This is a genomic window from Rhodococcus sp. DN22, from assembly GCF_036669995.1.
GTDB classification, from domain to species: Bacteria; Actinomycetota; Actinomycetes; order Mycobacteriales; family Mycobacteriaceae; genus Rhodococcus_F; species Rhodococcus_F erythropolis.
Genome location: NZ_CP133327.1, coordinates 230,686 through 288,356, shown reverse-complemented (window position 1 = coordinate 288,356; position 57,671 = coordinate 230,686). Strand labels below are relative to the sequence as shown.

Here is a 57,671-nt window from a genome sequence, read left to right as displayed (position 1 = left end):
TATCCGGCTGAGTGGCAGCAAGCTCGTCCAACCGCGCGAATCCGTCCGGATCTCGCAGCTTTGCCATCATCGGCGCGAGAAACGGGTGCGCCCGGGAGAGCATCCACGACAGCTGTGGCCGGATCACGTCCAGGCACAGCAACATCAGCAGTCCTGCAGCCAGGTCGTTGCGATCGTGTCTGACAGGGCGCCCGTGTCCGGCAATCCATTCCACCGGGAGATCGGCCCATGAGGCTGTCGCGCCGTAACGAGATCCGCGGATGTTCTCGGCGCCGCTGGCGAGCCACCGGGCTTGCCAGGTATCGCCGGGCACCGAAGCCAACCAGGTCAGTATCTTGATCACGCCTCGGTGCCGTCCGGCTCGGGTGGTGACCGCAGCCTCGGCAAGCACCGAGCAGTTCAGTCGGGCCTCGACAGCTTCGGCAGAGGCAGCGGTGTGCGGCCACCAGAGTTCAAATTCGCGTGGTGGAAACTGTTTGTGCAGTTGGTGAATCCTCGAATGTGGCACCGGTGTGACCTCGAAGCGTTCCGGGCGGGTCATGTGCTTGACGGCAGTGCTCACAACGACCTCCCGAACAGCACGCTCAACGCTGCCGGATCGTACCCAGGTGCAGGAGGCGGTGGAGGAGTCCTCGGATGTTCCCGCTGATCAGCAGTACGAGCGTGGTGGGCCAGGACGCTGGCGATCACCTCGTCCTTGTCGGGTGTCAGATAAATTTCGGTCGTCGACAAATGTGCGTGCCCCAGCACCTCTTTGACCTCCACCAAGGACAAGTGCGGGTCGTTGGCCATCCGCCTCGCTGCACTGTGACGTAAGTCGTGCAGAGTCCAATCCGAACCGAGAGTGGCGTTCGCACGCTCGAACATCCGATGCGCCGCATGGTAATTCAACGGGCGGCGAGGTTTCCGCAGTGTCCACCACAACGGTTGCGTCCGTCCGAGTGGCACCTCGCCCCACACCTGCTCCTGATACAACCGCAACCAGACGAACGCGTCCGCCGACGCGGGTACCTGCTCCACCGCACGTGTTCCCTTGCGCACCACAGTAATCAACTGCTGCCCCGGGTCGACATCGCACTCGCGGACTCCCAACAACTCCGACGCTCGCACCCCCGACGAAATCCAGAACGCCACCAACGCCCGGTCCCGATCCGACGACAATGCCGCGAACAACTTATCGAACAGATCCTCGGGAATCGCTCGGGGAATCCGCTGCGAGACCCGAGGCCGGTAGCGTCCCACACGCTCAGGTGCCCAATGATCCATCGGATTGTGGTGCGCATGAGCCCGTCTCGACCGGCGAGAGAGATCGAGAGGGAACGGATTCAGGAGCGGGCCAGTACCTGCGTCCCGATGAAAATCGTAGAAACTTCGCAGCACCGTCTCACTGTGCGCCACTGTCGCCGGCGAGTACCCGGTCCCCAGAGCCGGTTTGCCGGTGACAGGATTCGCTGCCGCCGCAGCAGTAGCAGCCGACTCGGCGCTGGCCGGCACCACTGATCCTTGTCGTGCCTTCGCCGTCAACTGGATCCAACAACTGAAATCGCGCGCATCGACCCGAGAGGCACGATCCCACGCCACATCCACAGCGTGAAGGAACCGCCACCACCTCAGCAGATCCATACCGTATGAACGCACCGTCGCCACCGACCTCCCGGAAGCGATCAGCTCCCGGAAGAACACCTCGACGGACTCCACTCGTTCATCGTCGCTGCCCTGCAGGATATAAGGCTCCGACGTGTGGCCGGTCGCTGTCAACCGACCCACTCGGGCCACCACAAGCCCCGACAGATCTCTCGGACTTTCGCCTTCGCTCATGTCCGCAAGCTACCGACCCACATCGACCCCACCCCTTCAGACCAGCACCGTTCGGCATTTAGTTCAGTCAACGGGGCGTCCGCTGCCCGATGCTGCGCGTGGATCCACGCGCACGACCACGGCTGGCCGCAATTATCGAGAACCTGCGTGACCGCATCGCCGAAGCCCGCACCAATGGCTGGCTCGGAGAGATACAGGGCCTACAAATCAGTCTCGACGCGGCCGCAGGAAAGATGGCCGCTCTTAACCGCGCCGAGCGCCGGACCGTTGAACCGGTACTTCTCGGCATCCCCCGATAAGGAGAATCTCGTCGGTGAGCGGCGCCGATTCGCCGGCGAGACAGATCCGCGCTTGCTCGCGACATGGCACCCGCAGAAGTCAGCACGCGGGCCCAGGTCGACCATGTCAGTGGCGAACGACCCGATCTACGGCGGAACGATCCGTTGCGCGGCTAGAACTGCATCACCGCATCGTCGCGGCACTTCGGACTGATCCACTCATCGATGATCACGTCGGAAAAGTCCAGGATCGGCTGGTCGAGATTCTGAATGATCGACAGGACGTCGGGGACTGAGCGCGAAGTCCAGTAAAGGGCTTGCTCCATACCGGGGCAAAAGACCGAAAGATGGCCTCCAAACTGATCAACTCCCGCAGTGAAACCGTCACGGAGAAAACGTCGTTCAGAAGTTGCGCCGCCAAGCGGCGCACCATCATCCCCGCGAACGGCTACTACGAATGGATGAAAAGCGAAGAGGGAAAGAAGATTCCGTACTTTCTTCATGGGGAAGGTGACCTGGAAGTAATGGCTGGACTCTACGAGTTGTGGCCCGATCCTGAACTGCCCGAGGGCGATCCGAACAAGTGGGTATGGACCTGTGCAGTCTTGGCCCGGCCAGTTATCTACCCCTCCGACGGCATAGTTGTGACGTTGGTTAGCGAGCGATCGGCGCGACGTCACTGGCCGATATCCGCCCCGTGACGTGGCACGTTGGTGACGTGTGTCCGCAAGGGTGCGGCCGTCGCCAGTCGTCGCTACACATTCCCCGATGTCGATCCTGGATGCGATTGTGGAGCAAGCAGTTTCTCGTTCGAGTGAAGAGCGCCCGCGACTTCTATGAGGCCGTGCTGTCGCGACTGGCCAGTTCGTCCCACCACGTCTTGATTGCGTTGCTGAACTCGGCTGGTGCGTCGGATTGTAGGAAGTGGCCGACTCCGGGGAGCACCGTCGTGGTGTGGTCGGGGAAGGCCTCTTCGAAGCGCTGACGGTATTTGTCGGTGAAGATTGGGTCCGCATCTGCCCACACGAGCAGCGTGGGCAGTTTCTCGAGTGCGCTGAGTTGGCCCTCCAGATCGGTGAAGAACTTACGAGCCCCGACGAGTTCTCCGGGAAGGGCTGCGCAGGCGCGGCGGCGTGCTGGCGTGGGCATTGCCTGGCGGTAGTGCGCCATTTCGGCGTCGGAGAGCTTCCGCCGCTTGTGTGCTGAGGGAATGTAGTACTCGACCATCAGATTGAACCGTTGGATAAGCGCGCGTCCGATCGGGCTTCCTACGCCGCGGGAGAACAGTTCGCTGGACGGGTCACCGTTCAACGGCCATGCCCAGGTGTTGGTGAGGATGAGGCGTTCGAACTTGTCCGTTCGTTGCTGGGCGGCATATAGGCCGAACGGGCCTCCCCAGTTGTGGCCGACCAGTGTCAGTTGCGTCAGGTTCAAGCGGTCGAGGAAGGACACGAGCAGGTCCGCGTGATCGCGGGCCAGGTACTGATAGCCGGGTGCACCGGTCGAGAGGCCGAATCCCGGAAAGTCCACGGCGATGCACCGGAACCTGTCCCGGAGGTTGGTGATTGCTTCGCGGTAGGCGAAGGACCAGACCGGATTTCCGGTCAGCATCAGCAATGTAGGACCCGAGCCCTCGTCGACGTAGTGCACGACGTTTCCGTCCAACTCCACGAAGTGGCTTTCGAACGGGAACAACTCGTTGTCCACCCATGCCGGGCGTTGGCCCGAAGGCTGTGTGGTCGTCATGTGCTGATCCTCCTGTTTCGCTGTTTTCGCATCGACTTGTTCTTCTGTAGTTCACAATCAAACATGAAGTAGATGATGGGAGAGGCTGAATGAGTGAATTGATCAACGACGTCCTGGCTGCACATGGCGGCGCTGAGCGTTGGAAGTCGGTTTCGACGATTACAGCTCGGGGACGTATAGGTGGTCTGCTGCCCACTCGCTTCGCCGGCAACAAGCTGGCCAGTTTCACTGCCGAGGTGCACGTCGCCGCGCGGCGCACCGTCCTCCATGATTTCCCACAAACCGGCAATCGTGCTGTGTTCGACGGAGGCGACGTGAGGATCGAAACCCGCGACGGAGAACCACTCGCCACCCGAATCGATCCTCGTTCAGCATTTTTCGGACGCACCGGTATCCGCCGCAACGTCCGGTGGGATCCACTCGACACCACTTACTTCGCCGGATACGCCTTGTGGAACTACCTGACGGCACCACTGTTGCTCGGACGCGCCGACATCGTCGTTACCGAAGGTGAACCATGGCGGGAATCAGGACAGACATGGCGGCGGCTCCATGCAACATTCCCCGAACAGATCGATACCCACTGTCGACGACAGACCTTCTACGTCGACCCTGCTGGCTTGATCCGACGCCACGACTTCGTCGCTGAACCAGTTGGCCGTTGGGCGGCGGCCTCGATCTACTGCGATGACCACCGAGAGTTCGAGGGGCTCGTCTTCCCCGTCCGGCGCCGTGTGCTTCCCAGGGGTCCGGGCGGCCGAGTTCTCCCCAGGCCGACGCTGTTGGCACTCGACTTCGACGAAATTGGGACGGAGGTCTGACCGGTGAGTACGGAAGAGGACAAGTCGGCAATCAAGCGGTCTTACGGCCAATACTGCGGGTTGGCGCGGGCACTCGACGTCGTAGGCAACAGGTGGAGCCTGCTCATCGTGCGTGAGCTGCTCGGCGGCCCTGCCCGATACGGGAAACTTCAGGCCGGGCTGCCGGGGATCTCCACCAACCTGCTGGCCGAGCGTCTGAGGGAACTCGAACAGTCCGGCGTAGTTCAGCGCCAACTCGACACCGACAGCAACGCCATCGCCTACACGCTCACCGCCTGGGGAAGGGAGCTTCGCGGTGCTGTCACGGCGTTGGTGAACTGGAGTACGCCGCTCATGATTGCAGGTCCGCGTGGCGACAGTTTCCAACCTCATTGGTTGGTGGTCGCGCTCGAATCACTGATGGAGGGCAAGCGAATTGAGGTACCTGCGACCATCGGCTTCGAGGTCGACGGCATGAACCTCGCCGTTCGCGTTGACGAAACGGGTGCCCGCGTCGCGCTCGAAGTCGACGTACAACCCGAGACTGTCCTTCGAGCAGAACCGATGGTGGTACTTGGCCTTGCATCGGGCATGCTGACGACCGACCAGGCGATCGCTGCTGGCGAGCTCCGCGGCGAAAGCCAGGACCTGGCTGCGATTTTCGGCCCCTGACGAGTCTTGGTTCTGCGTGCGACGAACGGTGGAGACAGAAGCGGTTCTATAAGCGCATGGATCGCCCTCCGGTGCCCGACCATCCTTTCGTCTCGGTCACCGACGCTGCAGTGCGTCACGATTCGTCCGATGGGACTGGTGAGTCCGTTCGGTGATCTGCGTGGGCAACGGCGGGGGAGCCATGGTTGCGAATGGTCAGTCACTACGATGAGAGAATTGCGTACCTGTGGCTCTCGCTGGGATCGGTGAGCGGCAGTAATGAATACCAGAGAAGGCACGAATACCAGCGAAGGCGGGAGGCGAATAATGGCAGGCCTTGGTGAACACATCACGGCGATGGTCCGTAGTCATGCCTCCGGCGACGACTCGGTGTTTTACTCCGTTGCTCTGCAGGTCGCGGCCCGTGAGGCGAAGCGTGGGCACCACGTTCTCGCTGCGGATATTAAGCAGGCCGTCGATACCTCACGGCAGATCACTCCCCGTAGCAACGTCACGCAGCTCGTGCAGCCGCGCGGCGACCTGGCCGAATTGGTCGAGGCTTCCCATCCTCAGATCGAGCTGCGGGAGTTGATCGTGCCCGGCGAGCTCACCTCTCAGATCGAGCAAGTGATCGCTGAGCAGCGTCAGCGCAAGAACCTCGTGGAACACGGGTTTGCGCCGATACACCGCCTTTTGCTGGAAGGACCACCCGGCACGGGTAAGACGATGACGGCATCAGTACTGGCTCACGAGCTGGCCTTGCCGATGTTCACCGTCCGGCTGGACGGCCTTCTGAGCAAGTACATGGGCGAGACCGGCAGCAAACTACGACTTGTCTTCGACGCAGTCGCTGAGCGGCGAGGTGTCTACCTCTTCGATGAATTCGACGCGCTTGGTGCCGATCGTTCGGGGAACGATGTCGGGGAGGCGCGGCGCATTCTCAATTCTTTCCTCGTATTCCTCGAGCAGGCCAGCCCGGAGTCGATTGTCATCGCCGCAACCAATCACCGCGACATCCTCGACCGCGCGTTGTTCCGACGGTTCGACACGGTCCTCACCTATGACCTTCCCGATGCCCGTCAGGCCGGCGTGGTGATCCGTGCACGCCTCGGTTCGCTGGCAACAGGACTGAGCTTGGCGAAACTCACTCAGTACACCTCAGGTCTCAGCCATGCCGACCTGGTCAAAGCAGCCGAGGCCGCCGCGAAAAAGGTGCTCATGCGCGGTGACGCGCATGTGACTCGCGAGGACATCGTCGCGACCCTCAAAGCGCGACGGTCCGCGAGCGTTGGCTGAACAACCACGGCACCTCGACCATCTCTATGTCGTCGAACAGGCCGCTGACGAAAGTTTTCACCGGGGCGGCCAAGGGGACGTCAAGATCCGTCCCGTAGAGCGGCGGGCGCATGGCCTGGCACTCCGAGGTGAGCTCGACAAGGCGTTCGCCGACATCGACACCGAACGCCATACATTAAGCGTCAGTGAGGAAGAGCTGCGGGCGCTCGGCAGTGTGATCGTTCTCGAAGGTGCGCACGCGGCGTATCCGTTGAAGCTGGATCAGTTGAGCCAACTCACGCGGCACCGGAAAACCCCCAAGCGCCCGAAGTGGCTCCTCCTGTCGGTGCACCAAGCAACGGCTACGGAACCGGAGCGAGCCACAGTCTGGGTGTCTGACGCGCACCGGCCGCAGTTCGTCAAGATCTTCGAGGACTATCTTACGAAGGTCTCGACCAGAGCGGTGGAGGAGCATTGGACGACGCCGGACGGAAATCCGGTAAACCAAGCGCTGGTGGCGAACATCGCACGGATCCGGCAAGCGTTCCTGGACGACTTGTGGACCTCCGCTGGCGAACCGCCTCGCTCCGGCCGACACTGGTGGGAACTCTGGCTCGATTCCACCCAGCCGCATCTCGACACCTTCAACGGATTCCTCGCCACCTACCAACTGCGAACATTGCCCCGGTCGGTTGCCCTGCGTGACCGAGTTGTCGTGTGGGTCGAGGCGACCTGGTCGCAACTCCAGATCCTGCCCGTCACGAGCGTCCCCCTGGCCGAGATCCGGAAACCGGAATTCATCGACACTATCGAAGATCTCCCTGCGACCGAACAAGACGAGTACGTTCGCGATCTTGCGGAACGGCTCGTACCCGCAGCCGATCACGCCCCCGCTGTGTGCCACCTCGACACCGGCGTCAACCGAGCCCATGTGCTCTTAAAAGATTCCCTCGCCGTGGCAGACTTGCACACCATCATCGGCATCTCCGGAAGCGATGTGGAGGGGCACGGGACCACGATGGCTGGTCTCGCGCTCTACGGCAGCCTCGAAGAGCACCTCACCTCCACTGGGCCAGTGCATCTCAGCCTCCGCCTGGAATCGGTCCGGATGATGCCCTCGAAGTCCGAGGCCGCGACGAACCCACGCGACTACGGCACAGCCACTGTCGAGGCCGTCGCGATGCCGGAGATCACCGCACCAAGGCAGCGTGTGTTCTGCTTGACCCTCAGCACGAGCCCGGACAAACCGGGAGAGCCCACGCTGTGGTCGGCGGCGGTGGACGCGCTTGCCGTCGGAACCGACACCGCCCGCGACGGGGACCAACTGCAGCTACTGTCCGCACCCGACCCTGACTCCTCCCGGCTCTTCCTGGTAGCAGCCGGAAATGTCGACAGCTACCAACTCGACCACCGCACCGAGTCCGACACGTCAGCAGTAGAAGATCCCGCTCAGGCATGGAACGCCCTCACCGTCGGCGCACATACTGATCTGGACGGCATACCTGAGGACCCGCAGTACCGGGGTTGGAATCCGATGGCGGAGCGCGGAGGGCTCTCCCCACACAGTCGGACGTCGGTGATGTTCAACCAGCGGAACTGGCCGATCAAGCCTGACATCTGCATGGAGGGCGGAAACGTCCTCACCGACGGAGCAGGGACCTTCGAAGACAAGCACCCGATGTTGTCACTGCGCACTACAGGCACAGCGAACGATCTTGCTCTAGCCTCGGCAAACGCCACCAGCGCCGCTACCGCTCAAGCTGCCCGCCTCGCGGCCTTGGCAGTCGCCCGGTACCCGGACTACTGGCCGGAGACGATCCGCGGACTACTCACCCACGCCGCCGAATGGACCCCATCGATGGAAGCAGAGGTTCGCCAAGACCAGCGCAAGACCGATCGTCTTCAACTCCTGCGCCGCTACGGGTGGGGAGTGCCCACGGAGGCCGCAGTGCTGAACTCTTCACGTCAGGCAGTCACTCTGGTCACCCAGGACCAGTTCCTCCCCTTCGAAGGCGACGATTTTCGGATGCGGCGGTTTCGGCTACACCGTTTGCCGTGGCCGTCCGACGTGCTCGAACAGCTTGGCGCAGAAAGCGTACGGTTGCGAATCAGCCTGTCGTACTTCATCGAACCATCCGCATCTCGCCGAGGTTGGCGCCAGCGCTACGCATATCCTTCCCACAGCCTGCGATTCGATCTCCAAGGTCCAGTCGAGACCCAGCCGGAGTTCATTGCCCGTATCAATCGCGATGCACAGCTCAGTGAGGACGGTTCACCTCGCACCGGAACCACAACGGACCGCTGGTTCATCGGACCCAACCAACGCAACTTCGGGTCTCTACATCAGGACGAGTGGAATGGCACGGGAACTGAACTCGCGCAATGCAACTCCGTTGCGGTCTATCCGGTCGGGGGCTGGTGGAAGAACAACCGTCGTGCCGACCGCGTGAACTTTCCCGTGCGCTACGCACTGTTGCTTTCATTGCGGACCGATGAGCAAGACATCGATCTCTACACTCCAATTGCCAACCAGTTGCGGGTGTCCGTTCCCGCGGAGATAACAACGACCTAGAGGCCTTCAATTTTCGACGACCTTGTACAAGAGGGGCACGTCTTGGGTGGGCAGTTCAGCCGGAGTTTGCTCACCTCGGCTCCCCGACATCAGGATCGAGGACACGAGCCTGCCGATACCGATACGCCGCTAACGGACTACGAGCGCTCGTAGTCCGGTTAAGGGCTTGCTCCCGGCCTGGGCGAAAGACCGGAAGATGGCGTCCAAGTTGATCAACGCCCGCAGCGAAACCGTCACGGAGAAGCCGTCATTCAGAAGTAGTGCTTCCAAAAGGCGCGCCATCATCCCGGCCGCCGGATACTACGAGTGGATGAAAAGTGAAGCAGGGTCGAAGATTCCCTATTTCCTTCGCGGCGAGGACGATATTCTCGCGATGGCCGGGCTCTACGAGTTGTGGCCCGATCCTGAACTGCCCGAAGATGATCCGGACAAGTGGGTATGGACCTGCACAGTCTTGACTCGGCCAGCCTCAGATTCCTTGAGGCACATACACGACAGATCCCCGCTGATCCTGCCCGAATCGTTCCGGGAACACTGGCTCGACCCGAACCTCACCGACAAAGGCGAGGTCCAGGCCATGATCAACTCAGTTCCGGAGCCGCATCTCGAGCCCTACGAAGTCTCGACTGCGGTGAACAGCCCTCGCAACAACAACCCGTCACTATTGGAGCCGGTCTGACCACACGTCCATTGGCGCACAACGCGACCGGCAACTTTCGTCTGGCCGCGATGAGCCGACGGTCACCGCGGAGCGTCGTGGAGCCGAAACAGAGCTGCCGCTTCGAGCCCATCCCGCAGGTACTCGTACTCCCCCACCAGCGCTGAGCGCAGAGTCAGCTCGTCGAGGTCCGATCCAGCATTGAGCAGCGCGCGGAGGGCTGTGTCATCTCCGCGTACCGGTTGCCCGAGAAGGTCTTCCGAAGCCTGCTCGAGGAAGTCCGCGAGGGAGGAGAGTGCTGAATTCGGCTCCCCGGACGAACCCGGTGCAAGGACGAAAGGCACAACGCGTGTCGGATCATGGCCAACAGCTCTCCACCTCCCGGACTCGTATCCGTAGGCGAAGTTCAGGATTTCGTCGTTGCTTGCGGTGTCGAGCCACCAGGGTTCGGCACCGTGATCGCACAAGACGGCGCGGCCGCCCTCCAAAACAGGATCAGGGTCGTGCCGATCGAAACCGAAGATCGCAGCACGGCCGCCCGAAAGCGAAATGAAGTCGAAGTGTGATCCGCCGCCGTCACGGTAGGTGACTCGATTGTTTTCGATGGTGAAGGTCGAATGGAGGTCAGAGAAGGAGAAAACTGCCGCGTACGCTGCCGCCCATCCCGCGAGCATCCGATGTGCTGCAGCCGGATCCGGAAGGTCGATTTCAATCGGAGTCATCGTCAGACCGTAACGCTCACCCCAAGTGCGCTCGGCCCGGCGTGCGCCGCACCACAGGATCACCTGCCAGCGGAAGTCCGCGGCCACTGGAAGCATGAGCACATGCTCACTATCCGGATCACCGACAACGCCGCAGCATTCCTCGGTCTCGGCGTCGGGTTCTCCACGATCGACCCCACCGACGGCCTCACACCGCAGCTCAGGGCGAAGTTGAATCGCGGAATAGAACGCCGCGGAAAGCTCCTGGTCTGGGCGGACTCACGTGCCGACGACGCGAGTCCTCCGGCGAACTTCTTCGACTACACCGGGTGGGAATGCAACGACAGTTCATTCCACCTCGAAGACTATGTGCCACTGCGCGCCCCGAATGCCGTCGCTGAAGACTTCCTTCCCTCCGGCCTTCCGGTCGAGTCGATGGGACCGTTCATCACCAGATCCGATCAACGCGCGTTGCTCGAGCAAGGCATCGCGTTCGCCCGCGAATTCGCTCAGCTTGTCTACGATCTGCCCGAACCCACCCCCGTTCGCTGCATGATCTTCGTCAACAGCAATTGCGGAACCTTCCGGTTTCACCAGATCGAGCCCGGCGTGGAGTGGACCGCACTCAACCGCCTTGAGGACGACTACCCCACCAAGTTCAGCAGCAAGGGCGTCGTCGTCGACATCATCCCCTCCACCACCAGAACTTATCGGTGCCAAGTCTGTGGATACCCTGGATTACGCGAGCGGCCCTATGCCCGAGATGGTTCGGGTTCCGGCGAGAGGTGTCCAGCGTGCGCGTTCACGTTCGACGCGGCCCCCGGCGCCGACCAGCACCGCCACAGCAGGCAATCGAGCACGCATGAACAGTGGCGTGAACGCTGGATCTCCGGCGGAATGCGGTGGCAGAGCGCCCCGGAGGTGCCTCAACCAGTGATCTGGGAGCCGGTCAACGAACTCGCCGAATTACTCACCATGCGCCAGCGACCACCACAATGATGCAACGAAAACAGTGTGCCGTTACGATCCGGTCGATCCCAGGAACGGCGTGGGCTCGCTTGTTGCACAGGTGCTCAGTACGCGGTTGATGGCATCCTTCTCTGCCTGGGTGACCCACAGGTTGTAGGTGGACTTCACGTCGACCTGCGTGGCGACGTACCGGCAGCGGAAGTCCTTGTTGGGTGGGAGCCAGGTCGCGGCGTCGCCGTCACTTTTCTTCTGGTTTGCCGGCCCGTCGACGGCGAGGAGGTTGCGGGGGTCGTTCGCGAGATTGCGTCGTTCACGCTCGGTGAGTTTCTGAGCACCGACCTGCCAAGAGTTGCTGAGTGCGACCACGTGTAATCCGTAGCTAGTAGGTAGTGCCGTTGACATCATCCTGGGCTTCCTTCCACGGATTCGGGATATGTGGGCGACGGTGTTATCTGCAGGCAGCGAGGTACGCCGATGACACCGCCGACACGCACCGTTCGGGTGCATCGAATCAGGCAGGGTCGGGCGTAGCTTCGAGTTCAGGCGAACGGGAGCGGGCTGATGGCTACAGCGCAACGTGTCACTCTCAGCGACGGTGCAACGACCTGGACGGTGATCGACAGATCGTTCGGTCTCGTTGAGCCGGTCGAGGCATACCTCGAGTACGGGCGGCAAATCGACTTCCGGCCGAACACGACCCGCGCCTACGCACAGAGCCTGGCCCAGTGGTGGTCGTTCCTGGAAGTGACCGGCACATCGTGGGATGCGGTGAAGCTGCACGACTTCGGCGACTTCATCTCTGCCCTGCGCTACGGCGAGCTGGACTCGCCGGTCCGCGAACTCCGCCCCCGACCGACGCTCAGCGACAGCACGGTGAACCTCCGCATGCGCGCGGTGATGAGTTTCTACCGCTACCAGGCCGACAGCGGAACAGACGCTGCGCCGTTCCTGTGGAAGCAAGCCCAGGTCCGATCGGGCCGCTACCTCTCGTTCCTCGAGCACGTGGCCAGGCGAGCGCCGCAGAAGCGCGCAACTATCCGAATCCGCGCCGCCCGCAAGGCCATCCCGGTTCTGACGCCGACCACGATCGACGCCCTCCAAGATGCCGAGGCCAGCTACGACCCGGTGCTCGAGGAGTGGCGAGGTGACCTGCGATATCGGTTCCTGTGGGCAGTCCTGGCGGAATCGGGCATGCGGATCGGTGAAGCCCTCTCGTTGCAGCACCGCGACTGGATCACCGGGATCGGTGGCAAGAGCGCCCGGGTCGCGATCGTGAGCAGGGTGCACCCGCACGGCCTGTCCGCCAAGTCCGGGGAGCGCGAGGTCCACATCGGGTCGCGGCTCGATCGGCTCTACGCCGACTACGTGTGGTGGCTGTGCGATCGAGGCGCCGATGTGGCCCTCGATGATTGGGACAGCAGCTACATCTTCTGCAACGTGATGCGGAACCCGCTGTTCGCGCCGCTGCGCACCGAGTCGGTCTATGCGCACCTGCGCTCGATGAAGCACCGCGACAACGACTTCCCGAACCTGATGACACCGCACTGGTTTCGGCACACCCACGCCACTGCGCTGTTGCTGGCAGGGAGCCCCGTCCACACCGTCAGTCGCCGCCTCGGCCACGCGAGCGTGCAGACCACGATGAACATCTACGGCCACGTCACCGAGGACGCCGAGCTGGCCTCGGTAGCGAACTGGCGCGAATACGTCGCCGGATGGGAGTATCCGAATGCTTAGCCCAGCAACAGATCCCGCAATCACGTCCTGGTCGCGCAGCCCCAAGAGACTGCACCAGATCGATCCGGGCTTGGCACTAGCGGACATGTTCGACCTCACCATCGCCCGCAGGCTCTGGGACTCTCTGCCCGAAGAATGCCGCAGCGATCACTTCGACAAGAAGACGATGCCGGCGCACTACCGACCGGCGATCCGCGAAGTAAACGTCGGTGGGGGCTGGACCTCCTGCTACCTGAACTTCCGCGGTTTGCCGGAGCCGATGACCTGGGAAATCGCCTGGATCATTCATCGGCGTATCGAGCTGGGTCACTTCGTCCGCGTCATCGAGACGAATGCCGTCTTCACCCTGCTGCGCGCCGCGATGCATCACGACGACGAGTGCCGGTCGGCGCAATCGCTGCTGCACCGTTCGCCGGACGAGTGGGTGAGATCCGCACGGAAGGCTCAGATGCGCGGTGAGAAGATCGGCGAGTCTGCGTTCAAAGGCGGCACCTACCGCCTCGGGCACATGGCCGCCGTGCTCGGATACGCCTATCACCGCGGCCCGTGGTGGGAGCTGAACGTCTGGAACCCCAGCCTCGACCCGAGGGTGCCCCAACGCGACCACGAACCGCAAGGTCGCACGACCATGCACTTCACCAACCTGACCAGCATGTGGTTGCGCGAGGGAGCGAAGTACTGGCTCTCGGCGGGCCTGACCACGGAAAGGTACTCGTGGAGCACGATCAAATCGCGCCTGGACGCTCTGAAATGGCTGCAACGCTACATCGACACCACCGCCGATCAGGGCCCGTGCCTGACAACCGATCCACACCGCCTGCGGGGCTTCATCCGCGGCTTCTGCGACCTGCTCCTCGCACACCGCATCGAGTCCGGGGCGCGCGCGGGCAAGCCGCTGGCGACGAACCCACGCCGCCAGATCATGACCGCGATCGAACAGTTCTACCAGTTCATGTATGACCACCGGGACGAAGCCGCCACCGAACTCGGCATCAGCGCCTGGGCCACTCTGCGACCCGAGCACTGCGTGCTCTTCCGCCCCGAGGACAAGCCCCGCCTGGCCAACGTCAAGGCAGACGGCATGGTCCTCGAAGACGATGTCATGGCGCAGATCGCCGAAGGCAGCGGCCTGCTCGCACAGCCCGTGAACGAGGGCGGACTCGGCGACCTGCAAGCCTTCCACATCATGATGCTTCTGCTGCGCACCGGACGTCGCGCCAACGAGGTGCTGATGATGGACTTCGACCCACTCGAACCGATCCTGCGCACGCGCACAGACAGTGATCCTGACAGCGCGGGATTCGTCGCCCGGATGCGGTATCAACAGACCAAGATCGAATCGAACCTCGCACCCACGATCCCCGTGGACGAGGAGATCGTCACGATCATCCGAGCCCAACAAAAGCACGCCCGAGAAATGATGGCACACTTCGGAAACCCTGACGTCACGCCAAAATACCTGTTCCTTCGCACGACCCGAAACCGACTGGGCGACAAGCCTTACCCGCTTCCGACAATGCATCTGCGGTTCAGCAGACTCACCAGCCTGCTCAACATCAGAGACTCCGTCGGACGTCAGGTCGCGGTCTCCAAGACACACCGCTTCCGGCACACCGCCGCGACCAACCTCATCAACGCCGGAGTGCCGCTGCACGTCGTGATGCGCTACTTCGGACACATCTCTCCGGACATGACCTTGCACTACGCCGTGACCTCCGCTCAGACCATGGAGGAGGAATTCCTCCGATACAAGAAAGTCACCCGCGACGGCCGCACCGCCTCGATCGACAGCTCCGACCTCTACGACCTGATCCAGCTCGACAAGCGAGCCGACCGCATCCTCCCCAACGGCTGGTGCACGCTCCCACCGAAACAATTGTGCGATAAGGGAAACGCCTGCCTGTCCTGCTCGAAATTCGTCACCGACTCCACTCACGCCCCGCAGTTGCGGACCCAACTCACCGACACGGAAACCCTGATCGAACACCGGCAAGCAGTGTTCACCGCGAAGTACGGCGCCCCGATGGACGAGACGAACATCTGGCTGCACGGCCGCCAAATCGAGGTCGACTCGCTCAACCGGATCCTGCTCTCGATCAACGACGTCTCCGCCACCGACAAGGCCGTTCGCGGCCCCGGAACCACCATCTAGAGCAAGGAGAACCAGCCCGTGCCCGAACACCTCACCGCCGCAGCGCGAGCGCGCCACACCGAGACCAGAGCCCGCGCGGACGCGGCGCTGCTGGCACTCAGCAATGCAGGCGAGCCGGTCACCTTCGCGGCCGTCGCTCGCCGCGCCAAGGTCTCCACCGACTTCCTCTACAACCAGCCCGACCTGCGCACGAAGATCAACGACCTCCGCACCAGGCGGTCGCACCGCCGAACAACTCCGGAACAGATGACCGAACCCGGACAGCAGTCTGCACCGTCCGCAGTCAGAGCACTGTCCTCGCAGCTCAAGGAACTCAAACGGCGGCACGCCGAAGAGGTCGGCGAGCTGCGCACGGCGCTCGCGGTCGCCCACGGCGAGAACCTCGCGCTGCGGCGACGATTCACCGACTCCGGCTAGCGCCCTGCGGGTAAGCGATTTCGCCGCTCGTTCACGAAACACGACCCGCTGCCTCGGCATCGGCGGGAAGCGCCTGTCCGGGACACGTCGACAGGACGGTGGCGATCGCGTCTTTCTCCGCCTGGGTCACCCACAGTCGATACCGGAGTTTGACCGCGACCTGACGGGCCACATAAGCACAACGGAACGCCTTGTTCGGCGGCAGCCACGATGCGGCATCCGAATCACTCTTCGCCGAGTTCGGAGCCTGCGTGGTAGCGATGAGATTGAGCGGATCATTCGCCAGATCGATCCGCTCGGCGGCCGACAACTGCTGCGCGCCCTTCTGCCACGAATCACCAAGAGCGACGACATGCTCGATCGGGACGAGCGGCGAAGTCGTCTCCCCACGAACGAAATTCACCGTCGTCCCGGTATACGGATCGTGAAGAACTCCCGACTGCACCACACACGGCGGCGAGACCACACCCGAGCGGACCTTGCACGTGACGTCCACAAGGTCACGGGACAATATGTCCTCGCGAGTACTCAGCGAGTTCCCGCCCCACATAACGGTGTTCGTATCAGTCCACGCGACCCCGAACTCGCTGCGCGCATACCCCGTCTTCGGCGCACGCCCCTTCACCGCAAGCTGATCCAGCGCCGACAGTGCCTCATCGACCTGCACACCAGGCGCAGAAGTTCCCGACACCGGAGCGGCGAATACCGACCCACCATCAGCGGGAAGGACCGAGCAACCAGACACAGTGACAACGAACGCCGCAGCTACCGCCGCGACCCCGGTCACGCGCTGGCGCATCACAAGGCCACCACAGCAGTGAGCGGCATGTCATCGACATAGTGACCAGCAGAAAGAGGAAGACTCCTTGACAAAGCTGCTGATAACACGTGGTCGATCTGCACGGCGGAGGATGTTGTCTGCCCGCGTTGGAAGTTGATCGTCGTCGCAGTGTACGGGTCATGGAGTACCCCGGAGAGCACTGTGCATTGCTTTTCGCCGTTCTTGAATGCGACGTTCGCAAGATCACGGGTCAAGACGTCATTTCTTGTTATCTCTAGCGCCGCATCAGGATGAAGGCACGGTAGGCACGGCGTGTCGGTCGCCCTGTCCCTCATGGTTATCTAATAGCGTCTATATCACAGGTGGGACAGCCATAGGAGTGGCGATGTCGTGTGCTGTAGAGAAGGTCATTTCACCGACGACGGGGCAGTCGGGTTGGGTGATCGTGGACGAAGAATCCATGCGCCCGGTCGCGGAGGCTTCCGAGTGGGTGCTGTTCATGCAAGGCGCCGGAAGGTCACCTCAAACAATCCGCGCATACGTTCCTCGGGTCTGTTGGTTCTTGAACTGGACTGCCGGTCGCGGACTGGATTGGCACGAGATTCGTGTAGGTGAACTCACTCGTTTCAAATTCGCCGTCGAACACACCCCAACCGTCCACTACCGGCTGCGCTCCGGCAGATCGGTCAACGCAGTGATGACCGCTGTCGTCGAATTCCTCAGGTTCTGCGGAATGCGTGGATTGGTCTCCGCAGATGTTGTTTCTGGGCTGTCCCAGCCCAAGTACCTGGCCTACGCACCCCGCGATTTCCACGAAGGTGAATCCGGTCAGCATCGGCTGATTCGTGCCAGAACCCTCAAAGCGCCGGAAGTCGTAAAGCCTCCGGAAATTATTACTGAAGAACAGTTTTCGCATGCTCTGAACTCCGCGAACACCGAACGAGACCGTTTTCTGGTGCTGTTGCTGGTTCGTTCCGGACTCCGAATCGGAGAGGCATTGGGTTCGCGCCGTAGCGACCTGCATTTCCTTCCGACCTCGGTTCATCTGGGATGCCAGGAACGTGGACCTCATGTTCATGTTGTTCGGCGTGAAGGCAATTCGAACGGTGCCCGCGCTAAAGGACAATCCCGAGTCGTACCGGTCAGCGACGAGGTGGTCACTCAGTATCGCGAGTACCTTCTCGAACGAGACAGCGTGCCCACCGCAATGACCTCGGACTTCGTGTTCGTCAACCTTCTCGGGCATCACGCCGGTTCGCCGATGTCGTATTCGAACGCAAAACAGATTGTGGAAAGGATCGGCAACCGTGCCGGTTTCCGATTGCGGCCCCACATGTTCCGGCATACGGCAGCCACAATCTGGACGCGCAACGGCACCGGTATCGACGTGGTTCAGTCGTTGCTCGGTCATGTGAGCCGAGCATCGACCGCGATCTATCAACACCCCGACGCGGAGGACCTGAGGGCGGCAGTGGAAAGAGTGGGCATATGAGCATCACCGCTCTACCCGTCGAGTCAAGAGCCCTCTCGACTGGAAACGAACAGACCTGGAAAGCGTGGTTGATCGAACGAATCGACCCGCAATGGCGAGTCGCGGAATGGGATTCACGCCGACAGGTATTCACCGGAGACGTCGACAACGAAATGACAGCGGTCTATCTGTGCCGAGTCGACCGATGCATGACGGTCGTGGAAATCTTCGACCGCCGTTGCAGGCGGTGCGAACGCCACCGCAAGCTCAACGGGACCTCACCTTCATTCTTCGACCGGACATTCGACCCCGATTCGGTTCCACGAAGAGACGAAAAAGCCTTTTCGAAAGTCGATTTCGAACTCAGTGAGGTGAACGGCACTGTTGCGGCGGAGATTATTTACGGAGTGCAGCAGCGTGACCGTGATCAGATCATCTTGGTTCCGATGCGGATCCGCAGCATAGTTTCCCACCTCCCACCGGATTGTCGCTCACTGCTCGATGTCGCCGGAAATCGCCAGTTCGAGAAGGCACTCGGAGCTGCAGCCGGTGGTGTGTTCCGGTCGTTGGTCACACATCTGCAGCGGGCGCACGTCGTGTACTCCGGTACTGATCCCACCATGGCCGACGTGTGGAAACCTGCCGTCGTGGGCCTGCAAGCTGCTCCGGACCGGCGATACAGTGCGGCCGGTGGCGTTGTGGACTTCCGAGAGATCAGACAGCGATGGCTTCGAGAGATCACCAAACAATTCGGCCGCGAGGTACGCCCACCCGTGACGACACTGCGGCACACCGTTCATGCCGCCGAAATCGCTTCACGGCAACTCTCGCTGCGCACGAACGGCGATCACCCCGAACTACTCGACCACGGTGACATGAGCGCTGTCGTCGAGGGTTTCCGCACCAGCGCCGATCGAGAGGGCAAGCCCCATTCCTTCACCCATCGACGATCATTGCTCGGGTGGTGGCGCCGACTTCTCGAGTTCTCACGCCGCACGGGCGCAATGGATGACATCCCCGGCTCCTTCGCACTCGATCTGCGTTCGCACACAATTGCCCAGGTCGAGACCAGCGAGGACGACTTCGGACGCACGATCCCCGAACATGTCATCGCACAACTCGATCAACACCTCGAGCTGCTGGGTAGGCACTCCACGTACTCCGCGCCGGGCTGGAACCCTGACGACTACGCCATGATGTATCAGACGGTCTACCAGATCATCCGGGACACCGGTCGACGCCCGAGTGAGATCGTCGGGCTCAAACGCTCATGCCTGGACTGGGTCGACGGCAAGCCCACACTCGTCTACGACAACCGTAAACGTCGCAGAATGGGGCGTAGATTGCCGATCAGCACTGCAACGGCAACCGTGATCGACCAATGGCTCGACCACCTTCAATCGCTGTCTGTTCCGGACACACTGTGCGACTGGCTCTTTCCCACGCCGGGAACCCGCAACAACATTCGCCGCGGGCACTTGAGCGGTGCGCAGTTCGGGTCCCGGGCCTTCGCCATCTGGATCGATGCAATCCCGGAACTTGTCGACGAAAGACTCGACGATGACGGAAACCCAGCTCTCTACGACAGATCAATGATCACTCCTTACGGATTGCGGCACTCCTACGCTCAGCGGCACGCTGACAACGGCACACCGGTGGACGTCCTACGCGAATTGATGGATCACCGCAGCGTCGACACGACCATGGGATACTTCTCCGTCACACTCAAACGTAAACGCCAAGCCACCGAGGAGATTTCGAAGTTCGCGATCGACAGGCACGGACGACCGGCGGGATTCACGTCGGTAACGGAGTACGAGCGACAGTCGGTGGCCGTGCCCTTCGGAAACTGCACCGAACCCTCGAACATCAAAGCCGGCGGCCAACACTGCCCGATCCGATTCCAGTGCGCAGGATGCTCCTTCTACCGACCGGACCCGTCCTACCGGCCCGCAATCGAGCAGCATCTCGCAGAGCTGCGCACAGACAAAGAAACTGCAATCGCCACCGACTCCGCGTCGTGGGTGATCACCAACTTCGACGCCCAAATTCACGCGTTCACGGACGTCATCTCGTCGATGGACGCAATGCTTGCCGACCTGCCCGCAGACCAACGCGCGGTCATCGACAACGCCTCCCGCGAACTGAGGAAAGCGAGGACCGCAGCTGCCTTCATACCGCTCGAGTCCGTAACCACCCACACGAACGAGGACGAACAACGATGACTGCCGATGACCGTGACATACGAACCCAACGGCTCATCGCCTCCCGTCGACGTGACAGCGCTGACAAACAACGCAGAACGCTGACAGTCATCGCCGACCTCTCATCCGCTGGCGAACGCATCAACATCAGCGAAATAGCGCGTCGCGCAGGCGTTTCTCCATGGTTCATCTACAACACCGCAGCAATTCGAACCGCCGTCGAACGCGCCACAGAAGAGCACTCCCACACCGCCACCAGAAGCAGCGCCGGACGCACGTCCGCTACGGCGGACAGTCTTCACGCCGAACTGTTGATGGCGCGTGAGGAAGTTCGGGCGCTACGAACGGACCGAACCAAGCTCGAGACCAAAGTGCAACTACTACTCGGCAACCAACTCGAACACCTGCCGCACGACACACTGCTCGCCCGTATCCACGAGCTCGAACAGATAGCAGCCGAGCTGCGCTCGGACCTCGACTCCGAACGCAGACGCGCCGACACCATGACAACACGAACCGAAGAACTCCAGGACGAGCTCACCGCCGCCCGCGCCTCACTCAAAAGGATGGTTCAAAGCGTTTCTCCAGCACGACGAATCGAAGCAATCGGCACATAAGAACACACCCCAGCAAGCATCGGAATCTACGCGGAACTGTGAATCAACACGCGGACAATACGGCAGACATCGCATCCTTCTCTGCTTGAGTCACCCACAGGCGGTAGACCGACTTCACCGTGATCTGCTTCGAGACGTAGGTGCATCGGTACGCCTTGTTCGGGGGAAGCCAGGATGCGGCATCGGAATCAGACTTCTTCGCGTTCGTCGGTCCATCCACCGGGATCAGATTTCGGGGATCGTTCGCCAGATTCGTGCGCTCCTGAAGACTCAATTGTTGCGCACCCTTCTGCCACGAATCGCTCAACGCGACCACATGGTCAATCTGAACTGCAGTCGAAGTATCCTGTCCCCGAACAAAATTGATCGTCTTTCCAGTGTAAGGATCAGCCAACGTGCCAGAGAGAACAACACATTGCTTCTTTCCTTCTTTGAAGACCACGTCAGTCAGCCGCGAAGCCAACAGATTATTGCGCGTATCGCACCCGTCATGCCCGAACTCCACATCGACATCATCAGACCATGCCTGACCGAACTGATCTCTGCTGTAACCAGTTTTCGGAGCACGCCCCTTCACCGGAAGCGTCTCCAACAGCGCAACGGAAGAAGCCACATCAACATCGTGCTGACCAGGGCTATCCACAGACAACGATCCTGCTGGGATCACATCCGCCAACGTCGTACTGCAACCGGAAATCGACAACCCGACCAAGGCAGTGACGGCAACCAGGAGGGAACGGGAACGCACCAAGCGACTATGCAACGTGAAACTCCTAAATCATATGCAGTGCAGAGGATCTGCACTCTTATCAACAAAACTGATGAGGATGATTGTCGGGAAATCCCGACATCAGACCAGGTGTGCTACACATCCACCGAACCCAATCAACCGGCCACGTGCGTGATTGAACATGCCATCGTCCCTATCCGTGCGGTCGAACCGGTCGACCGTCACACGAACTGACCATCGTCACTCACATAACTCACACCGTCGACATCGAACAATGGGGGCCTACCAGCAAGGTTTTGAGATATGTCAAAACTGCGTGCAGATAATTCGTGTGTCACAACCATTGTGGCCAAATTCGACGTCAACATCATCTGTCCATGCGACCCCGAACTGATCACGGGAATAGCCCGTCTTGGGTGCGCGCCCCTTCACAGGAAGCGTTTCGAGAAGAGTCGTCGCGCGGTCGAGTTCTGTGCCGGTCAGCTGCCAATTCCGAGGTGCTGACCCGTCGCTCGTGGCGTTGAGTGCGCTCGGTTCGACCTCTGCTCCTACAGGATTCACGATGCCCGGGTCAGCGGCGATGGGCGCATTGAACTCGCAACCGCTGATCGCCAACGCAAGGATGCCTGCGAAGGCGCCGGCCACGAAGGACGTCGCTACATGGCGGATCGGTTTGGTTGAGTGTCGAATTCCGAACACTGAATGTCCTTTCGGTGAAGTTGTTACGTATCGGGTTTGGGCAGTATCAAGTTGTGCGTTGATGAGTTTCATCAAGTGAGGTGGTGGATGCGGCACGCACGATTCGGCGGGCTGATCGCTGGGCCACTGATGGGTTCAAACACGCAGATGAGTCGGGAGGTAAGCGCGCTTCGGCATAGTGTCGAGGTCAGTCAGCGCTCCAGCCTTTCGATTTCGTTGGTTTGTAGATGTTCGCCCCAGGTTTGAGTGCGTACGTCGGCGCATATCGGGCAGTAGGTTTCACCGCGGGCGCAGGTCCACCCTGCTCGCGTTTCGTATTCGTCTCCAGTGCAGTAGCTTTCGCTCATTACTTCTCGAAGATCCGTTGTTCCGCACGCGTCGCAGGTGAAGTTCGCCGACATTGCCGCTGGCATTCCCGTTCGGGTTGAGTCGTATCCGAGCGGTTCGCCTTTCACACGTTCGGGCAGGGCTCGGTGGTCAAGGAATACGCGAGTGTGGGCGATCGCAAGACATATGCCGACAAGGATGGCCACTGGCACAGCGGCGTGGGTTGTCAAGAAGGTCTGGATAGTGGTCGGGCACATTGGAGATCCGGTGCCGCCCAGCAGGGTTGTGTAGCACTCGGCGGCAGGTTCGAGCTGTTCGACAGGGGGCAGGGCGAGCATCCAAGTCAAACCCGCGACCGCAATCAGGTCGAGCAGCAGTAGCGTGCAGATCTGACTTCTCATCGACGTTCCCTATTCGTGTTGGAGCAGTTCAACGGTGATCTCGGCGTGCTCGGGCAGAGTCGTCAGAGCGAGTCCGAGGGCCGGCCATCTGGTTATTTCGTCGAGCGTTCGTCGCGTGGGGTCCGCTCACGCTGCTGCAGGCGTTGTAGTCGAGCGGCTGGCGCTGTGGTGCGTCGCTGGTTGATCCAGGTGTGCACGATCGTCTTGTAGAGCGCTGGTTCTGTGGTGGTGAGGAGTCGTTGGGCGGCAGGTAAGCCTGCAGCGCTGGTTGCTTCACTGTCAGCTGCCCATGTCCTGTCTTGGAATCGCCGGCGTCGATACCGCAGAAGCCACAGACCTGCAGGGACGAGCATCGCGGCGGCGACGAGTGCGGTCAGTCTGGAACTGCTGTCGACGTCGTGGCTGAATGCAGCAGGTAAGAGGATGAGCACAGCGGCGAGCATCCCGAGCGGTGTGCCGTATCCGGGTTTGTGTTGGCGCGGAGGGTATTGCGCCCAGGACAAGGTGTTCGCGACGATCCAGCGTCCCGCAGCAGTGTCGGTGTGGGTGTCGATGTCCGTCGCTGATACGGCGAGCACGGGGACGGGATCACCGTCGACGCGGTGGTGGTAGACGCGGGTTTCGCCGACGGGGACGCGTTCCGCCGACGCCACCTTCGGGTACCGCCGGTTCACTGTCTGCAGGTCGGCGGCGGTGTTCGACCACCAATCGAGTTCGGTGCGGGTGAGCGTCGTTCTTCCTGTGGCTCTGATCTTCGTCATGAGAGTGCCTTCCGGATTGTGTATCCAGGTCGGACGTTATCGGGCGCTGTTCCGGTGTAGTGGTGCTCGGCTGTGTCTTGAACGGGTGGTGGGGTTCCGATCGCGGCGGTCGGTGCCGGTGGGTCGTGATGCTCGCGGGATCCCTGATGATTCGACCGTCGTGGGTGGACAGCAAGGCGCGTGTGGAACATTCCACGGGCTCTTGGTGGTTCGCAGGCGCTGGCGTGGATGCCGCCTAGAGGGAGGGCTGACCGATAGCGTTTGGATATGACCAAAGCATCCAGTTTCCTCTTTCAGGCGCAGGACTTGGCATCCGACGATGATGCGCCGCGGTTGCGATCAGCGTTGACGGCCGCGCGTGAGTGTGAGCAGAGAGGGGGGCCGTACCCCGACGAAGTGCAGGAGGCTGCACAGTTGGCGTACGAGTTGTTGGAGATCGCTGCTCCCGAGGTTGTTGCGGAGCTCGGTCCACCGTCGTGGTCAGCGTAGTAGCGGAATGGTGAAGGCCACGTCAGCAGAAGCGAACTCGTTCTGCTGACGTGGTCTTCCTGTGTGGATCCCTCTTGCATCGGTAGACCTCGAAAACCGCACATCCTGGCCTTCGCTACCTTCGGAGTCATTACTGTGAGCGGCGCCGTCGGACTGGGCGCCTCTAGTGCTCCTTTGTACAGTTCGGGGTGAACCGATCGGGGTGGGTCGACGACCTGCGAGCTACTTGGTTCCGCTACGCAAAATGTTGCGGCGGAGACCCATTGCGTCGAACCGGTCGTTGAACTTGCGGAACTGTGGGCCGAACACCTTCGCGAATCGTGACGTGACCTGAACGGGGAATGACGTAGCAAGCAGCACAATCGCTGCTGGGATCACGTCGCTCGCCGACGTCGATGTCGACAGGGCGATCGGAAGCCCAGCGTTGTGCGCTACGAGGGCCGTCGAAACCAGAACTGCCACATACAAAGACAAGAGTGGCTGAGACATGGACCCCACCGTCCGCGCCCAGCTGATGACGTATTCGAGATCGCTTCCAGTGGCGGAAGTTTTACTCCGTGCGCGCGAGATGAGTTTCGACGCCGTAGCTATGAGGGCCACGACGGCGATCAAACCGACGAGTGACACGACGACCAGCAAGGTAATGACTGCAACTGCATTGACGCTGCTACCTGCAACTTCTGCGGTCCTGGTGAGGGCGGAAGCCAAGTCCTCCAGTGCGTTGATGCCCTGCGAGCTCGTTTCGGCGGTCGGGGTTTGCCACCACGATCCCGCGAGAATGAAGGTGAAGAGAAACGTGAGTAGCGCCGTTGTTGCAGCCAGCCTCGTGGCTTGTGGCCACGGACTCTTCGTGGATCGAGCAGATAGTTCTGCGGGTGCGGTGGGCCCTGTTTCTGTTGGATGGGACATTGGGCTTTCTCCTGTTCTCGGTGTGCAATTCGAGGTCGGCCCCGGAATGGGACTGGCTGGTAGTGGGTTACTGGCCTTTTAGTGCGTTTGCCGGCGACGGGGGCGGGGCGGGACACGGTCGATTAGGTGGCGATGTGTCGGGACTCAGCGCGCAAGACGACTTTGCGCATGATCGACGTAATCGTCTGCATGAAAAGTGATCCCGTCTGGGATGGGTATGCGCACAGGACTAACAGGAGCACCCACACGATCGCTGACACGGCTCCCTGCACTGTGAGGATCGCTACAGAGTGGCCGGCGCCTCCGGCAGTGACGGCCGTCGAGATCAGCAGCGCCACGTACCACCGCAACACGGGGCCGACCGTCCGACTGAGGCGCAGCGAGAATCTGCGCCAGGATTCGGCGAAGTCCGTGAATACGCGTGCCCGTAGGCCGTATGTGGCGACGGAGAGGATGAGTGCAAATGTGAATGCGCCGAGAGTGATGCCTGCGCCGACTCTGTCGACTGCTGCTGTGCTGGCGCCAGTCTCCTCCGCGAACGAGGTCAGGGATGTAGACAGGTTGTAGAGCGATCGGGTCCACGCGTCGGTGGTGGTCTCGTCGAAAGACACTCGCTCCCGAGGCGACTCGGAGAATGCGGCAGTCAGTATCGCTGCTGGTACAGCGAAGCTGGCGATCGAGCCGCAGACGGCCCGACTCACAGTCCCCGGACGCCGAGGGTGGGAGTCGGGAAGGTTCGACTCGATCGTCGATTGTTCGGACACGAATGGCTCCGCTTCTATTTGTGTTGATCACGCCAGAACCCGAGTAGGGCTCGAGCTGTCATATGGGCGTCTTTGAATGCGTTGTGAGCATCGCGGTACTCGACGCCGTGTGCGGCAGTGAAGTCAGCGAGGCGAGCACCGGTGCTGTTGTGGTCGAATCGCCTGGAGAGCGTCATGGTGTCGATGACGCGGTCGGCGGAGACCCCGTTTGCGGCGAAGTATTGGCGTTCGAAACTCGCGTTGTGCGCGACCATCGTGGTGTTTGGATCGCTCAACAGTTCCTGCAGTCTTGTTTTAGCCTGGGACTGCGCAAATGGCGGCTTGCCGTGGATGTCCTGGTAGTTGATGCGGTGAACGTCTTTGGCGCCCGTTCCGATCGTTCGTGCTGTGCGAGCATCGATTCCGTGAAGTTCGTCGATTCGTTCAACGACCTTGCCTTGCCCGTTCATCACGACTGCGCCGGTTTGGATGATCTCGCCACGTCCCGCTGACAGAGAATTCGTTTCGATGTCGGCAACGACGAAACGACGGCGGGTATCTGCGGCTGGGTTGTACGACTTGTAGAGGCTGCGGACGGCGTCGTCCGCGGATCTGCCGGATGCGACTTCGGCGCTGATCATCTCGTGGGCTTGTGCGGTGCTGATGCCACGGTAGGCGGCCAGTTCGGCTGCGGTGGCCCGGTTCTTCGCGTGTCCAGATTCTGCGCGCGGCGCTTTCGTCCAGGTGAAGGTGCCGTCGTTGTGGGCGGGTTGGGGTGGGTTTGTCTTCTCGGTCTGCCAACTGTTCCAACGGTTGTCGAGTTTTTCGCGTAGCTCGGGCATGGTGGCGGGTTGTGTGAGGCCGGTGAGGGGTTCATCGGCGTGGATTCGGTACTGCCGGTAGGTGTGACCGTCGATGTTGACGGCGATGTCGGCGTGTTTGAGCCCGGTTGCGTCGAGCGCGTTCGCAGCTTCGGCGCGCACGTGTGGTGGGATATCCGCTCCGTAGCCGTCATTTGCCGTGGCATGTTTGACGATCAACGCACCATCGGGGGTGTTTCCGTCGCTGCTGGTCACGGCTGTCAGTTCTGCCTGCTGCCAGGGGCGTTCACTGTTTCGCCAGATCCCGGGGGTTGATTGGACCGACAGTCCGGGGTTGGCGGCCGCGAAGTCCGCTGCGGTGGTGTGTTCCCAAGCTGCGGCCCGGCCTTCACGTCCGGTGTGCTGTGTGTGGGCGAGGTGAGCGCGGCTGATGTCGTCGTCGGTGACAGCGTTGATCGCGGACAGCTTCGCACTTGTCGCGGTGTGGGGGCTGTTGGGGTCCTTGACGCCGGCGGCGGCACCGATGTGGGTGCCGGGGATTCCGTCTTGCCGGGCGCGCAGTTCAGCTTCACTGCCGGGAACGTGTGTGCCGATATTGATGCTGTCGCCGATGGTGGTCCCGGAATATGCGGGCGGGGTGGAGAGTTCGCTGACTCTGGCCGCGTATTGCGCGCTCTCGTTGGCGTAGGCGTTCAGGTCGTCGTCGGCGATGAGACGGTCACAGTGCGCGTCGTGAAGGCTGTCGCGGGCCACGGATACCGTTTCGATGTTTGTGCTGGTTTTCGCCGCTTCCCAGCCCCTTTCGGCGTCGTGTTCCGCGGCGTGGGCGTAGTCGCGTGCTTTGAGGAGCTGTTGATGCTCTGCCGATTGGGCACGTTCGTCGAGGACTGCGCGGGCTTCGTCCACGTCGAGAGTGGCGGCGTGTTCGCGTGCCTGGTCCAGCTCGTCGGATCGTTGACGTCGCAGGTAGTAACCGGAGGCGGTGTCCGCGGTCCATTCGCGATACGACGCCTGCATTTCTTCTTCGAACTGGTCATCTCGCCATTCTTCGTATGCTGCTTCGGCAGCGTCTTCGGAGCTCGCGTACTCGGCGAGGGTGCTCGGCGCGAAGCCTGCGTCGATCATGTCCTGGCGATGCTTCGGGTACTCCGCGGCGTAGTCGCGGCCGAACTCGCTTCCATCGGGGATCGCCGATGCGGGTGGCTGAGCGCCTGCACGGAGCTGGGCTTGTTCGGCGGCGGTCAGGGTCTCCCCCATCACGGCTTTGCGCTGCAGTTCTAAAAGTTCCAGATGCTCGGTGTCATAGACCGATTCGGCGGACAGCGCATCGGCATACGCGGCCGCGTGGTTGGCGGCTCTACCGGTGCGGCTGCAGCGGGCAGCTGCATCTGCCGAGCACCGACGTGGACCTCCCGGTTGGTTGGCTCCGATGCACACTCTGACCTCACCCCCAATTCGGCGCCCTGATCAGACCGCCTCGCTTGGGGCGGTCTGATCTGGACGCGGATTGTGTCGCTCCTCCGATAGGTGAAAACGTAACTTGCACGGTTCCGGTCATCGAGGTGCTGGGATGGAAGGCGACTATGCGTGAGACAGCGGGGTGTGCGCGGCGATGGAATCTGCCTCTCACGATCTGCGCCGGACGGGGGCGGGATGGAGGGCGGCCTCCGCCCAGACGGTGACAGCCGCTTGACCGGGCTGGGCCGCTGTCACCGTCCTCGAGCTAGGCAGCTCGGCGCTCACCGCTTTCCCGGAACACTTCTTCGCCAAAGATGCTTGTGACCTCAGTCATTCGCGGTTCCTGGCGGATCTCCTCTGCAACAGCTGTCTTGAGCAGTCGAGAGATGTTGTTCCGCCCCCACACCACTTTTCCTGCCGGCGTGGGAATCCCCTCGTCGTTGAGTTCGTCGCAGATGTATTGCATGGTTTTCCCCTCGTTTCGCAGCACCAGAATTCTGCGGAGTACGGGCAGAGGGCAGAGCATCGGCCGCCCGACACGGCCGCTCACTGCTCGCCACCTCCCCCGAGGCGGTTGAGCAGGACGTCCAAGAGCCGGAAGGCGCGCTCGGAGCGATCCGCGGACCCGAGTAGGGCAAGGAGCAGCGTGCAGGGGACCACGGTGAGCATGATGATGCCTCGCCACCGCGTCAAGAGAAACGCAACTGCCCAGATGATCAAGGCCGCAGGCGAATTGGGCATAGCTTCGGCCAGTGTAGTGAGAAATTTCACGGAGAACTACCTTCCACGCAGATTGCGTGATTGGCGGGCCTTGTCTCCGTCGTTTAGACGTCCAGAAGGCCCGTAAGTGGATTGGAAACAATCGACTTACGGGTGTTGTTGGGGCCGCGAGTGACCTGCGGCTTGGTAGTGACTGTCCGGCCTGGTGCTTCACCCTGCTGCGCACGGCGAACCAATAAGGATCTCAAGCGGGCAATTCTTGCGGTCTCGGTTCGGACGTTCCGGCGTCTGAACTGAGAGAGGTGTTCGTCAAGGCCGGTGACTTTCGGCGGCTGGAATGGGTTGTACTTGGACAACCACGATCCGACTTGCCGTCGGGTTTCCATGAGCTGATCGAAAACCTGGCGCAACGGCGACACAGCACGGATCGCATCTTCGCGAGCTTGAGACACAGAACGGTACGCGTCGCGGAAAGGATTCAAGAGCTGTTGGCTCATCCTCCGCTGGACCTCAGCGACTGCAGGTATACGCAGTGCCCGCTCCGCGGAATCGAAGGCCCGATAGTGAGCAGCAGTCAGCACGGGGTAGCCCGTGCTGACTGCTGTCACTAGTGTTGCCATGCCTCCACGATACTGCTTCCGCGAAATGTCCGTATATTGACGCGATTCCATCAGCCACCTCGCAGGCACCGCAGCTCCGCCGTCACCGCGGTCGAACTTAGGACCGCGGTGACGGTGCTCCTCCCAGCCGGCAGATCGGGTCAGGCGGACAGGCTCCGTTTGATCGGGTTGTAGTGCTCGTCGAGCCAGCGACGCAGCTTCGCGTCTTCGATCGGGTTGGCAAATGCTGCCGCGATTACGACTGCCAAGGTCAACCCTTCTGCATCGATCAGAGCTGTTCGGACGTTGATCTTCGTTCGTAGATTTCGGCTTCCGTCGCCGGGGCGGGTGAGTCGAACGGCCACGGAATCCGATGGGTGGTCGATGCTGTAACGGTAGGTACCGAGGATATTCAGGTGCAGGGCCCAGGAGACGAACGACTCGCAGCCTCCGAGAGGGCAGGCCTGCAGGGGGCCGTCACCGGGGCTGTGGCCCCAGCGGGCGACGCGCGCACGGTATTCGGCTGCTGCGTCGATCTCTGCTTGTACGTGGAGGCGTTGGAGCTTCCGCAGTTCGGCGGGAGGGCGGCGGTGCAGTAGCGCGAGCTCGAGTGTTCGCATGGAGGTGGACAGGCCTTCGGGGGTGGCACGTTGTTCTGCGAGTGCGGCGGTGTGGGCTTCGGCTAGTCGCTGACTGCGTGTGTTGGCGTCGGCGATGTCGCGGGATCGGTTCTGTATTCGTTCCCGGGTTTCGGCGATTTCCTGGTCCAGTGCTGCCAGCGCGTGCGCGTTGTCGTCGTCGGCGGATGTGTCGAGTGCTGGCATCGGCAACTTTCGAGGTGCGGCGGGCGTCGGTGCGTCTCACCTTATGGCCCGGGTTTCGTCCGTTCTCGGGTTCGGCCGCTTCTGGTGCCTGCGCTGGTCGCAGCAGTAAGGGTCGTGAACGCAAGAAACCCACCCCGGCGACTATGCCCGGGGTGGGTTGGTGTTCTCGAGCCTATGCGTGCGTGAGCATGCGATAAGCGGCCTGTTTCGTTCCCGCCGAGTCAGTGTTGGTGAACTGGCGGGCGGCTCGAGCCTGGTCGACGCTTTCACCGGTGCTGGTGCGGACGCCGCGCCCCCAGTCTTCCCACTCCACTACTGCGTTCAGTGCGCCCCACCGCGTCGCGCGGCCTTCGGATTGGGTGTTGGCGATGTTGAACAACTGCATGAGTTCGCCTCGACGGTTCTCCCACCGGGTGCGTGCGGCTTTCTGCGACTCTTCCGGCTTCGGGTAGAGGGCATCGATGTAGTCCGCGAACTCTCGACTGGTCATCGGCTGAGAGATCAGCATTTCGCCGACCGCCGCGAAACTCTTCGCGTATCGAAACGCGCCCTGCAGCAGGATTTCGGCCATGCGGCTGTGCGCGGAGGCGGTATGCGGGATGGACCAGCGCTGCGCTTCGCCGATACCGACTGTCATGCCGTTCATGCACACCAGCCGTTTTCCGCTGATCTCACCGGAGATGGAACCTGACCCGTCGTGCGAAGTCCGGATAACGATCCCGAAGTCCACGACGTCCTTTCCTCCGATACGAACGCGTGCCTCCGGGAGATCCATCGTCAGAAACGTCTTACGACTGTGGTCGAGTGACCCTGCGTGGGCGAAGGTGGCGCCGAGATCCCTTGCGTTGTCGGCGATTGCGAACGCGTCGGCGTTGGTCACCGGCGTGTAGCGGGAACCGACGACGGCAAGCCCCTGGTACGTGTCGTCACGCATGATCAGTCGCTGCCCCGGAAGGGAGGTGTTGATCAGGCCAGACTCGCCCATCAGGGTCAGGTGGTCGGTGTTGTGCACGGTCAGGCCCCAGTCCAGTCCGGCGGTGCGCAACGCTTCTGCAGTGTCGCGGGATCCGGCGACATCGGTGCCGAGCACGGCCTGAGCGGGCAGGCGGTGAGCGGGGCGGGGAAGGGTGGTCGATGCGGTCATGATGTCCTCCAAGGATCGGCCCCGGTGGGGGCGGTGTGTGCAGCTCCGATGCCATGAAGTTATTGAGATCTCGTAGTGAGTGCGGCACGGGCGCAATCGAATAGCGTCGACAATCCGCAGGTGGGATCCTTTGGCCGGCGGCGACTGAGCCGGACAGGCTCGCGGTTTTTTTGCAGGGCTGGCGTGTGCGGTCAGCCCGGCGACGACCAGCGATAACAGTGTTGAGCGGGCCTTTTACTGTTGGCGCAGCGGTAGGGATTGTGGGGTGGAACCGCCAGCGTCGAGCACTTGGTGTGCAGCGGAGATGCGAGCGGCGAGTTCATCGCCTCCGCTAGCCGTCGTGGGTGGTGTGTCGACGAGGCTTCGAAGGTGTTCGCGCGCTGCGGGAGTGAGGAGTCGACTGTCGAGTTCGGTGACTTTCTCGGCGAGGATCACTAATTCGCTGGTTGCCGTGTCGATCGATGTCTGTCGGGCGGTAATCGACAGCTCGGCGTTTCGCGATTCGAGTTCCACCGATTCCATTGGAATCTGTCGATCGTTCAGTGTCGCTGACAGATTCGCTCTAGCGATCAGCGTTTTGTCTAGCGCGGCGGCCGTCGACACTGCTCGCCACGTCGTTACGGCGACGTTCCTCGCAATCGGTTCCTGATCTCCGAGACTGCCGTGTTGGAAGGCCACCGAGCCGATGATCCGACTCTGTGCGGTGACGGCCCGGTCCGCGTGCGATCGCAGGACAGGGTCGAGGATGCTGCTGCGTGTGATCTCGATCGGCCCGGTTGTGTCGTCGAGTTCTCTGGCGGCGGCGCGGGCTTCGCCGAGTTTCGCTCGGTACTTCACGCGTGCTGCGTGTACTGCGGCGATGGTGATGATCGCCATGATCGGGGCGGCCACCACGGCGGGCACGAGCAGGGAGAGTATGCCCGCGCTGATGGCAGCCCATATGACAGCGGCAGTAAATAGATAGGTGTCGAACCTGTCATGTACTCCGGACAGCCGTGCGTATCGGCGGTCGATGGGGTGGTCGACGCGGTCCGGGTTCACCAGGACGTTCCAGGTGTGGGTTCGGTTCATCTGCGACTGTTCCCCTTCCCGTGTAGTGGTTTCCGATGTGGTGGTGTGTCTTCACGACGCGCTTGGCGACGGGCTTCTTCGATCAGCATCGGGTAGGTGTTGGCGATGGATCGGAGAACGCGGCCCTTGATCACGGCACCGATCTCGGCGCGGTCCTTCGGGCTAGCCATCTGGCGAATGAAATCTCGGTGGCTGTCGTAGCCACTGCATGCGTGCCTGAGGTAGTTCACGCAAATTCGGGTCATGAAGGCCTCGTCCGAGGCGAAATCTGCTGCACGCTTACCAGGGTTGAGTTCGTTGTAATGCGCGGTCGAGAGACGGATCAGGCGGGGCAGCGACATCGCCGGCACACTCACGTCGACAATGTTGGCGGCAGCGATGAGTTCAGCGCGGGTCGCCAGGGCGGCGGTACGGCCTTGACCTGCAGATCCGGAGCGGTCCCGAATCTGCGGGTTCTGTTGTACATTCACTCGCTGTCCCTTCTCCGTAATGACGCGCATCGTCATCATGCAGACCCCGGTTCCGGTGCTCATGCTCACTTTCCGCGTCGATGACCGGAACCCCGCCTGCCACGATGTCTGCGAAGGCTTCGCCGTCTTCACTGACGGTGCAAGAGAAGTTCCTCGGGCGCCGCAAGGTGACGAGTGCACACCGTCCTGAACTAGTAAGCGGGAGAAGGGAACAGCATGAGCGAGTTGGCCTCAACTGCAGGGAGGTGGGTCAGCGAACATCGGAGGCCGCTGACAATCGGCGGTGTCGTTGTCGCGGTAGCGGCTCTGATCATCGGCATCGTCTCCGTCGTCGCTCAGCGCGAGGACCCTGTCGACATGCAGGCTTACGCTGTGCCAATCGTCTCGATCAACGACATCCCTGCCCGGGAGTTCATCGGCTGGTCTCAGCAGGCCGTAGACGTTCGACCGCAGAACTCTCCGGTGCCGGAGAGGATGAGCGCTCCAGACAACGGACAGTGTGTGCCCGGTGGGAAACTGCAGACCGCTGTTCAGTCCATGGTGTTGTCGGGATCGCGCTGGTCGGGAAACAAGTTCGTCAATCCTGGCGGAGCGCAGATCATGAATGTGCAGTTGTCGAACTCCCCCAACACCAACCCCGATGTAATCGATGATTGGTTGTCTTCCTGCGCGCAGACCCACTTGGTGGTGGACGGCGCCGGTGATCAGGAACTGCGTTTAGCATCGCTTCCCGTTACACCCGAGTTCTACCGACTCGACGACGCCAGGGTCTATACCGCCACGCTTGAGGGCGACCGAACAATGACGACGATGACCGGATGGGGAGTCGCTGACGGGATCACCGTGCAGGTCGATTTCACCTTTGTCGGACAACCCAGCGACGAAGCGATTGCACAGTTCGACGTGGTGTGGCGAGCGCAGGCAGGCAAGCTCGTTGGTATGCAAGAGGCCGGGGTTCTCTAGCAAATCGTCATCGACGGTCAGATCGACGAGCGCACTTCGACAGTCGCATCGTTTGCCGAAGTGCGCAGGAACTCTTTCGCGAAGCCTGAATACCCTGCCGCCGATCTTTCCATCTGCGAAACTCGCAAATGACGTACTCGGTGCGCGCCTGAACTGAACCTTTGCCGACCCCCCATGGCGTCGTGGATTGACTGGCCAGTGCTCGCGATGGTGGGATCGCAGTCGCGATCCCACCATCTGACGAAAACGGAATAGGTCGCTGACTCATGCACCGGAAGAGGCGATTTGGCGGCTTCTCGGCTCCGATGTACGGGCAAACTCTCCAAGGAAGGAGCGCGACAAAATGCCACCAGCACGCCCCTGACGATGCTTCAAAATGAGTACATGCAAATCGTCTGGGGTCTCGGATGATCCCTGCGGATCGATCGCGTACGGCCGGTGCAAACCGATGACGAGGTCCGCGGCTTCCTCCAGGCCGCCAGAACCCTTCATATCGCTCAGTTTCGGAGGCCGGTCGCCTTCAGTGGGACCACGGTTGAACTGAGCTGCAACGACCACGGCGATGCTCATGTCCTTGGCCATCGCCTTAAAACCGTTCGCGATCTCGGAGAGCCGTTGGGCCTGATTGAGAGATGCCTGTTGTTGATCGCCGGCCTCCGTGAGCTGGATGTAATCCTCGAAAACGATGCGCAAGTCTGTGCCTTCGGCCTGAAACTTGGTGCGCGCTGCAGCCGCGACCCGACGCATCTGAGGCAGGGTACGTGCCGTGTCGTCGATGACGAGGTGCCACGAGGCGACCCGTGCCATGGCTTCGGAAACTTTGTCCCACCCGAGATCTGTTAGTTCGGTCGGGTTTTGCAGTTTGTTGCGGTGCATGTTTCCGCATTCTGCGACGACGAGTAGTTCGGTGATCTCTTCGGCAGGCTGTTCGAGGGAGAAGAGGACGACACCGGCACCGGAATCGCAGGCGGCTCTCACCCAGTCGATGATCGCGGTCGTTTTTCCTGTTCCGGGTCTCGCCGCGAGGACGGTCAGCCGTCCGTCTTTCAGGCCCTTGACCAGAGCCATCGAGTCTTTGCCTCCGTCTAAGTCTCTCCATCCGGTCGGTACGCCGTCGATGCCGTCGACCCCGTTGACCAGTCGGACGTCGAGTGAGTGTTTCAGCTCCTCGATTTGAGATCGGATGTCGGGCAGCGTCGTCGACTGAAATGATTGGGCATCGAACAGTTTCGCAAGTCGTGAGCGGGCTTCGTCGACAGATGAGAGTTGACCATCCCGAATCAGATCGAGGGCGAGTTCCATCTCTGATTCCAAGCGGCGCAGTTGTTCTCGACCTGCCATCGCCTCGAGATGAAGCTGCGGGGCCCGTGCAGACGCTGACAGGGAGGCGTGGGTCATCGCGGAGAGGCCGCTGGGACCACCTGCGACGTCGAGCTGGTCTCGCCTTCTCAACTCCGTCACCACTGAGGTGAGGTCCACGGGGTGGCCTGTGGAGACCAGCGTGCTGATCGCTGCGAAGACAGCTTTGTGTTTGTCTGTCGAGAATGCATGCGGTGACAGCGCAGAGACGGTCGACGCCACGAATGCCTCGTCGTCGCCTTCGAGGAGACGTCCAAGTAGGACTTGTTCTGCGGCAGAGTTGTTTTCGATCACACCTTCACCTTGCTCCCGCAGGTGCGCGCTTGCGGCACGGATAGTCGCGTACCCACCATCTCCACCAGGTCACCGACATCAGAGGGGAATGCTCCGGGCATCCGGAGCGTCGAGTTGGGAAACATCGGGGTGTCGACGTCGAGCGACGAGATCCTGATGACGGCTCCTGGCCACGGCAATGCCCACGGATGTGTGTGCCACGGAGTCGGATACGTTTTCGCGGCCAACGAGTCGACGATCCGGGAGTCGTCGGTTAGGAGTTTGAACCGACGCGACGCCGAGCTTCCGGACTTGTGTTCAGCCGGCGACAGCGCATCTTGGACAGCGCGCAGCAGCTTGTCGACGTCGGGTTTCGTCATAGGCGGGCATCGGGGCGTGGTCCGCTCCGAGACGGGAATAACCGCGGAGGTCCCGATGCGATCGGGCTTCGGCACAGTCAGCGCGACATGCAGTCGAACCGGACCGTCGATGGGTACCCACTCGGTTCCGCCGATCCGGAGTGCTTCCCGGGTGATGGTGTCACGCCAGGCACGCAATGCTGGGCCTTTGTCGTGTTTGATCACGCCGGCCGCGACAGCTCTCATTGATCCTTGGGTGATTGGCTTCCCCTCAGCGACAAGCCACATCGTGTGGTCAGGCAGGCACGCGAGGCCTCCACGGTGGCTTTCGCGCACGACAGAGTCCTCGGGGGTCTTCGACGACGACGATGTTTGCACCGCGACCGGTACCGCAGCGAGGGCGTTCTCCGGGACGTGTGTGCAGCTGCTGCACCGCGTCCGGCTGATCGGGATGAGTGCGGCCCGACATGCCGGGCAGTATCGGTGCGATCCACTGGACAACAGCGCGTCGGCGTTGATGCTCATGATGCGGACCCTATGACTGCCGGTTCCGGTGTTCGGGCGGGATTGATGGGTTCGACGTCGCCGCAGAGGCGACGTGGCGGGCCGGTGACCGTAACTGGCTGGTGTTGGATCGGAGTCAGAATGTGCGGTTGAACTGCTCGGATGTTGCTTCGTGCCGCACTTGTCAGTCGGTGGCGTCAGTATTTGGTCATCGGAGATCACCACGCCAAGGCACCTACGGCGCAGCGAATCAGGAGAAAGCCATGCAGAGCACGTTCACCCGACAGACGCACAACACCTCTTATGTCGCGTACAGCAAGTCGGCGTCGAAGCCCATTCAGGTCCAGGTTGCTGGTCAGGATTCGACGGTGCCTGTGCACTCGCAGGTTCTGATTCGCGAATTCGTCTCCATCGAGATCGACAGCATCGACGACGCTCGGGCGACCAGTCAGCGCCAGCCGACTCTTTACGTCAAGTTCAATGCCCGATCCGCGAAGAACCCAGACGGTGAGTCCGTCGGTCTCAGAGAGAATTTCGGTGCGTCGATCCAAGCAGGTGGAGACCTCGAGAAAGCAGTTCGGCATGCACTCACCGCAGGAAAAGCGGTGTACGTGGCGATCGAAACGAAGCGGCGTTACAAGAACAGCTCTGGTGAGATTATCTCGTACTTGACGCCGATCAACGAACTGCGTGGCGCGACGAAAGACGGAAAGGGCGGCTCGGCGTCCGCGACCCGTGAAAACTGCGCAAACGTGATCGCAGCGATCGGCCCTGCTGACGCTCCCACGACCAACTTGATCTCCGACGAAGTGACCAGCGACCCGTCGAAGTGGGCCACGTTCCGGAGCAATCACGATGGCACTCAGGTGCCTTCGGGGTTCGTACGCGTGAACACACCCGAAGGTGATCCGACTGGTGCGATCACCGCCGCCGAGAGCGCACCAGCCGCCGCGCCGGCATCGGTCGACGTCGATGCCCTCGCCGAAGCCGTCGCTGCTCGTCTGCACGGCGCCGCTCCCACCAATGGAACGCCCGCCTCATCCGGAGCGGCTCGACGTCCTGCGCTGAGGGAAGCGCACTCGGTGGAAGCAAAGCCATGGGAGCCGTACAACTCCGACGGCCGCGCCAACGCAGGTTCCTACCTGACCGCAAGCTGGCGAAACACTTGGTCTGGCGCCATGATCCTGCTGACCACAGCCGCATATGAGGAACAGGACGCAGCCGAGCGCGCCGGTAGGGAACCTCGCCTGCTGGAAAGCTCTGCCCTCGCATCGACGGCTACTGATCTGACCGAAGTACTTCTCTCCATGGCCGATCAGGTTCAGACCGCCGTTGTCGGCCGGATCAACCGGATGGATCGTTCACACGGTGAGGCCGGAAAGTGGGTCCACCAGATCGCTTCTCGTCTGGTCCCGATCACCCTCGAGATGCTTAGCGAAGAGCACTCGGAACAGCGCGAGATGTGGCGCAAGACAGTGATCGCTCAGGCGACTGCAGTGTTCGCAGGCGCCTTGCATTCGGTCGAAAGCTACCTTGACGGGCAGTATGACCAGCCGACGCCGATCAACGATGCTTCCCGTAAGGCCCGGGAGCAGGCCGGGCGGCAGGCGCAACAGGGGAACGCTGCTACCTCGACGTCCGGCGCTCAGATGACGTCGACGAATGCTGTCATCGGCGATGCGGCCACCGGAGACGACGCACTCATGCAGCGTTGGAACGCTTTCCTGCAGCAGTGCAAGCTGACCGGTCACGAGGACCGCGTCAAGCCGTTCCTCGCCGCTGCCTGCGGAACCGCTGATCTCGCACAGATCCCGGCGCAATTGTTCAGCGAACGACTCTCAGCGTGGGAGGCCGAACCCCAGCGGTTCGTAGAAGCCGCCGCCGGCGCCTACCGGGCATCTCAGCCCGTCGCACGACAGTCAGCGTGACCACGGCGCGACGCGCTCACCGTGCCGCGCACCGAAATCGTCTGTGACAGCGTCGACTACGAACCCATTAGCACCAACCCACCCAGCGTTTACAGAAAGGTAGTCCCATGGCAGGCGACACCGTAATCACCGTGATCGGCAATCTGACCGCAGCTCCCGAACTTCGCTTCACTCCGGCCGGCGCAGCCGTCGCCTCGTTCACCGTTGCCTCGACGCCCCGCACGTTCGACCGCAACTCCAACGAGTGGAAAGACGGCGATGCACTGTTTATGCGTTGCAATCTGTGGCGTGAGGCAGCCGAGAACGCCACCGAGAGCTTGACCCGTGGTTCACGTGTCATCGTCAGCGGCCGTTTAAAGCAACGCTCGTACGAAACTCGTGAGGGCGAAAAGCGTACCGTCATCGAACTCGAAGTCGACGAGATCGGCCCCAGCCTCAAGTACGCCACCGCCAAAGTCGCCAAAGCGAGCCGGGGTGGTAACAGTGGCCAGACCAACAACGGCAGCACCACAACCCAGTCCACATCACGCCCGCCGAACGCCGGAAACGATCCCTGGGGAAGCGGCGCCCCCAACGAAGATCCGTGGGGTGCCGGTGCCGCCACATCCGCCGCGAGCGACGAACCGCCCTTCTGACTTACGAAACTCACTGTGGCCCCGACATCATCCGTCGGGGCCACAGCACATTGCCGAACCCAACCCCCCGACGAGCTGTCACGACAGCCATGGACACCGGAACCGTCACTGCAATCATTCCCCTATCGGAGACCACGAAAGGGGGAAGGGTGCCACGCACACGCCGCGGAACCGCCTTCTCTGCCCAACTGCAACAGCAACTGGCTGCATGGGCAAGACGACTATTGAACGACTGGGCGGTGTTGACCTGGACAGCTGACAGCGCCCGTGTCGGTCCCGTCACCGTCACGGCACTGAACTGGCTTTTCCTCATCGGCATCTCGACATTCGGGTTCCTGACCAACGGGCACTTGATGTGGATCGGCGTCGCCTCGGCCGCGTGGTTGGTGGTGACCATCGTGCGTGCCAGCATCGTGATGCCACGGCGCCGCAACACACTTGAAGCGATCTACTCCGGCCTGCAGAAACCGGCTGGGCTTCCATCAGGGACCGTCAGCCGACCTACGACCCCCTCCAAACACATCACCTCAATTCGATGGTCGTCATCACAGGCCATTCGCGCAGCCCAGCTGTCCGTTGGTGCCAGCAGTGCCTCTGTGGGGGCACCAATGCGACGACTGATCGTCGAGAAGGCCATTGAGCAGAGCGTTCCTGCACCGGCCGACATGGAGTGGGTGTTCAACTGGACTAAGTCGAACACCGTCGAGTTCGAAGCGGTCAACGGTGACGATCCACGAGTGGCGAAACAATTGATGGCCCGAAAGATCACTGCGACGCTGCGGTCCCTCTTCAAGATCACCGACCGGAACGCAGCAGATGGATACGCCCTCGACATCGCCGAATGGGCCGACGAAACTCGCGCAGACGGAGCAGTCGTTCCGATACCGACGCAGCTTCGTTTCGCAGCTGGAAGCCAAGACCTGACTGATCCGGGCTTTCGAGACACCCTCGAGCGCAGCTTCGACCGATCTGTGTCGTGCCCGGGCGAGTGGATCTACCTGTGGAACAAAGACGAGCAGGCCCTCGAAATCAGCAGGGCCGCCAAAGGATCTCTGGAAGCTCGCAGGAAGCTCAACGAACGAAAGTTTGCCGACGAAATCCGCTCCGCTATAACAAAACCAGGCAAAGACCCTGTCGTCGCTGTCGTCGAGACGTGGGCCGACGACGAATCGGACCAGCCGGCAACTATAGACGTGGACTTCGGAACACTCCCCCTCGGTGAACGCCGCCTCCGCGACAAGCTCGAAGACAGCCTCGATACCTCGATACACACGCGGTGGCCTGACGTCCGCTTGCTGTTCGACTGGAAGTTCGAGGGCGGTTCGACGCAACTGGCAATCATGTCTGTCGATCACAACGACGTCCGAGCGAAACAGAAATCGGTCGAAAAGAAACTCCGCAATGTTGTGGAGTCGAAGTTCGGAAAAGCCAGTACGCCAGTCGACTGCGACATCATCGAATGGCAGGAAGGCCTATCGCCCACCGGCGAAGCCCTCCCCCAGCGAGCGCGAGTGAACTTCGGATCCATCGACGTCAACAAACGCGAAACCAGGGACGAGTTCCAAGATCACTGGGACTCCCTCACTACGAACAACGACTGGGCATACTCATGGTCCACCGCAGATGGAATAGTCACGATGACCGCGGTCCCGCGACTACCAGATCAGCTGGCATTTCCGATGCCTGGCACGACCGCATTCGACGAAGCGATTACGCTGGCCCGCAAGGGAGTTCTACGTTTCGGCCCGCAGAAGGGCGGCGGCTGGCTCGACTGGGACCTCAACGAAACACCGCACGGATTAGTGGGAGGAAAAACCGGCCAGGGAAAATCTGTAGCTCTGTCGATCGTCTTGTTCTACGCGATGCTCTTGCCGGACGTCTACGAAGTTATCGTCTGTGATCCGAAGCGCACAGACTTCACCTGGACTCCAGAATTCCCCAGTGTCGTCCACTTCGCTGCGACCGACACCGAGATCGTCGACGCCGTGGCGCGAGCCAAACGGAGGATGGATGCCGGCCAAACGCTATTGAACAAGCTACAAGTCCGGAAGCTGTCCTGGCTACGAGAGAAGTACGCTGCGGATCCAGAGCTCGAGAAGGCGCACGGACCTGTACCTCGCCGCCTGATCCTTTTCTTCGACGAGCTCGCCGACTTCCTCGCGAAGGGCGCGAACAGCGACGTCGAAGAGCTGAAGGACGAAGCACGCGCCAACCTGGAGTCCATTGCTCGATTGGGCAGGGCGATCGAAGTGAACATCGTTGCGGCCGCTCAGAAGCCGGACGCCAAGATCATCTCCACACAGCTGCGTTCCCAGCTCGGCTTCAGGCTCGGTGTCGGTCCTCTCGACCAGTACGAATCACAGCAAATCCTCAACTCCGACCATGGCACCCGTTTCCCGGAAGAGGGAACACCGAAGGGTCGATCGTGGGCGTACGACCCCAAGAACGGCTATAGGCAAGTTCAGGTCATGTTCCTGCCCGACGACTCGATGGTGTGCCCGTGGGATGCCTCCATCATGTTGACGGGGTCGAAAGAGTTGGCGCGGGATCGCCTGATTGAGCTCGGGTTTGCGCAGACATCGATCACCAACTCCGATGGCGGTATCGAGCCGCGGTGGATCAGGGTGGAAAACGACGATGCGTGGCCATCAATTGACGTTCCCACCAACGCGGAGCGCGACTCCGAATCCTCAGACACGAAGCCTGAACTGGATTTTGGTGCCGGTCTCGGCGACCAGGAATTGAACGAATCTGATGATGTCGATCCGTGGAATCAGTAGCGAGCAAACCACATTGAAGGAGGGCAGGACATGAAACGGATAATCGCGGTTGTCGTCACGCTGGGAGTGCTGTGGGGGGTGGGTACGTGGTTCGGGGACGGGCAACTGATGTTCTCGCCTAGCTGGTTTCAGGCTACGAATCAGAAAGTGTCCGGATTCGTAAACAAGAGCGAGGACACTGTTCGAGACAAGCTTCCTGAACCGAACTTCACTGTCGAACTTCCACCCCCGGATGGATTCGCTCCATCCGAATCTGAGGACGTCGAGCCTTCGGCGGTGCCGTCATGAAGCTGATTGGGTATGCCGTCGCAATCCTCGTTGTGATTGGAATTGTCAAGGGCACCATCGATCTTGGCGATGGAAGCCAGTCAGTCGCTGACATCGCTGGCAGCATCCTCGGTGGCATCCGTGATACGACGGTCATGCTCATCCCGAAACTTATTTCGTGGGTAACTAGCCTGGTAGATCAGATTCCTGACGCGAAAGAGCTTCCAGCTTAGGCCCACCCGCAAGGCTACCGAGGTAGGTGCAGTGACGGATGGTACCTACCTCGGGAAGAGTTGTTCAGCGATCCTGTTGGCAAGTTCAGCGCGAGTATCGCCATCGCCGGGATGCGAATAGACCGGCGATGCGACATACCCTTCCTCGTGGGCTATCTGGACGGCGCCTGCGCACTCACGAAGAGACTCAACGAGTTCTGAAACGAAGTCGACGCCGGACGATGCTGGTGCATGGTCGGCGATAGCGTCAGAGAGGGCTTCGAGATAACGGACGGATTGTTCCAGTAGATCAGTCATGCCGACCACACTACCGGTGGAAACTCTTTGCACCGCAGCGGAATTACGGCTCACAGATAAGCGGTGACATTGCAGTCTTCGGCTGGGTCTCCGCTCGATCCTACAGAATTGCACTCGCCTTTCGGCGTGTCAGCCCTCGTGTCGGGTTCAGAACACACGGGAGGCACCTCGACCCAGTTCACTAAATGGGTGCTATACTTCTCTTGTTCCACACCGCATATGCAGGGTCTTACTCAGTACGACCGCAGCGGCAACGAGAGGAAACTGGCAATGGCCATCACGCAGAGAATCCACACCTCACTGGAATTCGGGTATGGATATGACACCGACATACCAGCCAACCTCGCGGCGAGGATTCTCGGAACGGCCCCAGCGACAACAAGAAAAGCTGTGCGCGCAGGGATCATTCCGTCTCCGAACACATTCGAAGTCGTCAGCAAGCTCGCAGACACTCCGGTCGTCGAATCGGTGCTCCTCGACGGCAAACCCGTCCCAGTTCTTCGTCTGGGGGAACTTCAGCAATCATCAGACCCGGACCGGGACAACATCGGATACCACTCGCGCATGAGTAACGACGCATTCACAGCCTCGTGTGATCGTTGGTGGCCGAAAATCGAGATGGTCTCGGCCGCAGGTGGTCTGCTTGTCGCGCACGGCGGATGGCTCGTCGGAGCGTTCAGCATCGGCACCGACCCTCGCGAAATCGACGACACAGGCAAGGTTTGGTACGACGCTGCACTCATCGCTCGCTGCAGAGATGCCTACGCAGGACACATCGAAGTGGAAGAAGGCACAGAGGGACATCCCATGGCGGAAATAGCACGCCGTGTCCTCGGAGGACGCGTCTTCGGTGGGCAGGGTGGAAGTTTCACTCGCCTATCGGGTGACCAATCGCAGGTCTAACACCAAGGACTCGACGAAATTGTCGGTGCCCCCAAAGTTTGCGATCGGGGCACCGGCCATTTCCTTGGTGGCCAATACCGATCGTCATGAAAGCGGCTATTCATCAAGGCCGTGAGGTTCGCAGCCCCGGATTCTGGTCGTAGTTCGCCGATCACCGGAAGTCCGGTTTCTAGGCTGTCTCCATCGGAGATGACGAGAGGCACACGACATGGTGATGGGGCCCACGCACGCAATGAGCGGCGCAGCCACAGGATTGGCGATAGCTGCGGTATTACCGCCCGAGTGGGGAGGTCCGACGTCCATTCCTGGCGCATTCATATTCGCCGGCATTACAGCCGGCGCTGCCCTCCTCCCGGACTTGGACAGCCCACAGGCCACAATTGCCCGTAGTTTCGGACCACTCAGCCAGGCAGTCGCTCATGTGGTGGAACGGATCTCGTTGGCATTCCACTCTTTGACGTCGACGAAGCGTGACGACAATCGGGAGAACGGCCATCGCACCACCACTCACACTCTCGGGTTCGCTGTGCTTGCCGGCATGGCGGTGACAGCGCTGGTGACAGCGTTTGGGAAACCTGCGACGATCGGCGTTTTGTTCCTGATGCTGGGGTTGGCGATCCGAGGGCTGTTCCCTCAATGGGTGAAGAAGAACGATTGGCTGGCTGTGACCGGTGCAGCAGCGGGGCTATCGGTATTGACCTGGGTGGCGGCACCGGAGTCTGTGTCGGGGGTAGCGCTGGGCGCGGCCGTAACGGTCGGTGTGATCACACATTTGCTCGGTGATGCCGGCACGAAGATGGGTGTGCCGATGCTGGCGCCGTTCGTGAAGATCAACGGAAAGCGTTGGTGGGATGTCGCTCCGCCGGCAGCGGTGCGTATCAAGGCGTCGGGTCCAGCGGACAAAATTCTGCTCGGTGCCTTCACATGCATTGCGGTCGCCTTGGCGTACGTGGTTGTGTTCTCCCCGGCATCGGTCGGGATGGGCTGGTCGTAGAAGCGGCATCACCCCGGCTGCATTTGCGCTGCCGGGGTGATGCTTTCGTTCTTTCGCTTTCAGCTGGTTTCCGTTCCTACAGTTCTGCGGCGAGGTCGCGGAGTGGCCTTATCCGGACCTTGCCGTGTTCGAGGAGTTGTCCGCCCCAGACCCCTGTTTCGCGGGATTGCTGGGCGAATTGCAGACATCGACTTGTGAGGGGGCACTGTGCGCACACCTGCTTCGCGATGGCGATTGCTTCGTTGTTTCGCGGAAACCAGAGATCGGGGTTGGCTGCATCTCGGCACAGCGGTGCGGGCTGACTGTCTTCGCCGGAGACCAGGTCGCTGTACGTCGTTGGAATTTGCTTGAGTTTCATGGTTTTGGCTCCTTTCTCGTCCGGTGAGGCCAGTCGGAGGTAGCGGTTAGTACATATCGTCGATGCGGAAATCTGATTCCTCGAGCACCGCGTCGAGCGCCGACTTCGCTGCTATGGCCTCTTCGAGGAAATCTTTCGCAGTCGCGACTTGGCTGCGGAACGCATGGAGTTCGGTGTCGTCCACGGCGTCGAGGAAGTCCGGCAGTTTGCTTCGGACGGCAGCAACGTCGGGTAGGCGTTCGCCGATCGAGTTGATGTCCTGCAGGTGGCGGACGAAGTCTCCGTGCTCCCGGAGCGCAGTCATCGCCGACTTCATGTCCAGGTGAGTGCCGTCGTGGGCCCCTGGCGGTACCGGCGGCAGATTTTCATTGCCTCCGCCCTCGAATGCTGCTGTCGCTGCTCCATTTTGCCCGCCGCCGTGAGCTGGTTGAGGGCCGCTGTCCGGAGAGTAAGAACCGTCGACGTCTTCATCGTTGGAGGTTGCAGGTTTGCGTGGTGAGACTGCTCTCCCCCCGAATTCGCCTTCGCCTTGGATGGAATCGAAGTCGCCTGATGGTGCTTCGGGCGGCACATCGTCGGGGTCCGGTTGTGCTCTCGGTTTACGTCCTGCGTTCTCGTTGATGACGTCGTCGATTACACCGCTGACGTCGTCGGCCGTCGCGTGCTTTCCTCGTGCGATTTGGTCGACTCGGTCGGCGATCTGATCGACCAGATCGCGGTCCCCTGCTCGATCGACGCCTGGCGAGATTTCTCGCAGTGGCCGCTCCGGGATTTCGAGTTCAGTCATGTCGACACCGGTGCGCTCGGCGACCGCCCATGTCAACCAGGCGACACGCGCCATCCGGTGAACGTGCGAGTCCCCGTATGGCGCACCGGTCCGCGGATTGATTAACGATCCGCGGAACTCGCTGAGCAGCATCTCTCGTGGCGTCGGGTACCCCAATGCCTCGTGGGCACGCCGTACGAACAGTTGTCGCATCGTCGACTGAAACGTGTCGGCTGCGTGGATCGCCTTGCTGATCAGCTCGCGCGCTTCATCAGGGCTGCATGGGCCCTCACCGGCGGCCCGTACGTCACCTTCCGCGATATCGAGCCCACCAGCTGCTGCGGCGACGGCCGCGTCGATCTCGTCTGTCATGGACATGATCGTTCCCCGCTACCGTGCTGCAGCGCTTTGGCCGGCGATTGCCGGGTCAGCGCCCTGGTTGTTCTGTCCACGAGTGGCTGTCTGGCGTTCCCGGTTCGCTTCTGCGCGTTCCGGATCGATGCGGGTGACCCATTCGGAGGGCCGGATCCGTTCGGGGTCGCCTGCTGCCCGTTCGAGAGCTGAATGGCGGGCGGACGGAGTGGGCGCGATGTAGAAGCCACGTCGGCCCTTGAGCGCAGGTGTGCCGAGGAGTGTTGCCAGCTCTTGGCGGTAGTAGCTTTCCTGGCTCGTTCCGCGGTGCTTAGGCGGAATATCGACGGTGATGCCGCCGTCCTTGTCTGGGCGCACCGAGAATGAAACACGCGGTGGTCGGCCGGCGAGGAGCTTACGGACTCGGTAGGTGACCTGTTTAGTGTCGTCGAGGTCTACAGGCTTACCGGTGCGCTTGGACTGCTCCAGTGACCGATCCCATTGTGTTGGTTCGGGGATCGGGTTTCCGTTGGTGTCGCGGGGAGGCAATGCGGCGGGCGCTGCCATGCTGGCGCCGCTGCTGGGTCGGGCTTTGTAGGCTTCGGCGAACTCCGCGTTCGCGCTGGCCCTCATCTTCTGAATCTTCCCGTAGGACAGTCGTTCCTGGGCCCCGATCGGTGCGTCGGCGGCGACGTTGTCCGCAACGGTGGGGCCACCTGGCTGCGATTTTCCGGCGTTCCCGGCTTCGTATCGGCGTGCGAGGACGTTGCTGGTTGCCGCGATGTGGCGGCACCAGGATCGTTTGGAGTAGTCCTCGCAGCTGCATTTCAGGCCGCGTCCGCCCGCAGCGGAGTGTGGGGAGAACACTCGACGGCCGTCGAGGTCTTCCCACACTGCGACGGTGCCGGACACTGTGGCGTCTGGATAGCTGGCGCGGACGGGTGGGTTGGCGATGTGTCCGCCGTTGGACGTGCTGAGGACGTCGGCTGCGCGCGCGGTGACGATGGTGCCTTCAACGGGCTCGTTGTTTTCTCCGCGAACCCGGATGGTACGACTTTCGGTGGTGAAAGACTGTCGACGGTGCATCGGCTTCGCGACCTGTCCGCCGTCGTTGCCTTTCGTCTTCGCCAGAAGGGTCCGATAAGCGCTGCTCGCTGCGAGTTCGCGGGCCTTGTATTCCTCGCTTGGGCTACCCGGGACAGGGCAGCGGTGCCCGCTGTTGAGGGATGCGAATTGACCGCAGGAAGGGCACTTTCGCTGTACGAGAGATTCGGCGTAATCGTCTTCGTTCTCGAAACCGTAGTTGTCGAGTTTCGCTCCCCTGATCATGCCGAGATCGTTGATGGCCTGCCCGAATGCTTCATCGCTGTCGAGCATTGCCTGCACGTTCTCTGGAGATACTCGCCGCATGAAGGGTCTCGCTGTCCGCCGTTCACCGGACTTGGTGGTGTAGTCATGTGGGCGTACGACCAGAAGCCCGTTCTCGGGGTTGTAGGAGACGTCTTTGATCCATGACGCGGATCCCCCGCGTGCTTCGAGCTCCTTGTCGAGTCGCTTCTCCTGACGGCTGATCTGGCGTTGTGCGTCGCGCAGCTCCGCATCGTCCATCTCGGGGTTTCCGGCGAGTACTCCGCTGAGGCGCTGTTCATTGGCGGCCCTGAAAGCGGCGACGTCCTCGTACTGGCCGGGAAAGTGGGTATCCATGCCGGCCTGCAGTTCCTTGTCGGAACGCGAGAGCATCTTGCGGATTCGTCCGGCTTCCGCTGTGCGGTTGATGATTTCGGTCTGCTGCTGGAGTGACTTCTTCTTGCTGACGATGTCGCCGTTGGGGCAGGCCGCGCCGAGGTGCCCGAATTGGCCACACTGTTCGCAACGTATCTGTGCGCCTTCGGATTTGGGATCAATGAAGGAGCGCAGTTTGTGCTCGGGGCGGATCGCTGGTCTGGTCTCATGCGAGTGGACAGCGGCAAGTCGGCGTTGTTCCATCTGTCGCATGGTGTCGCGAGCACGACCGGAAATACCCAGGTCGGACTGGTCGCGGGCCGTGATGCCGGCGCCCTTCAGGCTGTTGCGGTAGTCGTCGGTGAGGCTGATGTTCGAGAAGTCACCCTTGCGGTTCATCAGAGTGTTCCACTCGCGTTGAGCTTCTCCCATGCTGATTCCTCGGTGGCGGGCGTTCATTTCGAGGAAATTGTCTTTCGCGGGTCCGATGCGTTCGAGGATTCCACCCATGCGCATGACTGATGCCAGCTGTGCCGGGGTGTTCTGTTGTTCCGGCCCCAACGGCTTACCGTGTTCGTCTTTCCCTGTTTTCAGCCGGTCGAGTTCTTGGTCGATCCGTGTGATGTATCCCGGCTGTCCTCCGCGGCCCGGGGAGACACGGTACTTCGACTCGTCGGAGAACGCAGTGGAGTCGGCGACGTCTTGACGGACGGCCTCCCAGACCTTGATCTGGGTTTGGCGCCACTGTTCGGGGTCTTGTGTGAACTGCCGATTCATGTCTTCGAGTTGGTGTGTGAACTCGTGCTGGGTCGACTGAACCTCGGCGTCGTGGAAGGCGCTTCCGCCCATCTGCCGTTGCAGTGCTTTCGTGAATCCGATGGTGAACGAGCGGCCCTTGTTTTCGCGGCAAACCATGCCGTTACCTCCCTGTGAGGTGGTGGATGTGGAGATCTCCGATAGGTGACATCATGCCGCCTTTGGCGCGAGTGCGCCAGCACCCTGTCCGGCTATAACTGCAGGCCAGGCCCTTGTTTCTGAGACGTGGCGGGTGCTGTGTTGTATGTGTAGTACAGATATCGCAGACACTTCGTGTGCCAGTGAGTACCTCATGAATCATGGTGCGATTGTGCTGGGGATCCTTCGGCCAAACGCGCCTCGTTTGCCGCTTCGACAAGGATCGATTCGGCGCCTCGAAAGAAGTCGTCCGGTTGTTCGGTCGGGGTGACTTTCAGGTGTACGAGTCCTGCGTCACTGAGCGATTCGAGGTAGTCGTCCGGCGTGTCGATACGAAGGATCACCAGGTTGCTCCGGGTCTGAACCTCGACCTCTTCGTCGTGCTCGTCCAGTCGGATGATTGCTGACTCTGGGAAAGGGATCGGCTCCCAGGGTGAGTAGTCACCAGTGTTGACGACAAGGCGTGTGTCAGCTGTCCAGACCCCTCGTTCCACGGTCGTCTGTATGAGGGTGCCGTCGACTCCGTCGATAGAGATCGGTACTTCTTCGATGACACCGGCCGGTGACTGACCATTCGGGTCTCCGGCGGACAGGAGAAGTGCGCGCTGCTCATCAGTCATGACAAGCCAGCTGCCATCGGCATGGGCCTCGTCGTTGATAGCGCTTTGCAGACGGACGCGTTGACCATCCGCATGACGCCGGCGGATCAGCGCCATCTCGTACTTGATGCGAGCTTGCTTGTCCTTGTATGCCATGTGAGCGGCGAACACAGCCAGCTCAGCTTCCGACACAGATTCACCAAGGTCGTCGCCTGGCGGCAAGCCGGCGACTGCTGCGATCTCGTCGACGGGTTCGAGGTCGGACTCGTCGGGTGCAGGGACTGGGTGCAGATCGAGTTCGTCTAGGGCTGCAGTCAGTTCGGCATATCGGTCACCGAGCATCACCGCCAGGACATCATCGACTCGGTCGGCATAGACGCGGACACCTTCGAAAGCTGCGTCGTACAAGAACGGTCGAATCTGACCGACCATCGGGACCAATCGCCCATGTGCTTCGCCGACCGCGTGAACGTGTCCGTCGTCGATGACGAGCGGTCCGCATGTCTTGGTCGGATCCGCGGCCGCAGCGTCCTGGCGACTGATCGGGGTGATGCGGGGTGGTGTGTGAGTCATGGGTGACACCTTCCTGCCGGCGATGCCGGCAACCGTGAGTACAGATCACGGTAGAGGTGGGTGTTCCGGTCATTGATGGCTCACAAACAGCCCCATTCTCAGGCTCGTTCGAGCTCGTCGATCACTGCCTGGGAAACGACGGCGATGAATGATTCCGGTGTCACCGAGGTGAGGACCGTTGTGCGCTCAGGGATCACAGGGGCCGTCACCTTCGCTGAGGGCAGCACCCACAACACGATCGTTCCGGAGTCTCGAAGCAGGTCGATCGCGTTGTCAATGGCTGCGGCGTCGTCGGCCGGCAGCTTCCCGTCCGTCAGAACGACGACGATCCGTGCCCCGGTCCTGTTGAGAATGTCACTGTCTGCGATCACCTCGGTCAGCGCGATGTCGCAGCCGTCGGATCCGGATCCGCTGTCGACGACACGGGGCACCTGGGCGGGGGCCGTTCCGGCCTTGATGACGTCGAAAGTGCCACCGCCGAACCCTCGCACCGTGCAGGTACCGCCGAGTTGATGCACTGCGGACGCTGTCGCCCAGCCCAAAGGTCCGGCGTAGTTCGCCCACCGCGCCATTGTCAGTGACGCGTCGAAGACCATCGCGAAGGTCAACTGCACCCGCGCTCGAGGTGCGATCCTCTGCTGAGTCCATGGCTTCGCGGTCGCTTGCAATCCCAATTGGGTTTGCGCGCTGTAGCGGACCAGTTCCCGGGGGTTGAGGCGACCAGCTGGATACGCCACGGCCACCGAGCGCACACCCGGCGATCGGTAGCTTGCTTCAGACAGCTTGTCGGCGAACAGGTCCCGTGCTGTGCGCTCGGCATCCGTGGGGTCGGAGTAGCTGAGCATTCGACTACGCGGCAATCCGATCCCAGCGGCGTCGAGAGGTTCTTCCACCAGCCCCGACCGGTTTCCAACGATTTCGAGTCCGGTCCCGTTGAAACGCGCTGCGATATCGAGCGCTTCGGCGACAGCGGCCTTGATGGCGGTCTCGATCGGCTCGATGATCTGTTGCACTACTTCGGCTGTGAGGGCCGTGTTTGGAATACCTTCAACTGCAGCGTCGACTGCTGCGCTGAAATCTGCGCCGACTGATTCCCATCGAGCGTGGTCGTGAGCGTCGAGACGCGTTGCCGTACGCCAGATTTTCACACAATTGGCTAACCTGTCGTGCCCGCAATGGTGCACGATCCACTGTTTCGCTCGCCGTATCATCAAGCCCGGCACCACAAGTAAATCCACTCGCGGGAGAACACCGGCGAGTAGGACACGCGCCAACTCCCTCTGAGTCAGCAAAGGTGGCATGGGAGCAAGCATTCCGAGTGCAGCGTGCAGGATGGTGCGCTCTCCGTCCCTCGCTACTGCCAGCTTCGACTCACAAACGATCTGCGCCAGGTCTCGCGCGGCCGCCCATGCCTCGGTTCCTCCGTGCTCGGGGTTCTGCCACCATCCGTCCACTGCGAAGACACTGAGTCGGGAGACGATCAAGCCCGACGCCTCTGGATGCGCCATGCGATGCACCATCGAATCCATGCGTGTATCAGGACTGATAACAGCGCCCATCCGCGCGACGTCGATGAGCAAACGGTTCGGGGAGAAGGCTGACAGCACTGGCGTTTCGAGCAACGCGGTGCCGTCGATGCCGAACAGGTGGACATCGACGGTGGTGTCCACGAGTTCGCGTGAAGCTGCTCGGATGGACTGCACCGTACGAATCCAGATGTCCGGAACTGTGCTCAATATGATCACTCCAATGTCTCGACCGCGGGCATCGTCAACATTGTGTCTGGACCGGTTCCGGTACAGGCAACTGCCGGATCTACTCGGTGGACTGAGAAAGGGCTTCGTGTGATTGTCTACGGGATCTCATACACCACGGACCGATTTGCGCATGAGGTCAAAGAGGCGCATGTCGCCTTCGCTACGGATGCCGGAGTGTATGTGTCCGGTCACGTCGACGACCTGGTGATCGCGAGGACTGAACCGACTGTTGAGGCATTGACCGCTCTCGGGTTCCGGGTGCAGGAAGCCGCGGAGAAGGCTGCAGCTGATGCTGAACGGAATGTGCCCGGCGGTGTTCCGTACCAGCCGATGATCACCTCGATGCCAGGAGACAGCGACGCGATCCCCGATGACAACGCCCAAGCCTGGCATGCGATCGCGCTGCGTCTGGCTGACCGATACGCGGGAATGGGCGGCCAATACGGCAGCGTCGAGGAATTCGTGGAAAAGGCCCAATGGGCCAGAAGGGAAGTTGAACAGAACTCGGAAGGCCCCACCACCCCCACCTTTGTCGACGGCTACATCCCTCGCAGCGTTGACGGCGTCCACACTGACATTGAGATCTTGCGGCAAGCCCGCACATACGGGATGCACGTCATCCAATCCGGTCCGCCGGGGACCGGGAAGTCAACGTCAGCGACCGCTGCGCACGGCGACCATCTCCTTACCATCGCCTGCTACGACGGAATGACTTTCCAAGACTTGGTCGGGCAGTACCTCCCAGTGCCTGGCGAGGCAGGCGTGTTCCGGTACGTCGACGGCGCTCTGGTGACAGCGATGCTCACTGGCCGACCACTATTGCTCGATGATTTCGGGTGGATGCCGTCGGGCGTGCAGGCCACGCTGCTCCCTGTTCTCGATCACCGACGGACCTTGACGGTGCTCGACCGCCCCGACGAGCAGGTTATTACGGCGGCAGAAGGATTCTGCGTGATCATCAACCTCAATCCCGGTATCGGGTTCGGGGTGACCAGCCCAATCCGGGACAGGTCGGCGTTTGAACTGCACGTACCTGTGGACCTCAAGGCCGCCTCGAAACTCGATATTCCCGCAGGGTTCATCGAGGTGGCTCAGCATCTGCACACTCTGGCTGACGGCGAAGCCGCCAATGGCATTCGCCGTTGGGTTCCGTCGATGCGATCTCTGATCAAAGCGCGTGATCTCACGATGGTGTTCGATGAGCATTTCGCTGCGTGCGCAATGTTGGGCGAATGCCCGGATGGGGAACAGCGGATGAAGTTGCAGTCTCTGCTCACGACAGAACTCGGACTGGGTATTGATGTCCCTGAACCGTTGCAGGCACGGTCACTCTAAGAAAGCCGGCAGGGCGCTGCAGGGAATGCTCCCCGCAGCGCCCCGAGGTGCATCGAAGAGTCCGCGATCCGTGGCCGGGCCTCACACCGACCACGTGCGACTACAACGAGCCACGACCGACGACGCGGAGGGTTTGCGTCGATCTGTCGTGCGCACCAGCACCGAAAGGTGCCATCGTGCTGCAACACCATCGTAGGGCAGTCGGCGTCGGTGTCGCACGATCTCTGGTTCGTACGACCGCTTGAATCTGGTGTCGGTGTTCGTTTGGCTCGGCGGGGCCCAAGCCGTGATGAGCCGTCTAAAGGAGCGTTACATCCTTTTGAAGTGAGGACTAAGGTCCTAGTACTTTTTGATGAGACATCTAGCCCAATTGATGAGTGGGCACTCCCTTCAGAATTAGACGCAGAAAAGCGGTCGGGCCCGCCAGTTTCCTGGCTGGGCCCGACCGCTTCACTTCTACCTGCAATAACACTCGTATTCGGCGTGCCGAGTACGTGGCTAGATGCAGTTGGCGTTTGCCGCCGCGGTGCGCATCTCCGATGTCTCGAAAACCTAGCCGAACAAAATTGGGTTTGCAAGCCAACAAATCTACAACTTATGTGCTTAAACCTTGCATTAAATCTACGTCGAATTATGCCGTCACCCAACAATTTTAGAATTCACCCCACCACCCTGACGACGCCCGCGGCCAAAGATGGGCGATTCCGGTTGGGATAAGTTGGCCCGCAAGGTAAAGTTTCGGCGGTGACCAGCCCTGAGAAGCGATTCGGAGACATCGTCGCCAAGCGACGGTCAGCTCTCGGGCTCAATCGCAAGCAAGTGCAGCAGAACGGTGGCCCCTCCGACACCAAACTCGCAGCGATCGAATCAGGCGACTCGGACGCCCGAATGCACAGCTCAACGCTTGAAAAGCTCGACACCGCACTGCAATGGGTGCCAGGCAGCGCATCGCGAGCACTCAGCGGCGGTGAGCCAACACCGCTCTCCTCCCAAGGGGAAGCCTTACGTTTTGGCCCCAACGAGGTCGCGGTGCCGATCGTCGATCTCACGTCCCTGATACGTGCCACGGACACACTCAACATGGCGCTACTCGATCTCGACTCCCCTTCGGACGACGTCAAGAGTTCCTTCGCGGAGCTCTCCGCCGTCGTTTCCAGACTCACCCTGATCAAAGTCATCGACTTGTTCGAGCGGAACGCGGGCCCCGATCATCCACCGCCGCCGAATCTGGATCTCATCTTCGGCACTCATCTCAACCAACCCGCGGAACGACAAGGTGCAGATCCGACAGATCTCGAAGACCGCCTGTACCTACGCTGGTTGGCCCATCGCCGCGTCAACATAGATGCAGCCACCGAACATCGGTTCCGGCAACGGTGGTTCGATCACCAACCACTACAACCATCGAACATCAGCCAGCCGTTCACATCAGAGAGCGGTGGAGAATGAGCGCCATGAGTCTATCCGCGCGAGTGCAGAAGCTGTTCGACGCAGCCAATTCGGCTGGACGTACCGACACAGCAGAATCGGTCGCAGCCGCAGTTGGCGCCGCGCTGAGCCGAACCCTCAGCAGGGCAGACATACAGGCGTTGCTCGACGGTGCAGACACACCAGACAACGAAGTCCTGGCCACCGTCGCTGCCCACTTCGAGGCGCCGGCCTCCTATCTGACCGGCACTCCCGAGGAACAGGCCGACTACGACGCACAGCTGGACTTCTACTTCAGTTTGACCACCAGCCAGCTCTCCACCATTGCGCTACGCGCGCGCAACGCGAACATGCCGTCTGCGGCGGTCAACGCGTTGACCAATCTGATCAACGAAACTCACGAAAAGTACGGCGACCCTAACGGCCAAGTCTCGTAGACATGGATGCTCTCGAAGACGCTCCCACCCCCGAGGAGCTTGCCCGCAGGGCGCTCGCAACCCTCCCCTTCTCGCGGCCGTGGTCAATCGAATCGTTCATCGCCGAGCTCGGGCTTCGCATCAACCGCCTGATCATCGTCGAGGATCTTCCGATCGATCTTCACAGTGAGATCACCGGGCTCTGGATACCCGCCAAACGACGGGACGTGATCTACGTCCGACATGACGCCGAAGGCAAATACCGCGAGCACATCATCTGCCATGAACTCGCACACATCGTCATGGCTCATCAGAAGAGCAACAAACAGGACTTCCTCGAGTACCTACGCACGAATATTCGCCGGGTCTCACCGCAGCTGCCGGACTACATGATCCACCGACTTGCGTTGTCACAGGTCTGCTTCACCCGTTCCACCCACACACTCCACCCGGTCGAAGTAGAGGCTGAGGAGCTGGCGACACTGATCATGGCTAAGGCCGACGAGATGCGTGCCCCCCTCTACCCAGACGATCTGCCGGAGACGCAGAAGAACCTCCTCCTACGTCTCGCAGGGATGATGGGTTGGCAAGTGCAGTGACTCTTTACAACTTCGCAGGCACACTCGTCCCGATCGCGCTCTTGACGTTTGTCGCGTTCAGAATCCCGATGTGGAAACGGAACCCGGACAGTCGGCCCCTCACAAAAGTGTTGGCCGCCCTCGGTTTAGGTCAAGCCGCGCGCATCCCCGTACTCTCCGACGACTACGTCGATGTTTGGCTTCACGACCTGACAGGTATCTGGAACATTCCGGACGCCACTGCGGTTCTGCTCGGAACTTTCGCCTTCTGCTGCATCGGCGAAGCCGTGGCAACTGTCGTTCAAAGCCCGTCATTCAACAAGACACGCCACCGACTGTTCACAGCAACTATGGTCACCGTTGCCGGCGTCGGGTTCCTGCTGTCGCCAGCGACTGACACGCCGACGAACTTCGTCTCGCGTGATTTCCCGCCCACTGGACCACTTTTGCTCTACTGGGGCGCGTATCTGGGGACATTGCTTTACGCGTTGGTGTTCGCGCTGTACTACCTCTTCGGGTTGCTCAGGGAACGCAGAGTGCGCAGCGGGCCGCTCGGTCGAATAGTGGCCGTTCTCGCCGCAGCATGTTCTCTCGGGTTTCTCTACGGGATCAACAAATTGCTGTATCTAGTTCTCCAAGCCGCTGGCGTCGAGAACTGGTACACCGATCATGCCCAGACGATCACATTGGTACTTGTCCTTGGCCCGATGATCATCGCGGGCTACGCACTTCTCGTGTTTGCGACCGCGATACTTCCGGACCGGTTGCGGCGCTATCAAGCGATCCGCGCCTACAGCGCGGAATACGAAAAGATCGTTGCCACAGGAACAAACATGCTCATCCCACGCGACGCGGCCGTGTACAGCACCCGCCGCGCCGCGTGGAAAGGCAGCCGAACACCTGTTGCTACGCACCGCATGATGGTTGTGTTGTCCGACGCTGCGAAGGGCCCAGTCTCGGCGTAGTCGAGTTGTCAGTTACTCGGCGCGAATTGCATGGACAAGCCAGGTAACCGGCCCGAACTGTGCCTCGTCGTAAGGAACGTCACGGCCGATTGTCGCTCCGAATTCCTTGATCGTGGTTTGGTCCGCGATCACCCACCCGCGTGCTCCTACCCACGCAACCGGGTCTGCGACATGCGATTTGAATCCGATGCCCGCCGCTGTCGCCATCCCGGCAAGTTCCTTGGTCTGCTCTTCGGCGATCATTCCGGGCGCAAACGAGACGAACAGCAACTCGGATCCAGGCGCGCTTACCGCGGACAGTTCATCGAGAATCTGATCGTTCTGCTCGTCGGTGAGGTACATCAGAATGCCCTCCAAAACCCACACTGTCGGAACGTCGGCGTCGAATCCCGCTGCGGTCAGTTGTTTTACCCAATCGCCGGTCAGATCTGCGGGGACCACTGAGCGCGGGCCTGTCGCCTTCGCATTGGACTGTTCGAGAACCGGTTCTTTGAATGCGAAGACGTTCTCCAAGTCAACCTCGAAGAACGCGACGTCGTCGGGTAGGCCCAGGCGGTATGCCCTTGTGTCGAGGCCGGCCGCGGGCAGCACGACCTGGCGGGCACCTCGTGACACTGCAGCTTCGATTCGGTCGTCCAGGTAGCGGGTACGCGCCGCAACCGATTCGTATACGCGACTGGTGATGACGTGCTCGAGCTTGGCTTGTCCGACTGGCAGCCCTGATGCCTCCACGAGCGCGGATGCCAGCGGATCTTCGAACAGGGCATCGTCGCGAGTCGATTCAAGAGCCCGGAAGTGCGCGATCAGAACCGACGTTGAGGAGACATCTCCGGTTGCGTTGAATGCACTCATGTGTAGTGTGCCTGAGCCTTTCGTATGTTTTGGTCGTGAGCGCCATTCGCGCGGCACCCTCTTCCGTGAGCGAACTATTCGGCAGGGTACGAGAGATCAGCTGGCATCGCGAAGGCGACACCGGCCGGCCATCTCAGTGAGTAGCCGTCGAGATGCGGTCGTAGTCCTCGTGTGGCGCTGCCACCTGCACATCCGATCCTGCCGTCGAATCGATCTGACGGTTTCGCCACAACATTGCCGCACCACCGAGCAACGCGATCACGCCGACTGCACCTAACCCCATGGGCGCGTACTGAGTTCCCCACACGATCAGCCTCTTGTATCGGACGGCTTGTGCAAGCTGCTCGGACTTCGTCTGCGCATCCAACGCCGGGGCCATCTCCACAATCGTCACCGACTCCGGATCGTCCGCCGTGCGGGCGTAGTACTGCCGCGCGTACTGATTGCCGGCAACGATTGCCCCGGTGACGGGCTCAACCCACAAGTCCCTCTTCGCGGTGTAGAAGCGG

Annotated in this window: 52 protein-coding genes and 5 pseudogenes (2 of these 57 only partly in view); 27 read left to right on the top strand and 30 right to left on the bottom strand. The window is 61.2% G+C overall.

Features of this window, described 5'->3' with window-relative positions; genetic code table 11:
• Together RA302_RS31405 and RA302_RS31400 are read right to left on the bottom strand one after the other, a co-directional pair.
• Positions 1-562: the beginning of a site-specific integrase gene (locus tag RA302_RS31405; RefSeq protein WP_050655241.1), read on the bottom strand. It extends 1,925 nt beyond the left edge of the window; only the first 562 of its 2,487 coding nucleotides appear in the window; its start codon is at positions 560-562; the stop codon falls past the left edge of the window.
• Positions 559-1,818, bottom strand: coding sequence for a site-specific integrase (locus tag RA302_RS31400; protein WP_050655242.1), 1,260 nt, complete (start codon positions 1,816-1,818; stop codon positions 559-561). The genes RA302_RS31405 and RA302_RS31400 overlap by 4 nt, the downstream gene beginning before the upstream one ends.
• A 98-nt stretch (positions 1,819-1,916) precedes the next feature.
• Here RA302_RS31400 and RA302_RS31395 point away from each other — a divergent pair, with 98 nt between their 5' ends.
• Together RA302_RS31395 and RA302_RS31390 are read left to right on the top strand one after the other, a co-directional pair.
• Positions 1,917-2,117 (top strand): hypothetical protein, encoded by a 201-nt coding sequence (locus tag RA302_RS31395; RefSeq protein ID WP_197494328.1) that lies wholly within the window; start codon positions 1,917-1,919, stop codon positions 2,115-2,117.
• A 326-nt stretch (positions 2,118-2,443) separates the two neighbouring features.
• Entirely contained in the window at positions 2,444-2,797 is a 354-nt protein-coding gene (locus tag RA302_RS31390; RefSeq protein WP_338481190.1) for an SOS response-associated peptidase family protein, read from the top strand.
• 133 nt (positions 2,798-2,930) lie between these two features.
• Here RA302_RS31390 and RA302_RS31385 read toward each other — a convergent pair whose 3' ends face one another.
• Entirely contained in the window at positions 2,931-3,842 is a 912-nt protein-coding gene (locus RA302_RS31385) for an alpha/beta fold hydrolase (protein ID WP_338481189.1), read from the bottom strand.
• A gap of 89 nt (positions 3,843-3,931) precedes the next feature.
• Between RA302_RS31385 and RA302_RS31380 the strand changes: the two genes are divergently transcribed.
• The 5 genes and pseudogenes from RA302_RS31380 to RA302_RS31360 form a co-directional block, all read left to right on the top strand.
• Positions 3,932-4,663 (top strand): hypothetical protein, encoded by a 732-nt coding sequence (locus RA302_RS31380; protein WP_261949431.1) that lies wholly within the window; start codon positions 3,932-3,934, stop codon positions 4,661-4,663.
• A gap of 3 nt (positions 4,664-4,666) precedes the next feature.
• On the top strand, positions 4,667-5,314 hold the full coding sequence (locus tag RA302_RS31375; RefSeq protein WP_338481188.1) for a helix-turn-helix domain-containing protein: 648 nt from the start codon (positions 4,667-4,669) through the stop codon (positions 5,312-5,314).
• 306 nt (positions 5,315-5,620) lie between these two features.
• Complete coding sequence (locus RA302_RS31370; RefSeq protein WP_076949338.1) at positions 5,621-6,589, top strand: ATP-binding protein; 969 nt, start codon at positions 5,621-5,623, stop codon at positions 6,587-6,589.
• Entirely contained in the window at positions 6,582-9,140 is a 2,559-nt protein-coding gene (locus RA302_RS31365; protein ID WP_338481187.1) for a S8 family peptidase, read from the top strand. Before RA302_RS31370 ends, RA302_RS31365 begins: the two co-directional genes overlap by 8 nt.
• Before the next feature lie 163 nt (positions 9,141-9,303).
• Positions 9,304-9,819 (top strand): annotated as a pseudogene (locus tag RA302_RS31360) (SOS response-associated peptidase); the annotation flags it as partial.
• A 62-nt stretch (positions 9,820-9,881) separates the two neighbouring features.
• Here RA302_RS31360 and RA302_RS31355 read toward each other — a convergent pair.
• Positions 9,882-10,616: a hypothetical protein gene (locus RA302_RS31355; RefSeq protein ID WP_338481186.1), complete on the bottom strand. Its 735-nt coding sequence runs from the start codon at positions 10,614-10,616 to the stop codon at positions 9,882-9,884.
• Positions 10,617-10,622: 6 nt separating this feature from the next.
• On the opposite strand from RA302_RS31355, the gene RA302_RS31350 reads away from it, so the two are divergent.
• A complete protein-coding gene (locus tag RA302_RS31350) occupies positions 10,623-11,498 on the top strand; it encodes a hypothetical protein (RefSeq protein ID WP_082900796.1) in 876 nt (291 codons plus the stop codon).
• 66 nt (positions 11,499-11,564) lie between these two features.
• Here RA302_RS31350 and RA302_RS31345 read toward each other — a convergent pair.
• Positions 11,565-11,837: pseudogene (locus tag RA302_RS31345) on the bottom strand (HNH endonuclease family protein); the annotation flags it as partial.
• A gap of 192 nt (positions 11,838-12,029) precedes the next feature.
• On the opposite strand from RA302_RS31345, the gene RA302_RS31340 reads away from it, so the two are divergent.
• The 3 genes from RA302_RS31340 to RA302_RS31330 are packed head-to-tail and all read left to right on the top strand — an operon-like array spanning position 12,030 to position 15,774.
• Positions 12,030-13,205 (top strand): tyrosine-type recombinase/integrase, encoded by a 1,176-nt coding sequence (locus RA302_RS31340; RefSeq protein ID WP_021334719.1) that lies wholly within the window; start codon positions 12,030-12,032, stop codon positions 13,203-13,205.
• The gene (locus RA302_RS31335; protein WP_080656790.1) at positions 13,198-15,357 is read left to right on the top strand and encodes a site-specific integrase; all 2,160 of its coding nucleotides are present in this window, start codon (positions 13,198-13,200) and stop codon (positions 15,355-15,357) included. The genes RA302_RS31340 and RA302_RS31335 overlap by 8 nt, the downstream gene beginning before the upstream one ends.
• A gap of 18 nt (positions 15,358-15,375) precedes the next feature.
• Positions 15,376-15,774: a DUF6262 family protein gene (locus RA302_RS31330; RefSeq protein ID WP_021334717.1), complete on the top strand. Its 399-nt coding sequence runs from the start codon at positions 15,376-15,378 to the stop codon at positions 15,772-15,774.
• A gap of 31 nt (positions 15,775-15,805) precedes the next feature.
• On the opposite strand, the gene RA302_RS31325 is transcribed toward RA302_RS31330, so the two are convergent.
• Positions 15,806-16,573 carry an HNH endonuclease family protein gene (locus RA302_RS31325; protein ID WP_021334716.1) on the bottom strand — a complete coding sequence of 256 codons (768 nt, stop codon included), beginning with the start codon at positions 16,571-16,573 and terminating at the stop codon, positions 15,806-15,808.
• Positions 16,574-16,641: 68 nt separating this feature from the next.
• Positions 16,642-16,824, bottom strand: a pseudogene (locus RA302_RS31320) (deoxyribonuclease); the annotation flags it as partial.
• Positions 16,825-16,940: 116 nt separating this feature from the next.
• On the opposite strand from RA302_RS31320, the gene RA302_RS31315 reads away from it, so the two are divergent.
• The 3 genes from RA302_RS31315 to RA302_RS31305 are packed head-to-tail and all read left to right on the top strand — an operon-like array spanning position 16,941 to position 20,847.
• Entirely contained in the window at positions 16,941-18,047 is a 1,107-nt protein-coding gene (locus tag RA302_RS31315; protein ID WP_047269064.1) for a tyrosine-type recombinase/integrase, read from the top strand.
• Positions 18,044-20,251: a site-specific integrase gene (locus RA302_RS31310; protein WP_058037609.1), complete on the top strand. Its 2,208-nt coding sequence runs from the start codon at positions 18,044-18,046 to the stop codon at positions 20,249-20,251. The genes RA302_RS31315 and RA302_RS31310 overlap by 4 nt, the downstream gene beginning before the upstream one ends.
• Positions 20,248-20,847, top strand: a complete 600-nt coding sequence (locus RA302_RS31305; RefSeq protein ID WP_047269065.1) for a DUF6262 family protein — start codon at positions 20,248-20,250, stop codon at positions 20,845-20,847. Before RA302_RS31310 ends, RA302_RS31305 begins: the two co-directional genes overlap by 4 nt.
• A gap of 46 nt (positions 20,848-20,893) precedes the next feature.
• Here the strand turns inward: RA302_RS31305 and RA302_RS31300 are convergent.
• The 3 genes and pseudogenes from RA302_RS31300 to RA302_RS31290 form a co-directional block, all read right to left on the bottom strand.
• Positions 20,894-21,559: pseudogene (locus RA302_RS31300) on the bottom strand (HNH endonuclease family protein); the annotation flags it as partial.
• Positions 21,560-21,904: 345 nt separating this feature from the next.
• A pseudogene (locus RA302_RS31295) lies at positions 21,905-22,024 on the bottom strand (HNH endonuclease); the annotation flags it as partial.
• A 1,072-nt stretch (positions 22,025-23,096) separates the two neighbouring features.
• Positions 23,097-23,765 carry a hypothetical protein gene (locus RA302_RS31290; RefSeq protein WP_075835737.1) on the bottom strand — a complete coding sequence of 223 codons (669 nt, stop codon included), beginning with the start codon at positions 23,763-23,765 and terminating at the stop codon, positions 23,097-23,099.
• 267 nt (positions 23,766-24,032) lie between these two features.
• Here RA302_RS31290 and RA302_RS31285 point away from each other — a divergent pair, with 267 nt between their 5' ends.
• On the top strand, positions 24,033-24,254 hold the full coding sequence (locus tag RA302_RS31285) for a hypothetical protein (protein WP_075835736.1): 222 nt from the start codon (positions 24,033-24,035) through the stop codon (positions 24,252-24,254).
• Between the two features lie 222 nt (positions 24,255-24,476).
• Here RA302_RS31285 and RA302_RS31280 read toward each other — a convergent pair whose 3' ends face one another.
• The 10 genes from RA302_RS31280 to RA302_RS31235 all read right to left on the bottom strand — a co-directional run bounded on the left by RA302_RS31280 (position 24,477) and on the right by RA302_RS31235 (position 33,076).
• Positions 24,477-25,163: a hypothetical protein gene (locus tag RA302_RS31280; protein WP_064112220.1), complete on the bottom strand. Its 687-nt coding sequence runs from the start codon at positions 25,161-25,163 to the stop codon at positions 24,477-24,479.
• A gap of 122 nt (positions 25,164-25,285) precedes the next feature.
• Positions 25,286-25,927, bottom strand: a complete 642-nt coding sequence (locus tag RA302_RS31275; protein ID WP_075835732.1) for a hypothetical protein — start codon at positions 25,925-25,927, stop codon at positions 25,286-25,288.
• Between the two features lie 14 nt (positions 25,928-25,941).
• Positions 25,942-28,164 (bottom strand): 3'-5' exonuclease, encoded by a 2,223-nt coding sequence (locus RA302_RS31270; RefSeq protein ID WP_064112218.1) that lies wholly within the window; start codon positions 28,162-28,164, stop codon positions 25,942-25,944.
• A 286-nt stretch (positions 28,165-28,450) separates the two neighbouring features.
• Positions 28,451-28,735: a recombinase family protein gene (locus RA302_RS31265; RefSeq protein WP_064112217.1), complete on the bottom strand. Its 285-nt coding sequence runs from the start codon at positions 28,733-28,735 to the stop codon at positions 28,451-28,453.
• A complete protein-coding gene (locus tag RA302_RS31260; protein ID WP_099698417.1) occupies positions 28,732-28,956 on the bottom strand; it encodes a hypothetical protein in 225 nt (74 codons plus the stop codon). Before RA302_RS31260 ends, RA302_RS31265 begins: the two co-directional genes overlap by 4 nt.
• 53 nt (positions 28,957-29,009) lie before the next feature.
• A complete protein-coding gene (locus tag RA302_RS31255; protein ID WP_157127663.1) occupies positions 29,010-29,525 on the bottom strand; it encodes a hypothetical protein in 516 nt (171 codons plus the stop codon).
• A gap of 140 nt (positions 29,526-29,665) precedes the next feature.
• Positions 29,666-30,328, bottom strand: a complete 663-nt coding sequence (locus tag RA302_RS31250) for a hypothetical protein (RefSeq protein WP_064112215.1) — start codon at positions 30,326-30,328, stop codon at positions 29,666-29,668.
• A 172-nt stretch (positions 30,329-30,500) separates the two neighbouring features.
• A complete protein-coding gene (locus tag RA302_RS31245; RefSeq protein WP_058228304.1) occupies positions 30,501-31,472 on the bottom strand; it encodes a DUF932 domain-containing protein in 972 nt (323 codons plus the stop codon).
• A 234-nt stretch (positions 31,473-31,706) separates the two neighbouring features.
• Positions 31,707-32,543 (bottom strand): hypothetical protein, encoded by an 837-nt coding sequence (locus tag RA302_RS31240; protein WP_075835726.1) that lies wholly within the window; start codon positions 32,541-32,543, stop codon positions 31,707-31,709.
• Entirely contained in the window at positions 32,540-33,076 is a 537-nt protein-coding gene (locus tag RA302_RS31235) for a hypothetical protein (RefSeq protein ID WP_075835724.1), read from the bottom strand. The genes RA302_RS31240 and RA302_RS31235 overlap by 4 nt, the downstream gene beginning before the upstream one ends.
• Positions 33,077-33,229: 153 nt before the next feature.
• Here RA302_RS31235 and RA302_RS31230 point away from each other — a divergent pair, with 153 nt between their 5' ends.
• On the top strand, positions 33,230-33,976 hold the full coding sequence (locus RA302_RS31230; protein ID WP_064112212.1) for a hypothetical protein: 747 nt from the start codon (positions 33,230-33,232) through the stop codon (positions 33,974-33,976).
• A gap of 264 nt (positions 33,977-34,240) precedes the next feature.
• On the opposite strand, the gene RA302_RS31225 is transcribed toward RA302_RS31230, so the two are convergent.
• Together RA302_RS31225 and RA302_RS31220 are read right to left on the bottom strand one after the other, a co-directional pair.
• Positions 34,241-35,629: a DnaB-like helicase C-terminal domain-containing protein gene (locus RA302_RS31225; RefSeq protein ID WP_064112211.1), complete on the bottom strand. Its 1,389-nt coding sequence runs from the start codon at positions 35,627-35,629 to the stop codon at positions 34,241-34,243.
• Complete coding sequence (locus RA302_RS31220) at positions 35,626-36,492, bottom strand: RusA family crossover junction endodeoxyribonuclease (protein WP_064112210.1); 867 nt, start codon at positions 36,490-36,492, stop codon at positions 35,626-35,628. Before RA302_RS31220 ends, RA302_RS31225 begins: the two co-directional genes overlap by 4 nt.
• Positions 36,493-36,734: 242 nt before the next feature.
• Between RA302_RS31220 and RA302_RS31215 the strand changes: the two genes are divergently transcribed.
• The 4 genes from RA302_RS31215 (at position 36,735) to RA302_RS31200 (ending at position 42,314) form a co-directional block, all read left to right on the top strand.
• Positions 36,735-38,399 (top strand): hypothetical protein, encoded by a 1,665-nt coding sequence (locus tag RA302_RS31215; protein ID WP_075835722.1) that lies wholly within the window; start codon positions 36,735-36,737, stop codon positions 38,397-38,399.
• 107 nt (positions 38,400-38,506) lie between these two features.
• The gene (locus tag RA302_RS31210; RefSeq protein WP_064112208.1) at positions 38,507-39,034 is read left to right on the top strand and encodes a single-stranded DNA-binding protein; all 528 of its coding nucleotides are present in this window, start codon (positions 38,507-38,509) and stop codon (positions 39,032-39,034) included.
• Positions 39,035-39,183: 149 nt separating this feature from the next.
• Positions 39,184-41,814 carry an FtsK/SpoIIIE domain-containing protein gene (locus tag RA302_RS31205; protein ID WP_198174644.1) on the top strand — a complete coding sequence of 877 codons (2,631 nt, stop codon included), beginning with the start codon at positions 39,184-39,186 and terminating at the stop codon, positions 41,812-41,814.
• Between the two features lie 284 nt (positions 41,815-42,098).
• Positions 42,099-42,314: a hypothetical protein gene (locus tag RA302_RS31200; protein ID WP_075835718.1), complete on the top strand. Its 216-nt coding sequence runs from the start codon at positions 42,099-42,101 to the stop codon at positions 42,312-42,314.
• Between the two features lie 45 nt (positions 42,315-42,359).
• On the opposite strand, the gene RA302_RS31195 is transcribed toward RA302_RS31200, so the two are convergent.
• Positions 42,360-42,611, bottom strand: a complete 252-nt coding sequence (locus RA302_RS31195; RefSeq protein WP_064112213.1) for a hypothetical protein — start codon at positions 42,609-42,611, stop codon at positions 42,360-42,362.
• A 270-nt stretch (positions 42,612-42,881) separates the two neighbouring features.
• On the opposite strand from RA302_RS31195, the gene RA302_RS31190 reads away from it, so the two are divergent.
• Positions 42,882-43,514 (top strand): hypothetical protein, encoded by a 633-nt coding sequence (locus tag RA302_RS31190; protein ID WP_156519167.1) that lies wholly within the window; start codon positions 42,882-42,884, stop codon positions 43,512-43,514.
• Positions 43,515-43,728: 214 nt separating this feature from the next.
• On the top strand, positions 43,729-44,508 hold the full coding sequence (locus RA302_RS31185; RefSeq protein WP_231915702.1) for a metal-dependent hydrolase: 780 nt from the start codon (positions 43,729-43,731) through the stop codon (positions 44,506-44,508).
• A 76-nt stretch (positions 44,509-44,584) separates the two neighbouring features.
• On the opposite strand, the gene RA302_RS31180 is transcribed toward RA302_RS31185, so the two are convergent.
• From RA302_RS31180 to RA302_RS31160, 5 genes are all read right to left on the bottom strand, one after another.
• The gene (locus RA302_RS31180) at positions 44,585-44,866 is read right to left on the bottom strand and encodes a WhiB family transcriptional regulator (protein WP_064112201.1); all 282 of its coding nucleotides are present in this window, start codon (positions 44,864-44,866) and stop codon (positions 44,585-44,587) included.
• Positions 44,867-44,912: 46 nt separating this feature from the next.
• Complete coding sequence (locus RA302_RS31175) at positions 44,913-46,010, bottom strand: hypothetical protein (RefSeq protein ID WP_064112200.1); 1,098 nt, start codon at positions 46,008-46,010, stop codon at positions 44,913-44,915.
• Between the two features lie 12 nt (positions 46,011-46,022).
• Positions 46,023-48,620, bottom strand: a complete 2,598-nt coding sequence (locus RA302_RS31170) for a hypothetical protein (RefSeq protein ID WP_075835716.1) — start codon at positions 48,618-48,620, stop codon at positions 46,023-46,025.
• A gap of 191 nt (positions 48,621-48,811) precedes the next feature.
• Positions 48,812-49,831 (bottom strand): hypothetical protein, encoded by a 1,020-nt coding sequence (locus tag RA302_RS31165; protein WP_064112199.1) that lies wholly within the window; start codon positions 49,829-49,831, stop codon positions 48,812-48,814.
• Positions 49,832-49,929: 98 nt separating this feature from the next.
• Entirely contained in the window at positions 49,930-51,567 is a 1,638-nt protein-coding gene (locus tag RA302_RS31160; protein WP_157127662.1) for a hypothetical protein, read from the bottom strand.
• Between the two features lie 108 nt (positions 51,568-51,675).
• On the opposite strand from RA302_RS31160, the gene RA302_RS31155 reads away from it, so the two are divergent.
• From RA302_RS31155 to RA302_RS31135, 5 genes are all read left to right on the top strand, one after another.
• Positions 51,676-52,923: an AAA family ATPase gene (locus tag RA302_RS31155; protein ID WP_075835713.1), complete on the top strand. Its 1,248-nt coding sequence runs from the start codon at positions 51,676-51,678 to the stop codon at positions 52,921-52,923.
• Positions 52,924-53,667: 744 nt separating this feature from the next.
• Positions 53,668-54,372, top strand: coding sequence for a hypothetical protein (locus RA302_RS31150; RefSeq protein ID WP_052959768.1), 705 nt, complete (start codon positions 53,668-53,670; stop codon positions 54,370-54,372).
• Positions 54,373-54,377: 5 nt separating this feature from the next.
• Entirely contained in the window at positions 54,378-54,788 is a 411-nt protein-coding gene (locus tag RA302_RS31145; protein WP_058228294.1) for a hypothetical protein, read from the top strand.
• Positions 54,789-54,790: 2 nt separating this feature from the next.
• Positions 54,791-55,366: a hypothetical protein gene (locus RA302_RS31140; protein WP_047269095.1), complete on the top strand. Its 576-nt coding sequence runs from the start codon at positions 54,791-54,793 to the stop codon at positions 55,364-55,366.
• Positions 55,363-56,310: a hypothetical protein gene (locus RA302_RS31135; RefSeq protein ID WP_047269096.1), complete on the top strand. Its 948-nt coding sequence runs from the start codon at positions 55,363-55,365 to the stop codon at positions 56,308-56,310. The genes RA302_RS31140 and RA302_RS31135 overlap by 4 nt, the downstream gene beginning before the upstream one ends.
• Before the next feature lie 12 nt (positions 56,311-56,322).
• Here RA302_RS31135 and RA302_RS31130 read toward each other — a convergent pair whose 3' ends face one another.
• Together RA302_RS31130 and RA302_RS31125 are read right to left on the bottom strand one after the other, a co-directional pair.
• A complete protein-coding gene (locus tag RA302_RS31130; RefSeq protein ID WP_052959769.1) occupies positions 56,323-57,162 on the bottom strand; it encodes an SAM-dependent methyltransferase in 840 nt (279 codons plus the stop codon).
• Positions 57,163-57,295: 133 nt separating this feature from the next.
• Positions 57,296-57,671, bottom strand: the end of a protein-coding gene (locus RA302_RS31125) for a DUF3068 domain-containing protein (RefSeq protein WP_064112197.1). Its footprint extends 680 nt past the window's final position; the window shows 376 of its 1,056 coding nt (coding positions 681-1,056); the start codon falls outside the window, past its right edge — the gene reads right to left on this strand; it ends in the stop codon at positions 57,296-57,298.

What these genes read in the sequence shown, in the direction of transcription:
- RA302_RS31390 (WP_338481190.1), top strand. Translation starts at nt 2,444, where the DNA reads ATGGCCTCCAAACTGATCAACTCCCGCAGTGAAACCGTCACGGAGAAA.
- RA302_RS31165 (WP_064112199.1), bottom strand. Translation starts at nt 49,831, where the DNA reads ATGACTCACACACCACCCCGCATCACCCCGATCAGTCGCCAGGACGCT.
- RA302_RS31195 (WP_064112213.1), bottom strand. Translation starts at nt 42,611, where the DNA reads ATGACTGATCTACTGGAACAATCCGTCCGTTATCTCGAAGCCCTCTCT.
- RA302_RS31400 (WP_050655242.1), bottom strand. Translation starts at nt 1,818, where the DNA reads ATGAGCGAAGGCGAAAGTCCGAGAGATCTGTCGGGGCTTGTGGTGGCC.
- RA302_RS31370 (WP_076949338.1), top strand. Translation starts at nt 5,621, where the DNA reads ATGGCAGGCCTTGGTGAACACATCACGGCGATGGTCCGTAGTCATGCC.
- RA302_RS31315 (WP_047269064.1), top strand. Translation starts at nt 16,941, where the DNA reads ATGTCGTGTGCTGTAGAGAAGGTCATTTCACCGACGACGGGGCAGTCG.
- RA302_RS31210 (WP_064112208.1), top strand. Translation starts at nt 38,507, where the DNA reads ATGGCAGGCGACACCGTAATCACCGTGATCGGCAATCTGACCGCAGCT.
- RA302_RS31325 (WP_021334716.1), bottom strand. Translation starts at nt 16,573, where the DNA reads ATGCGCCAGCGCGTGACCGGGGTCGCGGCGGTAGCTGCGGCGTTCGTT.
- RA302_RS31200 (WP_075835718.1), top strand. Translation starts at nt 42,099, where the DNA reads ATGAAGCTGATTGGGTATGCCGTCGCAATCCTCGTTGTGATTGGAATT.
- RA302_RS31340 (WP_021334719.1), top strand. Translation starts at nt 12,030, where the DNA reads ATGGCTACAGCGCAACGTGTCACTCTCAGCGACGGTGCAACGACCTGG.
- RA302_RS31355 (WP_338481186.1), bottom strand. Translation starts at nt 10,616, where the DNA reads ATGCTTCCAGTGGCCGCGGACTTCCGCTGGCAGGTGATCCTGTGGTGC.
- RA302_RS31280 (WP_064112220.1), bottom strand. Translation starts at nt 25,163, where the DNA reads ATGTCCCATCCAACAGAAACAGGGCCCACCGCACCCGCAGAACTATCT.
- RA302_RS31140 (WP_047269095.1), top strand. Translation starts at nt 54,791, where the DNA reads ATGGATGCTCTCGAAGACGCTCCCACCCCCGAGGAGCTTGCCCGCAGG.
- RA302_RS31190 (WP_156519167.1), top strand. Translation starts at nt 42,882, where the DNA reads ATGGCCATCACGCAGAGAATCCACACCTCACTGGAATTCGGGTATGGA.
- RA302_RS31185 (WP_231915702.1), top strand. Translation starts at nt 43,729, where the DNA reads ATGGGGCCCACGCACGCAATGAGCGGCGCAGCCACAGGATTGGCGATA.
- RA302_RS31350 (WP_082900796.1), top strand. Translation starts at nt 10,623, where the DNA reads ATGCTCACTATCCGGATCACCGACAACGCCGCAGCATTCCTCGGTCTC.
- RA302_RS31335 (WP_080656790.1), top strand. Translation starts at nt 13,198, where the DNA reads ATGCTTAGCCCAGCAACAGATCCCGCAATCACGTCCTGGTCGCGCAGC.
- RA302_RS31130 (WP_052959769.1), bottom strand. Translation starts at nt 57,162, where the DNA reads ATGAGTGCATTCAACGCAACCGGAGATGTCTCCTCAACGTCGGTTCTG.
- RA302_RS31310 (WP_058037609.1), top strand. Translation starts at nt 18,044, where the DNA reads ATGAGCATCACCGCTCTACCCGTCGAGTCAAGAGCCCTCTCGACTGGA.
- RA302_RS31285 (WP_075835736.1), top strand. Translation starts at nt 24,033, where the DNA reads ATGACCAAAGCATCCAGTTTCCTCTTTCAGGCGCAGGACTTGGCATCC.
- RA302_RS31380 (WP_261949431.1), top strand. Translation starts at nt 3,932, where the DNA reads ATGAGTGAATTGATCAACGACGTCCTGGCTGCACATGGCGGCGCTGAG.
- RA302_RS31170 (WP_075835716.1), bottom strand. Translation starts at nt 48,620, where the DNA reads ATGGTTTGCCGCGAAAACAAGGGCCGCTCGTTCACCATCGGATTCACG.
- RA302_RS31245 (WP_058228304.1), bottom strand. Translation starts at nt 31,472, where the DNA reads ATGACCGCATCGACCACCCTTCCCCGCCCCGCTCACCGCCTGCCCGCT.
- RA302_RS31220 (WP_064112210.1), bottom strand. Translation starts at nt 36,492, where the DNA reads ATGAGCATCAACGCCGACGCGCTGTTGTCCAGTGGATCGCACCGATAC.
- RA302_RS31145 (WP_058228294.1), top strand. Translation starts at nt 54,378, where the DNA reads ATGAGTCTATCCGCGCGAGTGCAGAAGCTGTTCGACGCAGCCAATTCG.
- RA302_RS31240 (WP_075835726.1), bottom strand. Translation starts at nt 32,543, where the DNA reads ATGAACCGAACCCACACCTGGAACGTCCTGGTGAACCCGGACCGCGTC.
- RA302_RS31180 (WP_064112201.1), bottom strand. Translation starts at nt 44,866, where the DNA reads ATGAAACTCAAGCAAATTCCAACGACGTACAGCGACCTGGTCTCCGGC.
- RA302_RS31385 (WP_338481189.1), bottom strand. Translation starts at nt 3,842, where the DNA reads ATGACGACCACACAGCCTTCGGGCCAACGCCCGGCATGGGTGGACAAC.
- RA302_RS31290 (WP_075835737.1), bottom strand. Translation starts at nt 23,765, where the DNA reads ATGACGAAGATCAGAGCCACAGGAAGAACGACGCTCACCCGCACCGAA.
- RA302_RS31235 (WP_075835724.1), bottom strand. Translation starts at nt 33,076, where the DNA reads ATGAGCACCGGAACCGGGGTCTGCATGATGACGATGCGCGTCATTACG.
- RA302_RS31215 (WP_075835722.1), top strand. Translation starts at nt 36,735, where the DNA reads ATGCAGAGCACGTTCACCCGACAGACGCACAACACCTCTTATGTCGCG.
- RA302_RS31175 (WP_064112200.1), bottom strand. Translation starts at nt 46,010, where the DNA reads ATGTCCATGACAGACGAGATCGACGCGGCCGTCGCCGCAGCAGCTGGT.
- RA302_RS31255 (WP_157127663.1), bottom strand. Translation starts at nt 29,525, where the DNA reads ATGGCAACACTAGTGACAGCAGTCAGCACGGGCTACCCCGTGCTGACT.
- RA302_RS31230 (WP_064112212.1), top strand. Translation starts at nt 33,230, where the DNA reads ATGAGCGAGTTGGCCTCAACTGCAGGGAGGTGGGTCAGCGAACATCGG.
- RA302_RS31250 (WP_064112215.1), bottom strand. Translation starts at nt 30,328, where the DNA reads ATGCCAGCACTCGACACATCCGCCGACGACGACAACGCGCACGCGCTG.
- RA302_RS31305 (WP_047269065.1), top strand. Translation starts at nt 20,248, where the DNA reads ATGACTGCCGATGACCGTGACATACGAACCCAACGGCTCATCGCCTCC.